The organism is Cyclobacterium qasimii M12-11B (genome assembly GCF_000427295.1).
In the GTDB taxonomy this organism is placed as follows: domain Bacteria; phylum Bacteroidota; class Bacteroidia; order Cytophagales; family Cyclobacteriaceae; genus Cyclobacterium; species Cyclobacterium qasimii.
The window spans coordinates 57,672-111,211 of sequence record NZ_ATNM01000013.1 but is presented as its reverse complement, the minus strand read 5'-3'; the positions used below and the strand labels follow the sequence as shown (position 1 = coordinate 111,211).

The 53,540-nt window shown below is 39.0% G+C and carries 47 protein-coding genes, 2 pseudogenes and 1 riboswitch (1 of these 50 only partly in view); of the genes and pseudogenes, 21 read left to right on the top strand and 28 right to left on the bottom strand.

Annotated elements, in window-relative coordinates; genetic code table 11:
• Positions 1–615: 615 nt before the first annotated feature.
• The 5 genes and pseudogenes from ADICYQ_RS01235 to ADICYQ_RS01220 form a co-directional block, all read right to left on the bottom strand.
• Complete coding sequence (locus ADICYQ_RS01235; protein WP_020891073.1) at positions 616–1,569, bottom strand: DUF4625 domain-containing protein; 954 nt, start codon at positions 1,567–1,569, stop codon at positions 616–618.
• Positions 1,570–1,662: 93 nt separating this feature from the next.
• The gene (locus ADICYQ_RS29990; protein ID WP_020891072.1) at positions 1,663–1,983 is read right to left on the bottom strand and encodes a TonB-dependent receptor; all 321 of its coding nucleotides are present in this window, start codon (positions 1,981–1,983) and stop codon (positions 1,663–1,665) included.
• Between the two features lie 179 nt (positions 1,984–2,162).
• Positions 2,163–4,037 carry a TonB-dependent receptor gene (locus ADICYQ_RS01230; protein WP_020891071.1) on the bottom strand — a complete coding sequence of 625 codons (1,875 nt, stop codon included), beginning with the start codon at positions 4,035–4,037 and terminating at the stop codon, positions 2,163–2,165.
• Positions 4,038–4,130: 93 nt separating this feature from the next.
• A complete protein-coding gene (locus ADICYQ_RS01225; RefSeq protein WP_040413770.1) occupies positions 4,131–4,343 on the bottom strand; it encodes a DUF3820 family protein in 213 nt (70 codons plus the stop codon).
• 12 nt (positions 4,344–4,355) lie between these two features.
• Positions 4,356–4,786, bottom strand: a pseudogene (locus ADICYQ_RS01220) (hypothetical protein).
• 300 nt (positions 4,787–5,086) lie between these two features.
• Between ADICYQ_RS01220 and ADICYQ_RS01215 the strand changes: the two are divergent.
• Together ADICYQ_RS01215 and ADICYQ_RS01210 are read left to right on the top strand one after the other, a co-directional pair.
• Positions 5,087–6,367, top strand: a complete 1,281-nt coding sequence (locus tag ADICYQ_RS01215; protein ID WP_020891068.1) for an MFS transporter — start codon at positions 5,087–5,089, stop codon at positions 6,365–6,367.
• Positions 6,368–6,491: 124 nt separating this feature from the next.
• A complete protein-coding gene (locus ADICYQ_RS01210) occupies positions 6,492–6,713 on the top strand; it encodes a hypothetical protein (RefSeq protein WP_020891067.1) in 222 nt (73 codons plus the stop codon).
• Here the strand turns inward: ADICYQ_RS01210 and argH are convergent.
• The 8 genes and pseudogenes from argH to ADICYQ_RS01170 all read right to left on the bottom strand — a co-directional run bounded on the left by argH (position 6,710) and on the right by ADICYQ_RS01170 (position 15,046).
• The gene (argH, locus tag ADICYQ_RS01205) at positions 6,710–8,044 is read right to left on the bottom strand and encodes an argininosuccinate lyase (RefSeq protein ID WP_020891066.1); all 1,335 of its coding nucleotides are present in this window, start codon (positions 8,042–8,044) and stop codon (positions 6,710–6,712) included. The genes ADICYQ_RS01210 and argH overlap by 4 nt on opposite strands.
• Positions 8,041–9,126 (bottom strand): M20 family metallo-hydrolase, encoded by a 1,086-nt coding sequence (locus tag ADICYQ_RS01200; protein WP_020891065.1) that lies wholly within the window; start codon positions 9,124–9,126, stop codon positions 8,041–8,043. Before ADICYQ_RS01200 ends, argH begins: the two co-directional genes overlap by 4 nt.
• A 65-nt stretch (positions 9,127–9,191) precedes the next feature.
• Complete coding sequence (gene argB / locus ADICYQ_RS01195) at positions 9,192–9,977, bottom strand: acetylglutamate kinase (protein WP_020891064.1); 786 nt, start codon at positions 9,975–9,977, stop codon at positions 9,192–9,194.
• 13 nt (positions 9,978–9,990) lie between these two features.
• Positions 9,991–10,932: a Rossmann-fold NAD(P)-binding domain-containing protein gene (locus tag ADICYQ_RS01190; protein ID WP_020891063.1), complete on the bottom strand. Its 942-nt coding sequence runs from the start codon at positions 10,930–10,932 to the stop codon at positions 9,991–9,993.
• Positions 10,933–10,937: 5 nt separating this feature from the next.
• Complete coding sequence (locus tag ADICYQ_RS01185; RefSeq protein WP_040413767.1) at positions 10,938–12,086, bottom strand: aspartate aminotransferase family protein; 1,149 nt, start codon at positions 12,084–12,086, stop codon at positions 10,938–10,940.
• Positions 12,087–12,138: 52 nt separating this feature from the next.
• On the bottom strand, positions 12,139–13,107 hold the full coding sequence (gene argC / locus ADICYQ_RS01180) for an N-acetyl-gamma-glutamyl-phosphate reductase (protein WP_020891061.1): 969 nt from the start codon (positions 13,105–13,107) through the stop codon (positions 12,139–12,141).
• Positions 13,094–14,299 carry an argininosuccinate synthase gene (argG, locus tag ADICYQ_RS01175; RefSeq protein WP_020891060.1) on the bottom strand — a complete coding sequence of 402 codons (1,206 nt, stop codon included), beginning with the start codon at positions 14,297–14,299 and terminating at the stop codon, positions 13,094–13,096. Before argG ends, argC begins: the two co-directional genes overlap by 14 nt.
• Positions 14,300–14,351: 52 nt before the next feature.
• Positions 14,352–15,046, bottom strand: a pseudogene (locus tag ADICYQ_RS01170) (GNAT family N-acetyltransferase).
• A gap of 553 nt (positions 15,047–15,599) precedes the next feature.
• Here ADICYQ_RS01170 and ADICYQ_RS01165 point away from each other — a divergent pair.
• Genes ADICYQ_RS01165 through alr form a run of 3 tightly spaced genes read left to right on the top strand, consistent with a single transcriptional unit; the run spans position 15,600 to position 19,983 of the window.
• Positions 15,600–16,820 (top strand): ATP-grasp domain-containing protein, encoded by a 1,221-nt coding sequence (locus ADICYQ_RS01165; RefSeq protein WP_040413764.1) that lies wholly within the window; start codon positions 15,600–15,602, stop codon positions 16,818–16,820.
• Between the two features lie 17 nt (positions 16,821–16,837).
• A complete protein-coding gene (locus tag ADICYQ_RS01160) occupies positions 16,838–18,832 on the top strand; it encodes a hypothetical protein (protein WP_020891056.1) in 1,995 nt (664 codons plus the stop codon).
• On the top strand, positions 18,826–19,983 hold the full coding sequence (gene alr, locus ADICYQ_RS01155; RefSeq protein ID WP_020891055.1) for an alanine racemase: 1,158 nt from the start codon (positions 18,826–18,828) through the stop codon (positions 19,981–19,983). The genes ADICYQ_RS01160 and alr overlap by 7 nt, the downstream gene beginning before the upstream one ends.
• Here alr and ADICYQ_RS29985 read toward each other — a convergent pair.
• The 7 genes from ADICYQ_RS29985 to ADICYQ_RS01130 all read right to left on the bottom strand — a co-directional run bounded on the left by ADICYQ_RS29985 (position 19,969) and on the right by ADICYQ_RS01130 (position 25,295).
• The gene (locus tag ADICYQ_RS29985; RefSeq protein WP_369073245.1) at positions 19,969–20,433 is read right to left on the bottom strand and encodes a PA14 domain-containing protein; all 465 of its coding nucleotides are present in this window, start codon (positions 20,431–20,433) and stop codon (positions 19,969–19,971) included. The genes alr and ADICYQ_RS29985 overlap by 15 nt on opposite strands.
• A gap of 131 nt (positions 20,434–20,564) precedes the next feature.
• A complete protein-coding gene (locus tag ADICYQ_RS28005) occupies positions 20,565–21,602 on the bottom strand; it encodes an alkaline phosphatase family protein (RefSeq protein WP_020891053.1) in 1,038 nt (345 codons plus the stop codon).
• Between the two features lie 2 nt (positions 21,603–21,604).
• Positions 21,605–21,886, bottom strand: a complete 282-nt coding sequence (locus ADICYQ_RS28000; protein WP_020891052.1) for a glycerophosphodiester phosphodiesterase family protein — start codon at positions 21,884–21,886, stop codon at positions 21,605–21,607.
• Between the two features lie 49 nt (positions 21,887–21,935).
• Positions 21,936–22,313, bottom strand: coding sequence for a glycerophosphodiester phosphodiesterase (locus tag ADICYQ_RS27995; RefSeq protein WP_235114238.1), 378 nt, complete (start codon positions 22,311–22,313; stop codon positions 21,936–21,938).
• Between the two features lie 201 nt (positions 22,314–22,514).
• Complete coding sequence (locus ADICYQ_RS01140; RefSeq protein WP_040413802.1) at positions 22,515–22,904, bottom strand: VOC family protein; 390 nt, start codon at positions 22,902–22,904, stop codon at positions 22,515–22,517.
• 20 nt (positions 22,905–22,924) lie between these two features.
• Positions 22,925–23,980, bottom strand: coding sequence for a homoserine O-acetyltransferase family protein (locus ADICYQ_RS01135; RefSeq protein ID WP_020891049.1), 1,056 nt, complete (start codon positions 23,978–23,980; stop codon positions 22,925–22,927).
• Between the two features lie 10 nt (positions 23,981–23,990).
• Positions 23,991–25,295 carry an O-acetylhomoserine aminocarboxypropyltransferase/cysteine synthase family protein gene (locus ADICYQ_RS01130; RefSeq protein ID WP_020891048.1) on the bottom strand — a complete coding sequence of 435 codons (1,305 nt, stop codon included), beginning with the start codon at positions 25,293–25,295 and terminating at the stop codon, positions 23,991–23,993.
• A gap of 191 nt (positions 25,296–25,486) precedes the next feature.
• Positions 25,487–25,596, bottom strand: a riboswitch (SAM riboswitch).
• A 501-nt stretch (positions 25,597–26,097) separates the two neighbouring features.
• Between ADICYQ_RS01130 and ADICYQ_RS01125 the strand changes: the two genes are divergently transcribed.
• The 6 genes from ADICYQ_RS01125 to ADICYQ_RS01105 all read left to right on the top strand — a co-directional run bounded on the left by ADICYQ_RS01125 (position 26,098) and on the right by ADICYQ_RS01105 (position 31,842).
• Complete coding sequence (locus ADICYQ_RS01125; RefSeq protein ID WP_020891046.1) at positions 26,098–27,750, top strand: S8 family peptidase; 1,653 nt, start codon at positions 26,098–26,100, stop codon at positions 27,748–27,750.
• 23 nt (positions 27,751–27,773) lie between these two features.
• The gene (locus tag ADICYQ_RS29475) at positions 27,774–28,058 is read left to right on the top strand and encodes an aminotransferase class V-fold PLP-dependent enzyme (protein ID WP_020891045.1); all 285 of its coding nucleotides are present in this window, start codon (positions 27,774–27,776) and stop codon (positions 28,056–28,058) included.
• Positions 28,055–28,924: a cysteine desulfurase family protein gene (locus ADICYQ_RS01120; RefSeq protein ID WP_316929250.1), complete on the top strand. Its 870-nt coding sequence runs from the start codon at positions 28,055–28,057 to the stop codon at positions 28,922–28,924. The genes ADICYQ_RS29475 and ADICYQ_RS01120 overlap by 4 nt, the downstream gene beginning before the upstream one ends.
• Positions 28,902–29,423 (top strand): cyclic pyranopterin monophosphate synthase MoaC, encoded by a 522-nt coding sequence (gene moaC / locus ADICYQ_RS01115; protein WP_020891043.1) that lies wholly within the window; start codon positions 28,902–28,904, stop codon positions 29,421–29,423. Before ADICYQ_RS01120 ends, moaC begins: the two co-directional genes overlap by 23 nt.
• The gene (locus tag ADICYQ_RS25620) at positions 29,407–30,579 is read left to right on the top strand and encodes an NTP transferase domain-containing protein (RefSeq protein WP_051160080.1); all 1,173 of its coding nucleotides are present in this window, start codon (positions 29,407–29,409) and stop codon (positions 30,577–30,579) included. Before moaC ends, ADICYQ_RS25620 begins: the two co-directional genes overlap by 17 nt.
• 63 nt (positions 30,580–30,642) lie before the next feature.
• Positions 30,643–31,842 carry a THUMP domain-containing class I SAM-dependent RNA methyltransferase gene (locus ADICYQ_RS01105; protein WP_020891041.1) on the top strand — a complete coding sequence of 400 codons (1,200 nt, stop codon included), beginning with the start codon at positions 30,643–30,645 and terminating at the stop codon, positions 31,840–31,842.
• Positions 31,843–32,022: 180 nt separating this feature from the next.
• On the opposite strand, the gene ADICYQ_RS01100 is transcribed toward ADICYQ_RS01105, so the two are convergent.
• The 5 genes from ADICYQ_RS01100 to ADICYQ_RS01080 form a co-directional block, all read right to left on the bottom strand.
• Positions 32,023–34,128 carry a M28 family peptidase gene (locus ADICYQ_RS01100; protein WP_020891040.1) on the bottom strand — a complete coding sequence of 702 codons (2,106 nt, stop codon included), beginning with the start codon at positions 34,126–34,128 and terminating at the stop codon, positions 32,023–32,025.
• 12 nt (positions 34,129–34,140) lie between these two features.
• The gene (locus ADICYQ_RS01095) at positions 34,141–35,301 is read right to left on the bottom strand and encodes a C40 family peptidase (protein ID WP_020891039.1); all 1,161 of its coding nucleotides are present in this window, start codon (positions 35,299–35,301) and stop codon (positions 34,141–34,143) included.
• Between the two features lie 64 nt (positions 35,302–35,365).
• A complete protein-coding gene (locus ADICYQ_RS01090; RefSeq protein ID WP_020891038.1) occupies positions 35,366–36,598 on the bottom strand; it encodes an amidohydrolase family protein in 1,233 nt (410 codons plus the stop codon).
• A 108-nt stretch (positions 36,599–36,706) separates the two neighbouring features.
• A complete protein-coding gene (locus ADICYQ_RS01085) occupies positions 36,707–38,077 on the bottom strand; it encodes an amidohydrolase family protein (protein ID WP_040413761.1) in 1,371 nt (456 codons plus the stop codon).
• A complete protein-coding gene (locus ADICYQ_RS01080; RefSeq protein WP_081652265.1) occupies positions 38,070–39,755 on the bottom strand; it encodes an amidohydrolase family protein in 1,686 nt (561 codons plus the stop codon). Before ADICYQ_RS01080 ends, ADICYQ_RS01085 begins: the two co-directional genes overlap by 8 nt.
• Before the next feature lie 271 nt (positions 39,756–40,026).
• Between ADICYQ_RS01080 and ADICYQ_RS01075 the strand changes: the two genes are divergently transcribed.
• The 4 genes from ADICYQ_RS01075 to ADICYQ_RS01065 all read left to right on the top strand — a co-directional run bounded on the left by ADICYQ_RS01075 (position 40,027) and on the right by ADICYQ_RS01065 (position 43,924).
• Complete coding sequence (locus ADICYQ_RS01075) at positions 40,027–40,572, top strand: class I SAM-dependent methyltransferase (protein WP_020891035.1); 546 nt, start codon at positions 40,027–40,029, stop codon at positions 40,570–40,572.
• 37 nt (positions 40,573–40,609) lie between these two features.
• On the top strand, positions 40,610–41,668 hold the full coding sequence (locus ADICYQ_RS01070) for a PA0069 family radical SAM protein (RefSeq protein ID WP_020891034.1): 1,059 nt from the start codon (positions 40,610–40,612) through the stop codon (positions 41,666–41,668).
• Between the two features lie 30 nt (positions 41,669–41,698).
• On the top strand, positions 41,699–41,917 hold the full coding sequence (locus ADICYQ_RS26975; protein ID WP_152520442.1) for a DUF3253 domain-containing protein: 219 nt from the start codon (positions 41,699–41,701) through the stop codon (positions 41,915–41,917).
• 336 nt (positions 41,918–42,253) lie between these two features.
• Positions 42,254–43,924: a DUF6909 family protein gene (locus ADICYQ_RS01065; RefSeq protein ID WP_020891032.1), complete on the top strand. Its 1,671-nt coding sequence runs from the start codon at positions 42,254–42,256 to the stop codon at positions 43,922–43,924.
• Here ADICYQ_RS01065 and ADICYQ_RS01060 read toward each other — a convergent pair.
• Together ADICYQ_RS01060 and ADICYQ_RS01055 are read right to left on the bottom strand one after the other, a co-directional pair.
• On the bottom strand, positions 43,921–44,628 hold the full coding sequence (locus ADICYQ_RS01060) for an SIMPL domain-containing protein (protein WP_020891031.1): 708 nt from the start codon (positions 44,626–44,628) through the stop codon (positions 43,921–43,923). The two genes, ADICYQ_RS01065 and ADICYQ_RS01060, sit on opposite strands and share 4 nt — an antisense overlap.
• Positions 44,629–44,766: 138 nt before the next feature.
• Complete coding sequence (locus ADICYQ_RS01055) at positions 44,767–45,936, bottom strand: exo-beta-N-acetylmuramidase NamZ family protein (RefSeq protein ID WP_020891030.1); 1,170 nt, start codon at positions 45,934–45,936, stop codon at positions 44,767–44,769.
• A gap of 762 nt (positions 45,937–46,698) precedes the next feature.
• Between ADICYQ_RS01055 and ADICYQ_RS01050 the strand changes: the two genes are divergently transcribed.
• A complete protein-coding gene (locus tag ADICYQ_RS01050) occupies positions 46,699–47,262 on the top strand; it encodes a hypothetical protein (RefSeq protein WP_020891029.1) in 564 nt (187 codons plus the stop codon).
• A gap of 295 nt (positions 47,263–47,557) precedes the next feature.
• On the opposite strand, the gene ADICYQ_RS01045 is transcribed toward ADICYQ_RS01050, so the two are convergent.
• Complete coding sequence (locus ADICYQ_RS01045; protein ID WP_020891028.1) at positions 47,558–48,691, bottom strand: DUF4221 family protein; 1,134 nt, start codon at positions 48,689–48,691, stop codon at positions 47,558–47,560.
• Positions 48,692–49,576: 885 nt separating this feature from the next.
• Here ADICYQ_RS01045 and ADICYQ_RS01040 point away from each other — a divergent pair.
• The 5 genes from ADICYQ_RS01040 to ADICYQ_RS01020 all read left to right on the top strand — a co-directional run.
• Positions 49,577–50,446: a polysaccharide deacetylase family protein gene (locus ADICYQ_RS01040; RefSeq protein WP_020891027.1), complete on the top strand. Its 870-nt coding sequence runs from the start codon at positions 49,577–49,579 to the stop codon at positions 50,444–50,446.
• Positions 50,447–50,720: 274 nt separating this feature from the next.
• Positions 50,721–51,476 (top strand): helix-turn-helix domain-containing protein, encoded by a 756-nt coding sequence (locus ADICYQ_RS25615; RefSeq protein ID WP_020891026.1) that lies wholly within the window; start codon positions 50,721–50,723, stop codon positions 51,474–51,476.
• Between the two features lie 36 nt (positions 51,477–51,512).
• The gene (locus tag ADICYQ_RS01030; protein WP_020891025.1) at positions 51,513–52,514 is read left to right on the top strand and encodes a medium chain dehydrogenase/reductase family protein; all 1,002 of its coding nucleotides are present in this window, start codon (positions 51,513–51,515) and stop codon (positions 52,512–52,514) included.
• Positions 52,515–52,681: 167 nt separating this feature from the next.
• Positions 52,682–53,176: an energy transducer TonB gene (locus ADICYQ_RS01025; RefSeq protein ID WP_020891024.1), complete on the top strand. Its 495-nt coding sequence runs from the start codon at positions 52,682–52,684 to the stop codon at positions 53,174–53,176.
• A gap of 267 nt (positions 53,177–53,443) precedes the next feature.
• Positions 53,444–53,540, top strand: the beginning of a protein-coding gene (locus tag ADICYQ_RS01020; RefSeq protein WP_020891023.1) for a YbjQ family protein. 227 nt of this gene lie beyond the right edge of the window; 97 of the gene's 324 nt are visible here — the first part of the coding sequence; the start codon lies at positions 53,444–53,446; its stop codon lies off the right edge, out of view.

The window sequence follows — 53,540 nt, the reverse complement described above, 5'->3', positions numbered from 1 at the left end:
GAAGGAAATACGCAAGGCATTTGAAGAAGGAATCTTGCCTGAAGCAGGAGTAAAATTGATGGCAGAGAACAAGCCCGTTAAGAAATTGTTTGATTTAAGCCAATTAGGCACTTCCTGGTTTTAGGTGTAGAGGGTGGCTTCAAAATCTTGCAAATGGACTCAATCGCTTAGGAATGTTGACGCTATAGCTTAATTTCTAAATTTTTTTCATTTTCTGAAATTTTTCGCATCGTTTTTGTATTAAAGAAAACAATATTGTTTAATCATTGTTGTATGTTTGTTAAACATAAGAAAATGAAGCTCTCTCTAAAATATATCGGTATAATTCTTTTTTTCTGCTTTATAAGCTTTAATGATTCCATCTTAAGAAGGATCTCAAAAGATAAAATAAAGATAGAAAAGGTAGAACAATTCTTGAAAAAATCAAGTCAAAATTTTTTAAGTCAGGTGGTTGTGCGTTTTTAATTATGCTTATCGTTTCCCTTTGACTTTATTTTTGGTTTGGAAACCAATGTGGATTCCATTTACATCAGTTATCAATAAATCGTTGAACGATAAAAGGCGTAACTTTTACATTACGCCTTTCTATTTTTATCTGTTTAAGAATCTTTTCAATCAATCTATATCAACATGGAAAATTTTTTCCGTGGTATTTCCGTTAACATCTTCAGCTCTGATAGTAAGGTCAAGATGTTCGCCCGTAGCAGGGAGGATGATCGCATTTTCACCTGTCAGAAGTGTTGCCAAGTCAATCAATTGATCATTAGGTAAATCAGGGCCTTGGCCGTCTGCCAACCATTGAGAGCTTCCCCACATTTTGTCGTAAACATGTTCGTCGTTACTTACCCTTTCACTATGATCATGATCGTGGTCATCATCGTCATCCTCTTCTCCCAATTTTATCCAAACAAAGGCCAGTGGCGCACTTAAATCATCGGTAGGCTTGCTGATTTCACCAGTTACAGTCAAAGTTTCTCCATGGCTTCCTAGCAGTTCATCGTCATCAAGGTTATTGACAGTTATAGAAGGGGCATAAGCAGTTCTAATATGGATCGTGGTGATGTAACTTGAAGCATCTGCAAAACTGGTTTGATTTCCGTAAATATCTGTAGCAGCAATAGAAAAGTCATATATTCCTGCCAAAACAGGTCCACTCAATCTTGAATTGCTTCCAGACCAATAGATATCAGTAGCAGTTGAATTGACATTTACCAATGTTGAGTTTGCTTGAAATTGAAAATCAGGATCACTGGCATCAACCGCATAAATATCATCAATGGCTAATTTTTCGAAATCATTGAGAACTCTTGCGTGGCTGTGCCCATCAAAATTTGCATGAACATTTACTTTTATTTGCCCAATACCAGATGGATCCTCTACAGAAAAACTAACAGGGATATGGTCCATGGTTTCTGTAAAAACCTCCCCATGATCAGGGCTGATTTCATCTTCAGATTCGGCGTGGTCAATTACTGGGGCCACTAAGTCTTGAGGGTCCTCACTAGTGGTTTCACATGAGAAGAAGCTAAAAGCAATAATGCTTGTTAACAGGATGTTGGTTGTTTTCATCTTTATAGTCTTTATATACAATACGGTTGCATTTGCATAAGTGTTGCAATTATAGACATAACTTTTCTAACTTCCAAGAAGTGGGATCGTTTGCTATTGATTTTTTATTTGAATGGGGATTTTTAAGCTAATGTTTATATTTCGGCCTTGTTCTGGTAGGTTTAAAAGCCTATAGCGGCTCATGTGATTGAAATAGTAGCTGTTTAATAAGTTTTTACCACTGATTCTGAATTTGAAAAGCTGCCTTGCCATCGAAAACTCCAGACCCACGCCTGCTTCCAGTAGTCCGTAACCTTCTGTCACCCTTTCATTTCTATCCACCCGGTTTTGGGCGGCCACTTGCCTGTATTCTATAAACATATTACTAGCAGGCAGCCATTGATTATTGTAAGGTAAATCCCATTCAAGGCCCATTAATACGCTTGCAGGTGGTGTTAAAGGAAGTGGTAAACTAGTGTCTAAATTTTGGCTGTATACGTATTCCGCAGCTATTGATGTTTGTAATTTAGGAAGGATGGCCCAATGGATTTTTAATTCCCCTCCTGAGAAAATGGCATTGTTTTGTCGGTATTCCCATAACGTTCCAGCGCCGGCTAATGTTGAGAATATGGCAGTAGGGGAAAGATAGATATAGTCAAGGTAATAGGCAAAATAAGGACTGAATCCAATAAGAAGGTTTTTTTAGAATAGGTGAAATTCAAATCACCCTGAAAGCTACGCTCGCTATTAAAATTTGAATCGCCCAGTTCATGCCTAAAATTTCCGTGGTGGATCCCGTTAGAGGCCAACTCTATGGGGCTTGGGGCTCTGTAGCTACTTCCAAGGTTAAGTTTGAAGTTACTTTTTTCATTAATAATCCATGAAAAGCCTGTCGCCCCACTCAGGTTCGCGTAATTACGATCAATATCAGGGTTTCTCAGTACTTCATTTCCAGTAGCCTCTCCATTGTTATAGGTAGGTTGGGAGTGTGCATCAATTTGGTGTTTGGCAACATCTACCCTCAATCCAGCATTCAAAATAAAATTGTCCTTCAACCGGTATTCATGAAAGTAGAAGAAGCCTGCAGACTTTGATTGAAATTGTGGTAGCAAAAATTCAAATCCTCCAAATTGATTGTCCATCAAACTGGATTGAAAACCTATAATGGCTTGTTCTTTATTATTGATGTGGTGATTAAATCTTAGGTTTGCCGTGTAGGTATTTAAATAAAGTCCCAAAGCCAGGTCGCCTTGTTCACTTGAACTGATTCCATGGGCATGAGGTAAGGAATGTTCTTCTCTTTCATTTCTCTGGTATCCCAAATCAATTTCCAACCAGTTTTGATTCAATTGAATTGTGGTGTTGGAGATGACTTTGAGGTGGGAATTGTCCTGATTGGGCAATTCTATATTCCCATAATCACCATTGTGCTGTAGGTTATAGCTATTAGGTATGCCGACTGCTCCAGTAAAGATTCCTGCCTGCTGTCCAAACCGGCTAACGGTAATGGTAGATTTACCCCATTTTTTTCTTATTCCCGTCATTAAAGAAAAATGCCTTTCCTTTCCTGCCGTATTTTTTAAGCGGTTTTCATAAACTGGTAATACATATCCGGCATAGGTGAATTCATCTGCAGGCACACGATAATCCTGATAGTCCTGAAAGGTAAGCCGACCTTTATAAATAAACCCATTTTCATTTCCTTCAACCATAGCCGAATGACTACGCATATTGTTGTTGGTCTGATAGCTATTGATCAAATGTCCTCTTATTACACCATCGTTTGGAATAGGAGCAGGGGAGATGTTGATAACGCCGGACATGCCATCAGATCCATATATTAAAGAAGCGGGGCCTTTTACAATTTCTACCCGATCTACATCAAATGGATCAATTTCTAATCCATGATCAGCACCCCACTGTTGGCCTTCCTGCTTGATACCCCTGTCATTGACCTGGATTCTATTGGAACTCATTCCACGGATAACGGGCTTGCTAATGCCGACTCCTGTATTTATAGTGCTGATTCCTGGTAGTTTTTCGAGGGCATTGGAAAAAGTGCCTGAATTATTCTTTTCTATAAAATCTCTATCAATTACGTCTATTGTTTGGGATTGTTCAACGGGTCCATTTTTGAATGGATTGGCCTCGATGGTCAAGGATTGTAGCGTAATGGCCGAAGGTTCCATTTGCCAATTAAGTTTCACATCTTTATTCTGGATGGAAACTGTTTCTGTAAGCGATTTATAACCCAGGTGAGAAACATGCAAATGGTAATTTCCTGGATTTAAATTTTTTAATATGAATTCGCCATTTGGGTCTGCAGCCGTTCCTGTACCTAACTCATGAATAAGCACAGTCGCCATCATTGGTTTGCCAGACTCATCTGAAATGGTACCACTGATTGAAAAACTAGGAGTTGATTGAGCAAAAAGAAAGGAATTGCCTATCGTTACCAGTATGAAAATTGGTAGATAAATTAATCGCACTGCAGCAAATTGAGTGATTGGAATACTTTATTAAAAACAAAGATATCTTTATCACTCAATAATTGCAACACTATGGCAATAAATAGGGTTATTTTATTTTTTTCTCAAAGGATCTAATAGGTATTCCAGACCGTTTACACGAATTTCATACATCGTTTCCAACCACATTCCCAATTTACCTTGTGGGAAGCCTTTTCTTTTATACCAAATCAAATAATGTTCAGGGACATCGCAAATTAGCCTGTCCTTGTACTTGCCAAAGGGCATTTTTTTTGAAACAATTTCCAAAAGTACATTTCTATCCATGTCTCTTGATGATTAATTCAACCAAGCGTCCCATGGAATTCTACTTAAGATCAAAATGAAAGCCACACCATAAAACATATAAATGCTTCTGAACCTGCTTCTGCTTTCTGTTAATTTTTTGGCTCTGCTATACCCAATCGTTATAAGTGCAATCGCTATTATATTAATTAGCGGATGCTCTAGGGCATACAATCTGCTCATAGAATCACCCATTGTTTCACCACTTAGGTTAGATAAGCCTAAAGGACTTAAAAATAAACCCCAATACCCACCAACAATTGAATGTGAGCCAATATCATCCCAATTAAGCCAAATTTCCGGTCTTTTTCGGTAAACTCTTTACCACTTAAAGCACCGAAAAGGGCTGAAATAAAGCTAAAAATTATTCCTGCCAAAACGATATATGCCAGAACTGAATGAAGGTGTTGAAATCCGGTAGTCATGTTAATTTAGATTTTCTGTTTATAAACAGCTAAATAAGTAAAAAAAAACCACTATACCATTAGTAAGGCGAGCCTTTGTGCCGATTATCTTAATTTTATTGCCAAAGTGCTCGGGATTATGGATCAGTGAAATTGATCCAATTATTAGGGATTAATTGTCTATATAAATTTATATTTTGTAATTATCTTTTTTTCATTTAGTAAATTGGTTTTTATAACCTAAATAATTACTTAATTTCGCAAAATGTCCCCGGATTCCCTAAAAGCCTTTTTTATTTTTCTTTTAAATATTTGCCGTCGATGAGTTATTGGAATTTTGTATTTGAGAATAAAAAGTTATTAACTTTTGGACTATTGATGACCTGTCTTTCTGGGTATGGTCAGACTTATCTTTTGGCACTTTATGTACCTTATTTGATTGAAGAATTCTCGCTTCAAAATGCACAGATTAGTGTTTATTACATGATAGCTACAATCGCAAGTGCTTTTTTATTACCGCAGGTAGGGAAGTATATCGATAAGGTAAGCTTGGTAAAATATACATTACTCACCACAGTTGTCTTTATTCTATCCATGCTTCTCATGAGCTTTAACCATCACTGGTATTTGTTACCCGTCGCATTTTTTGGTTTAAGAATCGCAGGACAGGGTTTGTTTAGTCATATTGCCATTACTTCTATGTCCAAGTATTTTGTGAAAGGGAGGGGTAAAGCAATTAGTATGGCCTCTCTGGGACATCCCTTCGGTCAGGCAGCTTTGCCTATTATGGTTGTGGCCCTTATCAATGTTTTTGGCTGGAGGCAATCGCTCTTAATAAATGCCTTAATTGTATTGATAATGGTTCCTTTGTACCTGTACTTTTTTATTGATGAGAAGAAACTGGTGGTCTACGAAGAAACAGTTGATACTTCACTTTCTGGTACCAAGAAAGAAATATCTCAATGGGAGATAATGAAAACGAAGAGTTTTTGGATTTTGGCACCAAACCTTTTTGTATTGGCTTTTACCGTTACAGGATTGTTTTTTTATCAATTTGCAATAGCTGATTTTAAAGGATGGAGCCTTGAATGGATGGCTGTAGGCCTTACTTTTTATGCCATTGCAGGATCCATTGCCATTTTATTTTCCGGACCTTTGATAGACAAGTATTCTGCGAGGACATTTTTTCCTTATTACCTTATTCCCTTTTTAATTGCCATTATTTTTATTTGGCAGGTCAGAGATCCATTGGTTATTTTTCCTTATATGATTTTAATGGGTGCTTCGGCAGGTGTAGGCAATTCCATTATGTCAGCATTGCAGGTAGAATTATTTGGCACCGCTTATATTGGTAAAGTACGGAGTATTTTCGCTTCTATAATGGTGCTTAGTTCAGCTATCGGACCCGCCATTTATGGGGTTATAGTGGATGCGGGCTATGATTTTGAGTATATTTTTATTGGTTCAGCTATTTTGATGGTCATTGCCATTTTGCTTTCCTTTCGAATTGTTCCAAATTTTACCTTAGCTAAAATGAAATATAAGTTTAAAAAGCGAGATAGAAGATTTGACTTTTTTAATATTTTCACTTTAAAGCGCTAGTCTATATAGAGGGTAGATGAAGCGATCATCCTGGATCTCTAGTTGATAAAAAAAATGGAAAATATAACCTGAATTTTTGCAGGCTATTGATAAGACTTTATCTTTGCGTCAAATGAATTATGCTATGCAGACATTGGTAACCTTGTTTATTTTCACAATTTGTTACGGATTATTATTCCTTTCAATTTTTCCAGTTAAGCCACTTCAAAAAATCAATGATTTTACGCATAGCGCAAAAAAAGCCATGTACAAACAATATGATTTGACATGGCCTTATTTTTTCTCCTTTCTTGGAGGATATTTAATGGCTTCGGTGATGGTATACCTTATTCAGGATTCCATCTAAGCCTTATTTTTCCAAAGAACTTCTTCCGCTTTTTCCGCATTGGAAAAGTCTACCTTTGTCTGCTCCATTTTGTTTTTAATCTCTTTCAAACAAAGTTGCCCTATACTACCTTCATGCGTATGTTTGATTTTTTTTCCAGGAGTAAAAGCGCCTTTTTCTATGTCCATCCCTACCTTTTTGTAAGCATCTCTAAAGGGAACACCATCTAAAACAAGTCTATTTACCTCTTCTACACTGAATAAATACGCATAAAATCCATCATCTAGAAGGTCTTGTTTGATGTTAATGTTTTCAAGCATCAACTGGGCGATTTTTAAACTGTCATTTAATTGTTCGAATGCAGGGAAAGTGGTTTCCTTTAACAACTGCAAGTCACGGTGGTAGCCTGTACTTAAATTGGTAAGCAGCATCATTATTTGCTGTGGATAGCTTTGGATTTGATTTGTCTTGGCGCGAATCAATTCAAAAACATCAGGGTTCTTTTTATGGGGCATTATGCTGGACCCTGTAGTCAATTCATCTGGAAAGCTTATAAAACCAAAATGCTGGTTCATAAACATAATGGAGTCTGTCGCTAGCCTGTTCAATGTCCCGGCTGTACCTGCCATTGCAAAGGAAAGCGTTTTTTCGGTTTTTCCTCTACTGTTTTGCGCATTGATTACATTATAATGCATGTCCCCAAAACCCAACAATTCTGTTGTCATGGTTCTGTTTAATGGGAAAGAACTGCCATAACCAGCCGCTGATCCCAAAGGGTTTCTGTTGGCCAATTTGTAAGCAGCTTGCCATAGGTCCATGTCTTCTGCCAAGCCTTCAGCAAGTGAGCCAAACCACAAACCAAAAGAAGAGGGCATTGCCAATTGGGTATGGGTATAGCCAGGCATCAAGTCATCTTTGTGCTTTTCAGCCAAAGAGGTAAGCAATTGAAAAAGATTTTCAATTTCCGTTACCGTTTCTTTGATGGCCTTTCTGTAATACAATTTCAGGTCTACTAAAACCTGATCGTTTCTGGATCGACCACTGTGTAATTTTTTACCTACATCACCATACCTTTCGGTGAGTAAAAATTCCACCTGGCTATGTACATCTTCTACTCCCGGAGCAATGCTAAATTTCCCTTCAGCTATTTCTTCCCGGATTTCTTTTAACCCCTTTATTAAAATCTTCAACTCATCCTTTGTTAGCAGGCCTATAGACTCCAACATGATGGCATGTGCCATCGATCCTGTTACATCAAAAGGGGCTAGCAGAAGATCAAATTCAGGATCTCTTCCTATGGTAAAAGCTTCTACTTCTTTCTTACTGGTTTTGTCTTTTTGCCAAAGCTTCATTGGGTGGTTCTTTTTGTTATGGAAAAATAATTTTCCAAGAGTGTAACATATAATGAGATTCCTTCTTTCAGTTCATCAATATAAATAAATTCGTCAGCAGTATGGGACCTGGCTGAATCCCCAGGGCCTATCTTGACTGAAGGAAAAGGGATCAGGGCCTGATCTGACAATGTAGGGCTACCATACATTCCCAAGCCCATCTTTTTAGCGGTTTGAACCATTGGATGATTGTCCGCTATAAAAGATGATTTTAAGCGGAGAGACCTAGGGGTAAGTTCCGCTTTTAAATTGGTTTTTAACTCCTGAAATGCTTCTTCTAAAGTATAGGCATCCGTTACCCTCACATCTAATGTGTAAGTGCATTTGTCAGGAACTACATTGTGCTGGCTACCAGCATTTATGATGGTGGCTGATACCTTGTTTGGCCCTAGAAAAGGAGATTCTTTTTGAAATTTGAAATCCCTGATCGTCACAAGGTCTTCAAGGGCCTCATAAATTGCATTGGTGCCTTCTTCTCTCGCCGCATGACCTGCCACTCCTGTTACCACTGCATCTATTACCATTAAGCCTTTTTCCGCCACGGCCATAGCTAATAGCGTAGGCTCACCTACGATGGCAATTTCAAGTTCGGGTAGTTCTGAAAGGACAGATTCAATGCCACCTCGGCCGCTTATCTCTTCTTCGGCAGAAGCTACCATGACCAGGTTCACAGGCATTTCTTTTTCGTAATAATATACAAAAGTGGCCATTAGACTTACAAGGCATCCTCCGGCATCATTGGAGCCAAGTCCGTATAACTTCCCATCTTTTTCCACTGGGGAATAGGGGTCAAGGGTATAACCTTGGTTCGGTTTTACGGTATCATGATGTGAATTGAGCAGAAGGGTGGGCAAGCTTGAATTAAATAGCTTGTTGAAAGCCCAGATATTGTTACCTTTTCTATTGGTCTTTATTCCTTTGTCTTCAAAAAAAGCCTGAATTAAATCAGCCGTCTTATCTTCCATTTTACTTAAAGATGGCGTGCTGATAAGTGACTTCAGAAGATCAATTGCTTCAATTTTTAATTTTGCTAAAGCTTCCAATTATTTTTATTGGTTAAAGTGGATTCAATTCCCCACAATATGATAGTTATTCAATGGAAATCGTATTACAACGATTCAATGGTTGTCCCGGCATTTTCTCCCTTAGCTGCAAGAAGCAGGTTTTCGGGTAAGCCCATCCATACATTGGACACTCCTTTATTAAGCGCATTGAATGCATTTTCCAATTTAGGAATCATTCCAGAATGGATCACCTGATCCTGAAGCAATGCTTTGAAAATGTCTTCATTGATCAAAGGAACCAGCGTTTCCGGGTCATCAGCATCCATTAAAACACCTTTTTTGTCAAAACAGAAGTAAAGCTTCACATTGTGGCTTTTTGCCAATGCAGTCGCTATTTCAGAGGCAATGGTGTCCGCATTGGTATTGAGCAATTGCCCCTTCCCATCATGGGTTATGGCTGAAAATACCGGTGCTATATTTTGTCCCAGAAGGGTTTCAAGTAATGTAGTATTAACGTTTTCTATATCTCCTACAAAACCAAAATCCACGTCTTTTATTGGGCGCTTTCTTGAAGTAATGGCATTGCCATCTGCTCCGGTAAGACCAATGGAATTCTGTCCGTAAGCTTGTAGTTCAGCCACCAGGTTTTTATTGATCAGGCCGGCGTAAACCATGGTGACTACATCCAATGTTTCTTTGTCTGTAATCCTTCTTCCATTGTGCATATTGGGGACAATCCCCAATGAACTGCCTATGCGGCTTGCCATTACTCCTCCTCCATGAACAAGTACTTTTACTCCGGGGAAATGAGCAAATAACTTTAGAAACTCCGTACAGTTTTCCTTGTGATCTATTACGTTTCCGCCGATTTTAATTACACTGATATCCATTAGGGATTGTTTTTTAAAGCATAGTGTCAATTACTGCCTGAGCAGCAAAGATCCTGTTTTTTGCTTGATTCTGGACAAGGCTACGTTTGCCATCTAATATTTCATCACTCAACTCAAGGTTACGCCTTACTGGTAAGCAATGCATTACTTTTGCATGGGTGTTGTCTCCGAACTTGTCCTCATTCAATAACCAGTCTCCTGTAACGCTAAGGATTTTGCCATAAGGAGTAAAAGCACTCCAGTTTTTTACATAGACGAAATCAGCATCTGCAAGCGCTTTGGTCTGGTCGTATTCTATGGTAGCACCATTTGTGAATTTTTTATCCAACTCGTATCCATGGGGATGTGTGATGGTCAAATCATAATCACAACCTATTGCCCATTCTGAAAATGAATTGGCTACGGCATGAGGGATGGCTTTGATATGAGGGGCCCAGGTAAGCACTACTTTTGGCTTCCTTTTTTCTTTGAAATTTTCTCGGATGGTCACCATATCAGCCAGACTTTGCAATGGATGTCGAATGGCACTTTCCAGACTAATTACGGGCACTCCAGAATATTTGATAAACTGATTGATAACAAAATCGCTGATATCTTCTTCCTTGTTAGTAAGGGTAGGAAATGCTCTAATGGCCAAAATATCAAAATATCCGCCCAAGACAGCAGCAGCATCCCTGATATGTTCTACCTTGTTTTGGTTCATTACAACACCATCTTGCATCTCCAGTGCCCAGCTTTCTTTGTCCATATTGAGGACAAAGCTTTCTACGCCAAGATTGGAAGCAGCCAATTGGGTGCTCATTCTTGTCCTCAAACTTGGGTTTAAGAAAATCAAGCCGATACGTTTCCCATTGCCTTTGTTTTGATTGACCCTGGGGTCTACCTTGAAAGCCAGTGCTTTTTCTATTAGACTATTGGCAAGGTCAATGTTTTCAAATTTGGTAAAGTTTATCATGACTTTTATTTGGTCTTCCTGCTATTAATTACTTCTCTAAAACTCTTAAGGAATAGCTGCAATTCTTCCTGTTTCACGCAAAGTGGGGGCAGTATTCGAATGGTGTTTTTTGAGGCAGCACTTCCAGTGAATATATGGTGCTTACTGATTAGTTCTGAACGATACCCAGCAGCTTCTTCTGTAAGATCAAATCCTATCATCAAGCCTTTTCCCCTTATTGCAGGAATTTCTGGAAATCCATCCTTCAACTCTCGCATTAAAAATTCACCCAAGGTATCGGCATTGGCCATAAGTTTTTCTTCTTCCAAAACTTCCAGGACGGCAAGTCCCGCAGCACATGCCAGGTGGTTTCCTCCAAAAGTAGTTCCCAATAAACCGTATTTGGCTTCAATGTCTGGATGGATCAATACGCCTCCAATAGGGAAGCCATTTCCCATTCCTTTTGCAATGGTGATAAGGTCAGGAGATAACGCTTCTTCCCACTGATGGGCAAAAAACTTTCCTGTACGGCCATAACCTGATTGAACTTCATCCAGGATTAGTTTGGCGCCGTATTTTTTTGTTAGTGTCGAAAGACCGGTCAGAAATCCTGATTCAGCTACCTGAATACCATTGACGCCTTGAATTCCTTCTATGATGACAGCTGCAATTTCTCCACCTTTCAATCTTTGCTCTACTGCTTCCAGGTCCCCTAAAGCCTCAAAGAAAACTTTATGCCCACTATTAAAAGGGGCGACAATCTTCTTATTGTCGGTAATGGCCACTGCTCCAGATGTCCTTCCATGAAATGCACCGTGAAAGGCTATTACGCCCGGTTTTCCAGTCTCAAAAGAGGCCAGTTTTAATGCGTTTTCATTGGCTTCAGCTCCAGAGTTACACAAAAACAAATTGTAGGATTCATACCCGGAAAGCGCTCCCAGTTTTGTCGCCATTTCATTTTGAAGTGGGATTTGTACTGAATTAGAATAAAAGCCTATTTTATTCAATTGCTCGCTTATCCTTTGGACATAGTGAGGGTGGGAATGGCCAATGGAGATTACGGCATGGCCTCCGTACAAGTCAAGATATTTTTGATCCTTATTGTCCCAAAGATAAACGCCACTGGCCTTTTCAGGTGTGACATTCATGAGGGGGTAGACGTCAAACAATTGCATATAGTATGTGTTTGGGGACAGGTCGGTGCTGCTGTCCGATAGTCAATATTTTTTAAAAGGCTGCGCTTTTTAATTGTAAGCCCGTTTTTTCATCAAGTCCAAATGCCAGGTTCATGTTTTGAACCGCCTGACCAGAAGCACCTTTTACCAGGTTATCAATGGCCGAATAAACGACCAATTGACCCGCTTCTATTTTAAGATGGACCAGGCATTTATTGGTATTGACTACTTGCTTCAATTCAATGTCATTTTTGCTGACATGGGTATATGCCGCATCTTTATAAAATGCAGAATAGGCTTCGTAGGCTTCTTCCAGGCTTCCTTCAAATGGGAAATAAGCAGTTACCCAGATTCCACGGGAGAAATTACCCCTATAAGGGACAAATAATACCTGCTGCTCAAAAGAGGGGGTAAGTTGTTTGAATGTTTGATTGATTTCATTCAGGTGCTGATGCGTAAACAACTTGTAAACAGATACATTTTGATTCCGGTGACTAAAATGAGTGGTTTCGGAAAGCTTTTTACCTGCTCCGGTACTGCCTGTAAGTCCTGTGACATGCAAGGAATTTTTCACCCATCCTTTTTTGATGGCAGGAAGCAGAGCCAATTGGATGGCGGTAGCAAAACAGCCTGGATTGGCTATTTTTTTTGCGCCTTTAATTTTTTCCCGATTCACTTCTGGCAAACCGTAGACAAAACCATTGGTTTCATTCCTGAAATCTGTGCTTAGGTCTATTACGGTAGTATTGGCATCAAATGCATGTTTCTCTAAAAATGGTTTTGCCTGTCCATGGGGCAGGCATAAAAATACCAAGTCAAGATTGCTTGTGTCAATTTGATCTGTAAATGTAAGCGATGCATCTCCGATTAAATCGGGATGCACCTCTTCTAAATTTTTGCCTTTTTGACTATTGCTATGAATCCATTTTAAGTCCACATTAGGATGGTGTACCAACAAACGAAGCAATTCTCCTCCAGTATATCCTGCAGCACCAACTACGGCTGTTTTAATGATTTTCATTGTCTAAGCTTTTATTTACTTTATGGAAAATGGCTGTTTGATTGCCCAGGATTTTAGTAAATCCTTTGACATCTTCTGCCGTATAGCCTTTATTCATCTCGCCATAACTACCAAATTTTGAGGACATCAGGTCGTGTTCTGAATTGACGCCAATCATACTGAACCTATAAGGAGCAAGTTGTACTTTTACGACGCCACTAACATAAGTTTGTGTATCTGTCATAAATGCCTCCATGTTACGCATTACCGGATCCAGGTAATGACCTTCATGCAAATGATTGCCATAAAATTCCGACATCTGATTTTTCCAATAGCTTTGCCATTTGGTCAGCGTGTGTTTTTCTAGTAGTTGATGGGCTTTTATAATGACCAAAGGACCTGCGGCTTCAAAACCTACGCGTCCTTTTATTCCAATGATGGTATCTCCCACGTGAATGTCTCTCCCAATGCCATAAGGACTTGCCAATTCTTGAACCTTTAATATAGCGGCTACAGGGTGATCAAATTTTTCTCCATTTACACCTACCAATTCACCTTTTTCGAAAGTAAGTTCAATAGTTGCTGGATCCGTAACACTTACCTGTGTAGGATAAGCACTTTCTGGAAGCGCCTGATCAGAAGTTAACGTTTCCTTACCACCAATAGAAGTACCCCAAATACCTTTATTGATAGAGTAGGCAGCTTTCTCGAAGTTCATGGATACACCATGTTTCTTTAAGTAAGTGATTTCTTCCTCCCTGCTTAATTTCAAATCCCTGATAGGAGTGATGATTTCTATATCGGGTAATATCGTTTGAAAAATCATGTCAAACCTTACCTGATCATTCCCCGCACCAGTGCTACCATGGGCTATTGAAGTAGCTCCTATGCTTTTAGAATATTCAGCTAAAGCTTTGGCTTGCAAAATCCTTTCAGCACTAACAGAAAGTGGATAAGTCTGATTTTTTAATACGTTGCCATAAATCAAAAACTTAATCACTTCGTCGTAATAAGTAGAAATGACATCAAGAACTTTAAAGGAGGCTACTCCTAATGTTTTTGCCCTTTCACCAATACGCTCCAATTCCTCCTGCTCAAATCCTCCTGTATTGACCAATACTGCGTGCACTTCATAACCTTTTTCTTTGCTAAGGTGAATGGCGCAGAAGGTGGTGTCTAGACCTCCGCTATATGCTAAAACAACTTTTTTCATACAATTAATACCTTTTATTTAAGAGTGCTACCCTAAAGCAACATATATGTTATTATGATTGGTTTACTTTATCTTTAACTTTTACTAGTGCTTCTTTTCCTTTGGCAAAATTAAGAAACATGGACCGTTTGATATTGACCAATCGTTCGAAAAGACTAAGATTCTTTTTGAATTCGGAGGATAATTTCTTTTGCTCTGCCTTTTTTACGTTTTTGGTTCGTAGAGCATGGCAGTACACAAGCAATTTGACCTGTTTTTGCTCATGAGTATTGGATAATTGACACAACTTTGGCATCCTTTCCAGAAGTCTTCATCTGTAGTAAGGTCAGAATAACTAACCGGATAATAGCCAAGTTCGGAGTTGATTTTCATTACCGCAGCTCCAGTAGTCAAACCAAATATTTTAGAATCCGGGTATTTTTTTCGGCTAAGCTTGAAAACTTCCTTCTTGATTTCCCTGGCAAGTCCGAATTTTCTGAAATTAGGGGAGACGATCAATCCTGAATTGGCCACAAACTTACCATGTCCCCATGCTTCAATGTAACAGAATCCTGCCCATTCGCCAGTATTAGTAAGCGCAATTACGGCTTTGCCTTCCCGCATTTTTGTTTTTATATATTCTGGGGATCGCTTTGCTATACCTGTACCTCTTGCCTGCGCAGATTGTTCCATTTCGTTAGTAATGGTTTCTGCATATTGGCAATGCTCTTCTCCTGCAGGTTTAATAATAAATTTTTGATTAAACATTGTAGCATTTTTTTGGCTTACCGTCATCTCCCATCAAATCGCTATTGACGGACAGCCCTAAGAAAATTTTTTGAAATGAATGATTGAAATGCTTTTGGAAATAGAAATATCCACATAGGATATATTAAAAGAGTTTAGGGACTAAGCCCTAAATAAGGTCCTGTAGGTTTTGATAGGACCAAATATCGGATACCCGGAATGGTTATTCAGGGTCAAATTAAATTTAAATGATATGTTTACTTCTTTCTTCATGCTAAACCTTGCAAATATTTATTTATTTCATCAAAAATACAAATTTAACAGGGATATTATGTGATGCAAATGTCATTCAAAGCCAATTATCAAAAATAATGCCCATTGTAGTGTTGCCTTTCCTTTATTATCCCTCATTTTTTACCCTAGCTTTATGTTTTAGAATTGGGTTTTACCATTAAAGTTTGATTATATGAAGATGTTAATTAAATATAATAGGATATTTTTTTTATTTTATTTGAAAATTGACTTTAGCCTATTTTTTGTTGTCTACTGTACCTGAACCAAAATTATTAGAAAAATGGCAAAATGTTTTGCGCTGATGGGTTGGAGTTTACCCGTCATAGAAAGTATGCAAAAACTCAATAAACCTTTTGTAGTCGTTTCATTCCCGGATTTTGAAAGTTATGCCAAAGAAAATAACATTCCTTTTGTATCCTACCAGTTTGATGAGTGGAGTGATGCTTCCAATTCTTTGGATTTGAAAGATAAGTTAGATGCTTATGGTGTGGATGTGGCTGTTCCTTTGTTTGAAGAAACAGTAGAATGGGCAGGAGCTTTAAACTCATTGTATAGAGATGATCCTAAAGTATTGAATCGGGCATTCCTATTTAGGAATAAAGCGATGATGAAAAGGAAAGCACTGATAGGTGGATTGAGAGTTGGGCTTTTTGAAGAAGTTTACAGCAAAGAGGGAGTCCTTAATTTCATGAACCGACTCAATCAGGCGAATTTGCAAGTGGATGGAGAGGAAGATAGCTGGGTACATATCAAACCGTTTGCCTCAGCAGGAACGGTAGGGCATCGCCTTTTAAGGTCTAAACAAGATGTGGAAGAAAAATGCGAAGTTGAAGATTTCCCCTGTCTTGCAGAAAGTCACCTGGCTGGCAAAGAGTTTTCATGTGAGGCATTTATTCATGGCGGTAAAATCCGTTTTATGAACATCACAGAATACGTTAAGTTGGGTTATTCTAATTTTATTCCCGAAGGAAATTACCTTCATACCAAAAGGGATAGGATTATGAAGGAAATGCAAAAACTAGTTGATCTTTTCGGTATTCAGTATGGTATGATCCACCCTGAATGGTTTCTTACGGAAGACGATGAGCTGAGTTTTGGTGAAGTAGCATGTAGAATCCCTGGAGGGCATATATTGGAACTATGCGGTCAAGCCTACGGTTTTGATGCGCTGGCAGCCTTTGTTTGTTGTCATGACCCGGAGTTGACAGAAGAAGAACTAAATGAATTGTTACCTCCATTGGATGCAAGACCGAGCACTTTTTATGGGAACGTAATGATTTATCCGCATAAAAATTTAATATCAAAATTAATCATCCCAGAAGAACTGAAGGAAGAGCCTTATTTTCTGGACCATAATCTGATACCCCCACTGACCAATCAAAAGGTCAATTCAAGAGAAGGTTTCGGAAATCACTTTGGTACCGTTAATTTTAAAGGAGACGATCCTGATCGAATGACTGAATTGTTGCTACATTATGAAAATGTAGATTTTTATCATTAAGAATCTGAATAACTAATATGCAAGAGGGAGTGATCTCAATAAGTAACTTAGAATCCTTTGACGAGTTATTTGAGAGCTATAAATCAGCCACCGTGCTGACAAGAGGAGAAAAAGCACAAAAAATATTAGGACAACTGGATGCCTGGTGTAATACAATAGAAGGGATTCAGCAAATTTACGAACGCATTCCTGCCATGGACCAGGCTGGGATACTCAAAGATACTCCATGGGAAAATCCTTCAAGATTGGTTCCCCAATTGGTGAATGGGACCTATAAGAGTGGACACCCCAATTCAACTTATGAACTGCTTAGTGAGCTAAGGATGTTGGCATTGGCCCGAGGTAAAATTGAAGCGTCTGAAAGCATGAAGGAAGAAGCAGAGAGTTACCTGCAAGAAGCCCTTGTTCTAAACCTGGAGTTTGTTTTTAATGAGCCGCAGGAAGAAACCAGACTTTTGATGAGTGAGCATGAATTAAAAAAGGTGCATTCCTTGTTTGGCTTTGTATCGGAACAGATTCAGTTGTCAAAGGTGAAAGCTGCGCTGGTAGAAGAGCTAGAACTTATTTGTGAGCAAAGGCCAGTCGTAACTGAAAAACAGCGTAGAATTATCGCTTTGGTTAAAGAGAAGATTGAGCTTGATCCCAATGATCCTGCAGATACTGCTTTGCTAGCCTTTCAGCGTTCTATTTATAGGCCTACTTCAGGTACTGTAGATAAAACCTTCGCTGAATATGGTGAATATTTAAATGGTTTGAAGGAAACTCAACTTGAGACTGAAGCCGAGCAAATAAGTGAAAGTATGCTGTCCTATGGCTTGGTTAGCACCTACCATGCGACGCTGTTGCTGTTTTTGGTGAAGGAGAAAAAATATGATTTGGTTGCCAAATGTTTAGCACTTGATGAGGCTGGTGTGGTTAGATTTAACGAACACCAGGAATTCGTTTGTTCAATAATTGCTGATGTAATTCACCCATACAATGCACAATGTATTTATGGACTGTCAAAGACTTTAGAAAATGGGGTGCTGTCCAGAACGGCGGTAAGAGCCGGTTTACACAACCTGCTTACCATTTCACTACATCCTAAAGTCGAGGAAAGAATCATTAAATCGGTAGGAAGTTCAACTTCTGCCGTCAGCCCAAAACAGTATTTAATAGGTGCATTGTTAAGGATCCTGGGACAACCTTTAGGAGTAGGGCAGGGGAACAACCCTACTTGCCAGAGTGCAAGAGGGATAAGCATGTGGAGTCAACATGCTCCGGCTAAATTGATTCATATGGTTCATTCTGCGGCTGTTCATGACGACTTAAGTTTCCGATTTGAAGGAAGTGAAATCAAATATTCAGAATCTGCTTTGGGTTTGGTTCAGAAATTGGATCACCAGCTTGATGCAGTGTCTGTAACGTTGGTGCCGATGCTGGATAAAATCTACAATGAAATGATGCGGAGAGCGTCAGGTAGAGGGGAAGACCCACATAAATGGGTGAATCCGGGCTTGTATGGGCAATGGATCCAAATAGGCTTTGCCTCTGCCTATGATTATCTTTCAAATGCAATTGTTGATTTTGATGGCTTCCTTAGAGTGTTTTATGGGATGTGTCACCCGGAATACAATGGCGGCCATCGGTTAGTTTACCCTAATCCTGTTGGGATCTTTATTACTACTGCCAAAGGGGAGATGTTAGGCTTTCACGCCATATCTTTACTTCGCGTGGAAAAAGACCCGAAAGGAGAAGAAAGGGCGTATTTCCTAAATCCAAATAATGAAGGAAGACAGAATTGGGGACAAGGAATTACTCCTTCTGTTTACGGAAATGGAGAAATTCATGGAGAATCATCTCTTCCTATTCATCAATTTGCGGCAAGAATCTATGCCTTTCATTACAACAACTTGGACGCAGCATCTAAAATGGATAAAATCCCTCAAAGTGAAGTAGATACCGTAAAGGAACTGGCCAAGGAAAGTTGGGGTAAATCTTATATCTGGTTAGAATTTAAAAAACAATGGTAAAGCATTCTTCTAGAATAGAATTAAATCAGGCTGCCTATAAGGGCAATATCAATTTTATTAGGAAAAAGATTGGTGAAATACCCATTCTCTCATCCGTGGTCAAGGCGAATGCCTATGGCCACGGCATTGAGGTGTTTGTACCCATGGCAGAGAAATGTGGTATCAATCATTTTTGTGTCGCCTCATCTTTTGAGGCAGAACAGGTATTGAGTGTCTGTAAACCTGACAGCCGTATTCTAATCATGGGGATTATTTACGAAGAAGACCTGGGTTGGGCGATTTCCAATGGGATCGCATTTTTCGTTTATAATTTTAATAGGCTTTCTAAGGTCTTGGAAGCAGCTAAGAAGGTTGATAAAAAAGCCAAGGTTCACCTGGAGGTGGAGACAGGGGCCAATAGAACAGGCATGCATGCCAAAGAATTTCCTAAGGCCCTCACTTATCTAAAGCAACATCAGGACAATCTTGTATTTGAAGGTTTATGTACTCATTTTGGAGGTGCAGAAAGCATCTCCAACCAGTTTAAAATTGACCAACAACACAAAAAGTACAAAGCATTTCTTAAAATTTGCAAAGAGAGGAAGTTCTTACCTGAAATCAGGCATATAGCTTGTTCCGCTGCTGCTTTAGCCATGGCAGATACCGTTTATGACATGGTCAGGATTGGCGTGGCTCAATATGGTTTTTGGCCTAGTCCAGATATTTATTATGCTCATTTACACCAGACCAACAAAAAGTCGGATACTACCATGAAACGGATTTTCACCTGGAAAACAGATATAATGGATATCCGTACGGTAGATCAGGGTGAGTTTATAGGTTATGGAACGGCTTTTCAGGCAACGCAGGAGATGCAGATTGCTGTTATTCCCTTAGGCTATTCAAATGGTTACCCTAGAGCATTGTCAAATAGAGGGCAGGTATTGATCCATGGCAAAAAAGCGCCTATAGTAGGATTAATTAACATGAATTTGTTCATGGTCGACATTACACATATCAAAGAAGCCTTGGTTGGCGATGAGGTAGTTTTGATTGGCAGACAAAAAAACAATGTAATCAATGTCTCCAGTTTTACCAATGCCACCCAATTGTTGAACAATGAGATGCTTAGTCGTTTGCCATCAGCTATTCCCAGATCAGTATTGAAATAATTGGGTTTGGGGGCTTTCTTTACCTGAAAAACTTGTCGGTGAGTATTTGCTTGGGAACCCCTGGACCATCAATTTGAATTTGAATCTCTTGTCCCTGAGTGTCTTCAAAATACCAAACTTCAATGGGATGATTGCCTTTTGAAAGGTTAACTTGATTTTTTTTAATTGGCTGGAATGAGAACCATCATTGTCTACGACAACTTCTCCATTCAGTAATACTTTGCTTCCATCATCAGACTGAGAGAAAAAAGTGTATTTACCACTTTCTTTTATTTGAAGCGTAGCCTCAAATTTTACGGCAAAATGATCTGAACGGTGTGGTATTTCTTTAAGGCTAAACTCCTTACTGCTGCCTGATTTTACAATATTTAGACTTTTAAAATCAGGTATTTGTGAAAAATTTCCTTCATAATAATCCCATGAAATTTTACCGTTTTCACCATTTCCAATGCGGTATTGGTTGATTTCCGGTCGGCTGTAAATCCCGTTTTTATAAGTTACACTTGTTAGTAAGGTGCTTTCTTTAAGTTGAATGGGTGCGCTGTATGCTTTGCCTGCCTCTTTTGAAGGAGTAGATCCATCTAAGGAATAAAAATTTCTGCATCACTATCGTCTACTGTGATTTCTACCGTTAAAGGAGGTGTTGCAAAAAAGCCCTGTGTTGGAGAGATCAAGGGCATAGGTACATAGGGAGCAGAGATGCTATTAGGGTTAAAAGCTTCTAGTATAGGCCTTCCGATACCTGCCTTAGGCGGGGTTATTCCCAGTGCATATGCAAGGGTGACTGGAACATCGTAGATATAACAAGGTTTGCTGATGACCAATCCTTTATTAACCCCAGCTCCATACATGATTATTGGGATTTCAATTTCATTCAGGGTAGTGCCGCCGTGGCTAGTATTAATTCCACCGTGATCTCCAGTGATTATTATTAAGGTTTCATCCATCAGGCCAGCAGCTTCCAGTCGTTGAACGAAATCACCAATTAAACTATCGAAATGAGAGATTGCATTAAAGTATTCCTCAGAATCATGTCCTTTAGCGTGACCTTGATGGTCAATCTCGTCTATATTGAGGAATAGGAAATCAGGCTGATCTTCAAAAAAGGCATCTACTGCTTTTTCAAAGATAACATCGACTTTCTCTCCTCGGTAAATTTTGTCAACCTCACTTAAATCGAATAACCTGGCCAGTCCTCCCCATTCATAGAAAAAATGGACTTTTGAGGAAGGTATTTGGTCTTTTATCCAATTAATAAGGCTTGGATAAACACCCTCTTCTGTAGCAATTACAGGAGGCCAAATCTGTTTGTCTCTTTCCCAATCATTGTCATAGACTCCGTGTTGCAGAGGCCCAACGCCTGTTAACATGGCTGTCCAATTTGGGGAGCTATTTGTAGGCAATAAACAACGCGCAAATGGAGCAATTGCCCCATTTGCGGTCATTTTATTCATATAGGGAGTAGATGCTTTTTGGAATCCTCTGGCTCCAAAGGCATCAAGCCCGATCAGGATGGTATGCTTTACTTTCCGATCGGATGTAGTGGATTCATTGCAGGAAATGCTGATAAACAGCACCAGCAATAAAACAACACTACAGGAAACCCCTTTAAATTTCATTTTTATTTAATTAGTGAAAATAACTTTTCAGGTTCGTCTGTAGTAATAAAATCTACATTTTGATCCAATAGCCATTTCATGTCCTCTTCTTCATTGACAGTCCATACATTAACTGTCATGTTCAGGTCTTGCGCTTCCTTAATCCAATGTGGGTTTTTTTTCACATTTCTGATACTGTAATCAAAACCAAAGAATCCAGCGTCTTTTAGTTCTTGCGGGCTTTTATCTCCTCTAAGGTAAGCGACGTTTGCATTTGGGTCCAATGAGATAACTTTAAGTGCCATGTCATAATCGAAAGTGATATAGTCTACCCATTTTTCTGCTCCTAATTTTTTACAATAGCAACAGACTTTTCGGCAAGCTCAATTCCTTTTCTTTAGATACTCCTGAAGGCTTAATTTCGAAGATTAGCTTTGTTTTGCTTTGCTTCATGCCATGTTTGATGTATTCTTCTACTGTTGGCATTTTTTCACCATTGGGCAGTGGCTTTTCCAATAATTGAGCATAAGTAACTTCTTCAACCACCATTCCATCATGGTCAGCGTCATGATTGGCTACAAGCACTCCATCTGCAGTCATCCAGACATCAAATTCTGATCCTTCGCAGCCAAGGTCAATTGCGGCTTGCAAGGAAGCTAAGGAATTTTGAGGGTGTGGACTTGCTTTCCAGGCTCCTCTATGGGCGATTACTTTGTTTTTGTGAAATTCCATTTTTTGGGCAGTGCAGGATAAAAGACTTGCACATAATCCTAAGGTAATAATAAATTGATAAGACATTTAACTTGATGGTTGGTTTTCTTGCAATATTCTAAAAGAAATCACAATCCACAACTCATAGTTGAAAAATTATTGTTATTATAATATAGCAAGGGGACTAAATAATTTTCCATAGCCTTAAAAAATGAAATGAAATTACTCCCAAATCCCCTGGGGTATTATTTCAAGTACGTTGCCAAATGGATCCTCAAAATAAAAACTACTTAAGCCTTTTCCCCAGTCTTGGGTGTGGGTGACTTTAATTTCTTTCTTACTTAATTTATCCCTAATCTCCAGGTAATCTTCCGATTTTACCTCAAAGGCCAGATGCTGCTTTCCATAGGCATAATGGGGAGGTAAATTGATTTCGTTTTTTGTTACTTCTGGAAGAAAACAAAGCAAGACACTTCCCCCACATCTGAAAAACACATGTCTTCCATCCACTTTTGAAATCAAGGGCATCTCTAATTCCTGGTGATAGAATTTTTCTGCTATATCCAGGTCATCGATGTACAAACAAGTTTCCTTTATCTTAGTGTATGGAATCATGCATGTAGAATTTTTATTTAACCGTTATTTTCTAAATAAAAGGATTTTAAAAAATATTGCAATTGCTCGTATTCAATAAGGAAAGCATCATGTCCATAGATTGATTTTATTTCCCTATAGGTCCCTTTGGGGACGTGTTTGCTAATGTACCTGGATTCTTCACTTGTAAACAAGATGTCTGTATCCACTCCAATAGAGAGAACTTTGCATTTTATTTTTGAAAGTGCAACGGGGGTTCCTCCTCGGGACCTGCCAATATCGTGACTATCCATCGCTTTAGATAGGGTCCAATAGGACAGGGCATTGAATCTTTTGGCTAATTTTAGTCCTTGATACCTAAGGTAGCTGCTAATTTTAAAGCCATCTCTTTTCTCCTCTGTTTCTCCTTGGCTTTGCAGAAATGTCAAAGGATGCCTGTAACTAAGCATTCCTATGGCCCTAGCTGTTTCCAGCCCTTTTTTACCTGCTTCAGGATCTGAATCTCCCCAGGTACTGTCTGACTCAATCGCCATTCTCTGGGTTTCATTGAACCCAATGATCCAGGGGGAGGCTTTTGCATTGGACGCTACAATAATGGCATTTTCTAGTTTTTCTCCCAGGGTAACAGCCCATTCCAGGGCAACTTGTCCACCTAAAGAGCCTCCAATCACCGTATTGATTTTTTCTAAGCCCAAGTGAATTCTCAACTTATCCAAAGCTGCCGCAATATCCCTAGTAGTTATATTAGGGAAGTCATAATAGTATGGCTTTCCCAGCTTTGGATCATTGCTCAACGGTTGTGTTGAGCCATAGCAGGAACCAATGAAGTTGGCACAAACAATGAAATATTTGGAGGGGTCAAAGAATTTGTCCTCACCAATTAATCCAGACCACCATTCTTGTGGATTGGCATCTCCTGTTAATGCATGCAATACCCAAATCACATTGTCTTTATTAGTATTTAACTGGCCCTGGGTAGTGAAATTCAATTGGAATTCCGGAAAAGATTCTCCGGATTCCAAAAGTAATGCTTCCTGGCAATAGAAGATTTCTTGAGTCATTTCAATAGTCAAATGCGGCGATTGAAGGTTCATTTTAATGGTTTTATACTTTGTCGAAAGCAGCAGTAAGGTCGCCTTTCACATCTTCGATGTGTTCTATTCCCAAAGAAATTCTCAACATGGTAGGCGTTACACCTGAAGCTAACTGGGCTTCGTCAGAAAGCTGCTGATGCGTAGTAGCAGCAGGTTGAATGATCAAGGTTTTAGCATCTCCAACGTTGGCCAAATGGGAAATTAATTCCAAATTATTGATGAATTCTGACGCTGTTTCTTTTGTGCCTTCTATTTCAAAACTTAAAACACCACCAAATCCATTTTGAAGGTATTTTTTAGCAGTAGCGTAATAAGGACTGTTTGGCAGACCTGGATAATTTACAGACTTTACTTTTGGATGTTTTTCCAACCATTTTGCAAGCTCCAAAGCATTGTCTACTGTACGTTGCACACGAAGAGATAACGTTTCTAAACCTTGCAATAATAAGAACGAGTTGAAAGGGCTGATGGCCGGTCCAAAATCTCTAAGGCCTTCTACTCTTGCCCTGATAGCAAAAGCAATGTTTGGCAAACCTAAAGGATTATTGTCTCCAAAAGTATCCCAGAAATTCATGCCATGATAACCTTCTGATGGCTCAGAAAATTCAGGGAATTTACCATTGCCCCAGTTGTAATTACCACCATCTATAATGATGCCTCCTATAGAAGTCCCATGACCACCTATCCACTTGGTAGCAGAAGAAGTAACAACGTTTGCTCCATGTTTGATAGGTTGGCAAAGGTATCCTCCTGCGCCAAAGGTATTGTCAACCACTAAAGGAATGTCATGTTTTTTAGCAAGTGCAGCGATGGCCTCAAAATCAGGAACATTAAATTCTGGATTCCCGATAGTTTCTACATATATGGCTTTGGTTTTTTCATCGATTTTTTCAGCCAAATCCGCGACTTTGTCAGATTTTGCAAATCTAGCCTCGATTCCTATTCTTTTGAATGAAACTTTAAACTGATTGTAAGAACCTCCATATAGGTAAGGAGAAGTCACAAAATTGTCACCAACTTTTAGGAAGTTATTTAGTGCTAAGAATTGTGCTGCTTGACCTGAGGCCGTAGCCACAGCGGCCACACCACCTTCTAATGCCGCCATCCTCTTCTCAAAAACATCTGAGGTTGGGTTCATTATCCTTGTATAGATATTCCCGAATTCCTTTAATGCAAATAAATTGGCGCCATGTTCGGCTGAATTAAATGCATAGGAACTGGTTTGATAAATAGGAACTGCTCTGGAATTAGTAGTTGGATCTACTTCTTGTCCGGCATGAACCTGTAATGTTTCGAAACGATAATTTTTTGACATGTTATTTGTTTTTTAGGTTTGTTATCAATTCTAATAAACTTGTTTAAGTATACAATGTGTAAAACTACCGGGCGCTAAATACACCTAAGGCATGATTTTCCCATCCTTTTAGAAAAGAAAGTAAATGATTGAAGAAATACCTGGAAACTTTGCCCTTTTTTATGCTGTAAAATAAAATCATATAGTTTTTGAATTTATATTCCCAGATGTAAACTTTTTCATCTGGCAGGAATTGGCACCTTGGATTTTCCAGGTTGCCAGAGGGTCAACGAGCCTGTCTCTTGCCTCTTCTATATAAATCCTAGCTACTTCTAAAAAGTAAAAGGATTGTACAAAATAAACCTACATTGTTAAATATTCCAATAGATGACCGTAATTTTTTCTTTAAAAAGTAAATGAGTCAAGGAGTCAGTAAGTTACATAATTAAAAATTGAATGGAATAGGTAAAGTCAAACTGGTAACCATGCCCGCCCATAATGTTATTCCGTTGTCCACAGATAGGCTGCTTTCATGAGAATGGAACAGTTCTTGACAAGGTGTTGGAAAATATGTTGCCTCAAAATGGTTCCAGTCAACCGTGTCTTTGAAAGGGAAGCAGCATTTAAGGTTTTTAAGATGCCTTTTATTAATTATGTTTACGGCATTTATGACCTGTCTTAAAATTATACCACAAAAAGGATAATCTTACCGTAGAAGTTTTTGAGATTTGTTTCAAACTTAATCTTTGGTACCTTTCTATTCAAGAAAACACGAATAACAGCAATAAAAAATTTAATAAATCATATTTATACTTCAAATTTTATGCAAAGAAATTTCAAAACTTATTTTTATGCTTTTTTACTGGGGGTTGTCCTCAGTGGGTATGGTTCTGTTTCCGCATTTTCAGCGACTATATATCTTAAAGATAGTCTAGAAACGCCTGAAAATTGGTTTTTGCTTGATCCTATAGATGATGGCATAATGGGTACGGGTGCAGAAAAAGCCTATGAGAAATTACTTCAAGGGAAAGCTCCAAAAGCCATGATTGTGGTTGCTGTAATTGATTCAGGGATTGATATTACCCATGAGGATCTTCAGGGAAAAATATGGATCAATGAAGATGAGATTGCTGGAAATGGAATAGATGATGATAAAAATGGGTATATAGACGATGTCCATGGCTGGAATTTTATTGGGGGAAAAGACGGTTCTCAGGTAGACAATGATTCTCACGAATTGACCAGAGAATACATCCGAATGAAAGCCAAATACGGAGACATTGACAAAGAAGATGTCAAGCGTAAAAATAAAGAGGAGTTTGCCTATTGGGAAAGAATCAATGAAAACTTTGAGGAGACTAAAAAAGAGGCTGAATCCAACTACAACATGTACAATAACATGATGGAAGGTTTTTCGAATATGGCAGACATAGTGAAGAAGGAATTTGATGTGTCGGATTTTAGTGAAGCGGAATTAGCAGGATTCAATTCTGATGAGGAAGAAATTACTGCAGCTGTTGATATGTTGAAGCAAATGTTTGGGATGATTAGACTTGAAGATGCTAGTATCAATACCATCCTAGCAGAACTTGGAAAAGCGGTTGAGCATTTTGAAGTGCAAGCTAAATTTGCCTATAACGTTGATTTTGATCCTAGATACATTGTAGGAGATGACCCGGAAGATTACAAAGATAGCGATTATGGTAACAATGATCCAACAGGTCCAGACCCGTCTCACGGTACGCATGTGGCAGGAATCATTGCTGCCAATAGAGGGAATGATTTGGGAATAGAAGGGATAGCTGACCATGTTTTGATAATGGCAATACGGGCAGTGCCTAATGGAGACGAGAGAGACAAAGACATCGCGAACTCTATTAGGTATGCAGTGGATAATGGTGCCAATATCATCAATATGAGTTTTGGAAAATCTTACTCTCCAGGGAAAAAATACGTAGACAAAGCAGTCAAATATGCAGAGAGAAAAGGAGTACTCTTAATCCATGCTGCTGGCAATAGCGCTAAAGAAGTTACACCAAAAAATAATTATCCAAACAGGTGGTTTGCAAAGAGAGGTACTTCAGATGTATGGATAGAAGTAGGTGCCTCTGGCCCTAAAGAGGACGAAAACCTTGCTGCCTCTTTTTCTAATTTTAGTAAAGAAGGTGTAGACCTATTTGCGCCAGGTGTAGACATTTACTCTACTGTCCCTGGTTCAAAATACGAAAACAACAGTGGCACAAGTATGGCTGCTCCTACTGTTTCTGGCGTTGCGGCCTTATTGCTGGCCTATTATCCTGAGCTTGAGCCTGAGGAAGTAAGAACTATTTTGAAAAACTCTGTATATAAAGTTGGAGAAGATCAGGTTAATCTTCCAGGACAAGACGAAATAGTAAGTTTTGGAGACCTTAGCCAAACAGGAGGTATAGTGAATGCTTATCAAGCCATTCAGATGGCTGAAAGAATGGCCAAATAGTTGATTACCTGAATACGCATGAGATGGAATTACCGATTTATTTTGATCACAATGCAACAACTCCATGCCATCCTGAGGTAGTAGAGGCAATATTGCCCTACTTTACCTCAGCATATGGCAATGCGTCTAGCATTCACCATCCTTATGGGTGGATTGCTGAGAATGCAGTTGAAGCAGCAAGGGAGGAAGTAGCGGAATTGATCGGTGCGGAAGCTAAAGAAATACTATTTACCAGCAGTGCTACCGAAGCCATTAACCTGGCAATAAAGGGGCTTGCAATGGCCCATAAAGGAAAAAAACACACCTGATTACCATAGCTACCGAACACAAGGCAGTTCTTGACACCATAGAGGATTTAGTCCATCAAGGTTTTGACTGTACCTTTCTTCCTGTAAATGCCCAGGGAGAAATCTCCTTAGACCAATTAAAAGCCAGCTTTAAGACGAATACACTTATGTTGGTAGGAATGACAGCCAATAATGAGACAGGAAATTTGCATCCTATCAAGGAGATGGCTGAAATGGCCAAGGCTCACGATGCTTTCTTTGTTACAGATGCAGTTCAGGCTGTTGGGAAAATCCCTTTAAATGTTAAAGATTCAGGAGTGGATATGTTGGCACTTTCGGCGCATAAAATGTATGGACCCAAGGGAGTAGCTGCTTTATATATAAGAAAAGGATTTCCAAAAATCGATTTGGTCGCTCAAATTACTGGCGGAGGACAAGAGATGGGCCTAAGGAGTGGGACCTTAAACGTTCCTGGAATAGTTGGTTTGGGTAAGGCTTCTTCAATAAGCCTAAAGCATCAAGTGGCCGAATCCGAAAGGCTTTTTAACCTGAGGAATAAATTGGAAATAGGTTTGCTTAAAATAACAGGAAGCCAGAGAAACGGATCTTCCGAACGATTGCCACATGTTTGCAATGTCTCGTTTAAGGACATACTAGGAAAACCTTTGCTAATAAGAATTAATAAAAAGTTAGCGGTAAGTTCTGGAGCTGCATGTAGCAGTATTTCAGACAAGCCATCTCATGTATTAACAGCCATGGGGCTGGACAAGGCCACCGCAATGGCCACTTTACGCCTTTCTCTCGGAAGGTCTACCACCGATAAAGATGTGGACTTTGCGATTGATTATATAAGTAGAGTGGTAAATGATTTACGAACAGCTTCATAATTTAATGCATTGCAATGACAAAAAAGACTTTACCCATCTGGACAATAAAACAGGGAATCCTGCAATGGTTGATGTAGGAGAGAAGCAAATTACCCAACGCTTTGCCAAGGCATCCTGCAGGGTGATCTTAGGTAAGGAAATAATGCAGTCACTCAATGAGGTTTCTGAATTGGTGACTAAGAAAGGGCCTGTTTTCCAAACGGCAATTATCGCAGGAACCATGGGGGCCAAAAAGACCTCCGAGCTTATACCACTTTGCCATCCTATAGGGATGGATGATTGTAAGATAACCATTGAAGCAGCAGGAGAGGAGGAAATTCTTATCAGCTGTACTACTCGGGTTACAGGTAGAACTGGAGTAGAAATGGAAGCCATGACAGGAGTATCTGTAGCTGCATTGACCATTTATGACATGTGCAAAGGATTTTCACATGATATTGTGATTACGGAAATGAAATTAGAAGAAAAAACAGGAGGTAAACGTGATTTCAAAAGATAAGCATCAAAAACATGTTCCATTGGCCAAGCCTTCATTGGGCGATTATGGCAGGATAGAATTGGGCTTTCTGGGTACTTCCTGTAGTACAATACAAAAGTTAGCCCAACAGATTATTCAGCACTTATCAGCCTCTTATAAGATGGCTTATGTAGATGCCGACCATAAAGAAGGAGATGAATTGCTGGCAGGAGGCGGTAGCGAGGATAGCTTGATGCAATTCGCTGATGTAGCAGAATTGAGAGACAAGATCGTTTTTAAGCGATTGGATAGAAGGCAAGAGCAGGTATCCGTTTTTGAGCAAAGGGAATGGTTAAACAATCAGGAGCTCGTGCTGATCAATGCCAATCATTTCAAGGCGAAAGACCAGGTACTGGTAATTGACCCTAAAAAGCCAATGGATAAAAAATTGGCCAAACTTACACGTGTAAGGTTATTGCTTTTACAAGAAGGCCAAACAACTATTCCAGATTGTATTAAAACCCATATCCCGAACTGGGAAGAGTTGCCTGTATTGAAAATTGGTGAAACGGATAAAATATTCTCTTTTGTAAATGAATTTATGGAAGAAAGTCGTCCACCGCTCAATGGTTTGGTTTTAATAGGTGGGAAAAGTAGTAGAATGAACCGTGACAAATCGGACCTGACTTACCATGAAAAAAGTCAAAAGGACCATGTAAGCGAGTTGTTGACAACATATTGCAAAGCCGTATACCTTTCTTGTAATTCAGATCAGGATTTAAATTTTGATGCGAGTCAATTGACAATTACGGATAAGTTGATAGGAATGGGACCTATGGGAGGGCTTATTTCTGCCTTTATGGAAAATCCAGATGTGGCTTGGCTGAGTGTCGCTTGTGACTTGCCTTTTTTAAGTCATAAAACATTGGATTTTCTGATAAGCAACAGAAATCCTTCAAAATTGGCGACTTGCTTTTTGGATTCAGAAGGTAAATTTCCGGAGCCTTTGGTTACCATATGGGAACCCAGAGCTTATCCCGTTTTATTCAGGTATTTAAGCCAGGGCTATAGTTGTCCACGAAAAGTTTTGATTAATTCAGATGTAGCGCTTTTACAAGCTCCTGATAAGGAGGAGTTTCAAAATATAAATGACCCTGCTTCCTACGAAGAAGCGCTTAAGGTTTTAAAAAACCAATAGAATTACAACCGAAGCCTTAGGGTATTTTCGTTTCAAGCCAATTTTTTCAGGTATATTTGTACCATGATAGATTTCAATAAGGAAGGAAAAATAGTCATTACCTGTTATGACAGAAATGCGCCCTTTTTAGAAGCTGAGCTTGTTGCATTGGATTTCAAAATCGATGGTGTTTTCCGAACACATGTAGCCTTGAAAGGCACATTAAATGACTGTATTTTTTTAAATATGCACCTGAGAACTGCCAGTCATGTGCTTTATGAGATTGATTCCTTCCCATTGGATCATATTCAAGGGCTTTACGATATAATTAAAGCATTGCCTTGGGAAGATTATATAACCGAAGATGGTTATTTTTCTGTCATCAGTAATGTAAAGCATGAGACGGTAGACAATCCCTTATTTGTTAACGTAAAAATTAAAGATGCCATCGTAGATAGGTTTAGAGATAAATTTGGTATAAGGCCAGATTCAGGCTCTGAGCTTAATGAAGCCGTTTTCCAGTTCTTCTGGAAAGGAGAACAAGCAAGCATCTATATCAATACTTCAGGTGATACCCTGATCAAACATGGCTACAGGAAAATTCCTGGAAGTGCTCCGATGATGGAATCTTTGGCTTCAGCCTCTTTAATTGCCTCCGGTTGGGATGGAAAAAGTCCATTTATAAATCCTATGTGTGGAGCAGGAACAGTGGCCATTGAAGCAGTCTTAAAGGCTACAGACAGGTATCCAGGGTTATATAGAGACGATTATGCCATCATGTATATCAATGGATATGATGCAGGGGTATATTATGACTTAAAGAAGAAGTTGGAGGAAAAAATTAAACCTCAACCTGATTTCCCAATTATTGCCTCAGATATAAGTGAGCGGGCCATTAATGCTAGTAGAGCAAATGCTAAAACAGCAGGTGTGGAGGATTTTATCCAATTTGAAGTTTGTGATTTTAGAGAGGCTACTATACCTGAAACAGATAAGGGAGCTATCTTTTTCAATCCTGAATATGGGGAAAGGTTAGGAGTGGAGGAGGAACTTGAACTTATTTATAGAGAGATTGGTGACTTTATGAAAAAGAGCTGCGCCGGTTATACGGGCTTGGTATTTACTGGTAATCTTGATCTAGGTAAGAAAATAGGCTTAAAGCCCAAAAGAAGGATTCCATTTTACAATGGGACTATCGATTGCAGGCTTTTAGTATTTGAACTGTATAAAGGCACCAGGACGATCGTATACGATACACCTAAAGAAAATAAATTTAATAGGTAGGAGGGACATTGTGTCCCTATTTTGAAATTCCTTCTTACGCTTTACTAATAGTTGTTGCAGCAAAGCGATAAAAGACTAAAAAAATAACACCGGGTTTTGCCCGGTGTTATTTTTTAACAACCCTTTCAGTGGGTTGGCTTCAGTTTACATTTTTTCAAATGCCTTCGAATTCGGCTATAATTACCTACTTTCCAGTTTTTGGCTGATGGCAATTACCTTTTGATTAAGATTCAAAATGGCCTTTTCATAAACCGCATCCCAGTGGTTTAATTGGTCCTTCTTAGCATTTGCGATTTGAAATTCTATCGCTGGTAAAATCCAGGAGGCATAACCACTGTAAGGATCAGAAGAAGCATATAGGGAAAGGTACCATGGACCGAAAGGCATTCCTTCCTTGTGAAGAAAGCTCTTCTCAAGTTGGATCAAATCAGCATTCAATTTCTTGAGTTCTTTTTTGTTTAAACGGTTTTCATTTAAGGCTTTAGGAAGCGTTTTGCTTAAGGCACTGGTGGATTTCTCCAATGCAGCAATAGCGGAAATAGATTTTTGGAAGCCAGTAAATGCTGGGTAATAGGCTTTGATTTTATCAGTTGAAGTTTTAAAATGCATGGTCAAATCTGTTGCATACCTAGGCAAGTCATAGGGGATTAGGGTAGCATTTGCCAACTTCAATGACATGATCCCTGCCCATTGAGCGACAGCTCCACCCATTTTTAAACTAGGGTCGATAAATTTCTCATAGAAGAAAAAATCATCATAATTGGTATGGTAAAGCGTTTTACCGCCAGTGCCTCCGCTTAAAGAAGGTACTCCTGCATGCATATAAAAGCCGATATGGTCAGATCCACCACCAAGATTGCCTATCGGTAGGCTTTCACCATCTTTAGACCACATTTCGAAAACAGTCTTGGAGGAATCTGGGTAAATTACTTTTTTAGCAGCGTCAGTCATTAACTTTTTTAAACTAGGGGCTGCTGCACCTCCAAAACTCCTACCAGAAACACCTGCGTCAAAATTCAAGTAAGCTACCGCATTTGTCCCCAGTTCTTTTTTCATTTGCTCTACCCATTCTGTTGAGCCAATAACACCATATTCTTCTGCATCCCAATGTGCGATCATGATTGATCGCTTAGGGCTGTATCCATCTTTAACAAGTTCACCCAATGCTTCTGATAAGGTCAATAACATGGCTGTCCCACTTCCTGGGTCAGTCACCCCATATGCCCAGGCATCATAGTGACAACCTAATATTATCCATTCGTCTGGGTACAGGCTACCTTTAACGGTTCCTACTACATTGTTGACGCGAACAAACTCTTTGGGTTGAGTTACGCTCAGTCTTACCGTTAACTCTGATCCGCCCTCAAGCCTATAAGTAAAGGGTAGTCCTCCTTGCCATCCACCAGGAACGGGTTTCCCTTTCATCAAAGACATTATTTCACTAGCAGCACCATAGCCAATAGGAGTAATTGGGATTGTATGTAAGCTTGTTTCGCTTGGGTCTAAACGATCCACTTTGGTTTTTCCATCAAGGGGCAAAGCAGGTTCAAAAGGCGTTAAAGGATCGCCGGTAAATGATTCTGTAAGTACCGAGCCCCTTTGAATGGCACTTTCACTGTAATTATTGCCTTCAGGATAAACAAGTCCTTTGCTATAGCCATAATCTCCTGGATCTGTAAAAATCAATAATCCTGCAGCGCCATATTGCTCAGCATATTTAGCTTTAAAGCCTCGGAAATTCTTTCCGTATCTTGCCAATACAATTTTCCCTTTGATGGATATTCCAAGTTCAGCTAACTTTTCATAATCTTCCTTCGTGCCGTAGTTGGCATACACAACCTCTGCAGTTACCTCTCCAGATCCTGAGTAGGCATTCCATCCTTTTGGAAGATCAGGATGTGAAGAATAAGCGTTTCCTGGAATTATATCTTCCATTTGATTCAATGGTTTTCGCTTAGGCGTAACGATTGCTATTTCTGAATCTCCAGGGTCTTTTGGTATGTATACATCATAAGGATACAAAGTGGTCTCTAGCTCGGCTTTCCCCATCACTTCCATCAGGTAGTCCCTAACGGCCTCATTGGCTTTAGATCCTGCGGTATGGGGGTTGGCGGTAATTATTTTTAAGTGGTTTTTGTAATTATCAAAGTCCACCTTCTTTAAAAATAAATCTTCTAATTCCGTTTGCTTTTTTGTGTCATTTTCCGAAAAGCCATCCATTTGGGATTGGGCTAAAAGGTTGAAAGTTAAACCAACAGTGAAATAAAGTAAAAGTAATCTTTTCATGAATTATATTTATTATTGTAATATCTTGTCTACAGTGAGTATGTGTTCACTTGGTTGATTTCGTATGCGTTTAGTTCTTAGGTAGCGAGCCAGTTCAGGTGCATCAAAATGCTCATCTTCCGGATCAAAACTACTTATCCGAACCCTTCCTCTTGAGTGGATGAATTTTCCATCACCAATCCACATGCCTACGTGCACCACACGCTCCTTGCTTGTTTCAGTGGCTGGCACTCCGAAAAACAATAAATCACCAACCTGTAAATTGTCCCAGTTTTTGTCATTGTCAATGAGTTCACCTTCGTTTATCTGTTGAGAAGCATCCCTTGGGATTACCATACCGTTAAGGAAATAGATAGTCTTGGTAAATCCGCTACAATCGATTCCTTTTGGAGAAGTGCCACCCCACAAATAAGGGGCACCCATCATTTTTTTAGCCGTTTGGATAAGGTTGGAGTCATTGGTCTCCCGACTGTTTTTCCATACTTCGTAAGTTATGGCATGGTCTCCTTGTATTACTCCTGTTCGCTGATCTGGAAGCTGGACCTGATAATTCCCATTTTCATAGCCTACCAATTCTAACACATTTCCAGCCGTGATATCACTTACGATTTGGTCGAACTTGGCATTTTCATAGATGGTGCTAATCATTTCAGTGACGACAATTTTTTCCTTCGTTAGCCATTCATCCATGGTATTTTGATCTACCAGGACGATAGCTGCAGCATCTACCCAGGACAAGTATTTGTCTGGAGTTTGTACCAGGTACCAATTTCCTTCTGCTTTCAATACATTCAAAGGCGTACCCATTAAAGCCTGGGTTGCAAGTTCGGCTGAGTGTTTGGGGGCACTTCTAATATTGGCAACGGAATTGGTTACTAAAGCCAGCGTTTTGGTGCCCAATGCTGGATTTGGAAGAAGTTGTATGGAATCTGTAAATGAAATATTGCTTGAAATTAATCGCTGCAATAATTCATCATATGCGGCAGGTAAATTTGTTTCACCGCTTAGTTGATCCTCTTTCCATTGTATGTCAAAAAGGGCCACCCTTTTGTCTGGAGCATGGATTTCCTTGATCTCAGAGATGATGGCTTCAATTTTCTCGGAGTTGTTTTCTGTTTGGCAAGAGAATAAGGCTCCCAGAAGCAATAAATATAGATAACAGGAGTTTTTCATGGATTTGTCTTTAGATTTTCACTAAAAGAGAAAGGGTAACAAGGCTATTTTGGGAGCTTATAAATTAAGGTTGCATTTCTCTGTCCAGGAATTCCTGGTAAAGCCTTATATGTCTATTCGTCATAGGGATTCTGTAGCCATTGATAAATACCTGCTGGATTTGAGTTTTAGGCTCAAATGGATCCCCATCAGCAATAAAGAGTGTAGCTTTCTTACCTTCTTCTAAAGAACCAATTTTGTCGCTTACCCCGAAAATCTCTGCAGGATTTATAGTAATGGCTTTTAAAGCCTCTGTAGTACCCATTCCGTAGGCCGCCGCAAAACCTGCGTTAAATGGTAGGTTTCTTACGTTTTCTGCTTCCATTGTTCGCAAAGCTACTTTTACCCCAGCTTTTTGAAGCAATGCTGGGTTGTTATAGGGAGCATCATAATTGTCCGAATCTCTGGTCGGTAAAGCCAAAATGGGGCCGGTAATTACTGGAACATCAGCTGCTGCAATTTTATCCGCGACTTTCCACCCTTCAGCCACTCCGGTAAGCACTACTTTGACATCCTTTTCTTTGATCCATTCCAAAGCTGAAACAATGTCTTTGGCAGCATTTACTTCTATTAGCAATGGCAATTCTTTGTTTAAAACCCTGGAAAGTTGCTCCATTTCTGGGTAGTAATCCATATCTCCTCCCTTGGATTTAATCGCAAGGTAGGTAGCGGCTTTTTCCCAAAGCGCATTGATTTCCTCCAAGGTCTTTGTCGCTGCTTTTTCTAAATCCTCTAAAGACCTATTGTCATTGCTTCCCGATCTTGTAGCAGAAGGGAAATTCATGATCAATCCCTTAAAACCTCCAAACATCTGTGCTGGTGTATAGCCATTCAAATTAATAAGTGCAGCTGTTCCTGGGAAGTAACCACCTCTGGGTTGGGTTAACACTGTGGTGACGCCACTAACTCTAGTGACAGGTATGGCTACACCATTTGGGTTCACAACGGTCAAGGCTTGCATTTGTGGGGTGAATTTACCCAGCTCCATATAATCCTGGGTCTCTGTCAATGAGTTTATTTCTACTATTCCCAAGCTCGTTCCACTGTCTATAAATCCTGGATAAAGCGATTTCCCGGAGCAGTCGATTACGCTGTGGTTTTGATGTGGTATATCTTTCCCTATTGCCTTGATCAAACCCTCTTCAATCAGCAAATCATGGTCTTCTAGAATCCCATTGGTGACAGTATAGATTTTGGCATTGGTGAGTAAGAAGTTGGCTTTGTATGGTTTTATCACTTCTCCTTCAATCTGGGCCATAAGGCCTTGACTAAGTAAGAAACAGCAACACCATAATAATATTTTTAACTTTTTCATTTGAATTCTATTGTTACAAAGGAAATTGAGCTGCCTTTTCATTTTCAATTGTTAATGGTGGTAGTTATCTGTAAACAACATTTCAACGTCCTGCATGCAATCGTGTGCACCGGTGCTTAGGCGAAAAGGGTCTGGAGATCTTTTAATATTAATTTTTATCCTTTGGTCATCTTGATCAGATTTTCTATCAAAATACATAATGCCATCTACCCAGGTCATTTGTGGAATAGCATAAATAGAAAGTGGATGCTTGTCAAATAAAACCAGATCAGCTTGTTTCCCTACTTCAATTGAACCAACGTAATCCCCTATACCCAATTGTTTGGCGGGATTAATGGTTATCAATGCCAAAGCTTCATCATCCGTAAGGCCTCCATACCGCTGCGTTTTGGCTGCTTCATGGTAAAGGTGCCGAACGAGTTCATCGGAGTCTGAATTGATCGATGTCACTACACCGTTCTTCGTCAAAATTGCCGCATTGTAAGCAGTTGAGTAATAAACCTCAAATTTATAGGCCCACCAATCAGAAAAAACGGAAGCTCCCATGGTGTATTTTGCCAATTCAGGGGCTACTTTAAATCCTTCATTGACATGTGAAAATACGATCTTATCTACTCCATATTCCTTGCAAACTTCTATCAGCATGTAGATTTCGTCTGCTCGATAAGAATGGCAGTGAACAATGATTTCTCCATCCAAAATATCTACTAGTGTTTGCAATCTTGAATTGAACTTAGGTGGGGCGGTATTGATTTCCTTTTTCTGCTTTTCTAAGTTCCATTTTTCCCAGACGGCCTTGTATTGTAAAGCTTCTTCAAATCCATTTCTGATGACTGCTTCAACACCCATTCTGGATCGAGGCTGTAGGTTTTTCCCTATACCATGTACTCGTGTTGGGTTCTCGCCCAGCGCAAATTTAATCGTTCTTGGCGCTTCTTCCATTATCAACCTATTGGGATCCTTGGTTCCATAGCGGAGTTTTAAGGTCACATTTTGTCCACCGATTACATTGGCAGATCCATGCATGGCATGAGTAATGGTTGTGCCTCCTGCTAATGCTCTGTAAATAGAAATGTCAAAAGGGTCAATCACATCACTCATCTGAACTTCTGAAGTGACTGGACTGCTTGCCTCATTGATGATTTCAAGCGCAAGGTGAGAATGGGCGTCAATGATGCCAGGCATTAAGTATTGGCCTGAAGCATCCACTATTTTTACATTTTTAGATGCCTTTAGATTGGTGCCTATTTCAGTAATTATGCCTTTCTTAACCAGCACATCTGTGTTCTCCAGCGTCCCGTTGGTTATAGTGATTACCTGAGCATTTTTAATTAATAAATCACCTGAATGATTTTCCTGGGCGTAAACTTGTGCGCTCAACCAAATTAATAAGCCAGCCAGTAACAGTCTTTTCTTATTCATGGTCTTTATTTGGTTTTTCGTCTTTTGTTGCCTGAACAGTGAATTGGGTATACCCTTTAATATTCATGCTGCCTTCAAACTTATTATTCTTTTTAATAACTCCATCAACAGTTACATCCAAAACGTCATCGTTGGTTTCAACTATAAAGGAAAATGAAAGGGATTCATCTGTAAGTTCTAAATTTTCCATTTTAGCCTTTTTGACTCCGGTTCCTTTTGGACTGTCATAGGACACAGTACCTTCCCATTTGTCGTCTTTCTTAACAAATTCCCAAGTTCCTTTTGATTGGCCCACGGGTGTTTCAGTTGCATAATTCCAAACCTGACTACCAAGTTTTCCAGAGCTGATATTGTCAGGATAATCGAAAAGGTAGCCGTCACTAACAACCATGGACACTTTTCCATCTTTAGAAAATAGACTGTCCGTCATCAGAATTAGGTTGGCCATTTTTCCAGGAGCAATACTGCCACTTATGTTTTCTATTCCCAGAATTTTTGCCGGGTTCATGGTCAAGGCGGCTAATGCTGCATCCTTTGAAAGCCCATTGTCTATCATCAGTCTTAGATTGCTATAAAAATCCTTTTTCTCTAAATCCATACTGGTAAAAGCAAAAGGGATTCCGGCTTTTTCGTATTTTGAAGCTAAACTTAAAGGTTCAAGAAATGCCTTACGGGCCCTTTCAATTCTTGCATCATAATCTGTTCCTTGCTCATCATTATCGAGGGAATCAGAAAATTTATCCTCTGGTAGTGCCAAATTAAGTACAACTCCGACCTTCTTTGAATGCAGGATAGGTATCAATTCAGCTCCTTCATTTATACCAAGCAAAACAAGCTTGAAGTTGTTTTCTTCCAACATTTTTAGTGCTCTTCGTGTATCGAGTTCACTTTTGGGAGCTATCAGGAGAGGCGTTTGATTTTGGGTTACAGGAATTAATGCATTCAATACAGGATCAAATTCTACTCGCCCGATGCCTTTGTTTTTGGCATAGATCGCCATATGTTCCCGGTAAAGGACCGTGTTCTGGAATAGGTCTCGCCACTTGGCCATCACGGCTAACTTGGTATGGGGATAAACCCCACGGACCGTATTGAATTGAAAAAATTGCGATGGGTTTTCGGTGAGTAGGTTATTATTGCCTTCATGTCCCATGACAACTAGTGTCGTTAAACCTGGTAGCATTCCTTTCCCTTCAGGGATTTTTTGTACAATGGTAAAACCAAGTCCGCGCCAATCCTCTTCAATTTTTTCATTGAATTGATAATGCTTGGCTGCAGAAAAGTGGGGATGGATTCCAGCCAATTCAGGAATTGGGTTTGAAGTGTCAAAATCTTCTGGCCTTTCTGGTAAAACAGGAATCTCAACTCCTGACTTGTTGCCCAAGTCAATAAATCCAGGGTAAACAAATAAGGATTCCCCCTTGATTTCTTTGGCATCTTTAGGAATTGTTAGGTTTTTGCCGATTTCACTAATCGTACCATTCTTAAAAATAATATCATAATTGCTGTGTATTATACCTGGTTCTGGAATGACCGTAGCATTCGAAATATAATAACTTGACGTTATCCTTCTGTCCCCGTTATTGTCGCTTTGTGCATGGGCTTGGCCTAAAGTTAAAAGCAAACAAATAAGATAGACTGAACAATAGGTTAAAATGAGTTGTTTTTTCGACTTCATTTTTGATGTTTTGTGCTAAACTAAAAGCTAAAAATAGGGTTTAATACTCAATTTTAGAATAGATATGTATTAAATGTTATTATTTGTCCTGAGAATTCATCTCACCTTGTTAACTTTGTTTCTCCAAAATGAATTTCTCTTTTTTTTGAAATAAAATGAATTTTATGAAGTTGATTTTAGTAACTTTGAAATTTGTGATGGTATTTAAACATTTATAAAATTCAATTGCAGAAGGTTTTAAAGCTTAACCCTCGTTTAATTCAACTAACTAATGAATAAAAGTTCACTCTTTAAAGAGTTGTTTGTCAATATCAAAACTACTGGCGCGGTAACATTTAGTTCAAAGTCTCTGGTAAATAAAATGCTTTCTTTTGCCGAGTTTAAAGGTGCAAAAGTCATCGTTGAGCTTGGGGGTGGAGATGGAAGCATTACCAAAGGAATTATCGAGCGAATGGATAAAGATGCAGTGCTTTATGTATTTGAGATTAGTGAGCATTTTTGCGACAATCTTAGAAAGAAATATGGTTCTGACAACGTTGTTATCATTTGTGACTCTGCAGAAAACATGGACAAGCACTTGGAAGGAAACCCAGTAGATTTATTTCTTTCCTCTCTTCCATTCAGTCTTATTGCGAAAGAGTCCAGAACTGCCATTTACGAGAAAAGTAGCCTGATGCTTAAACCAACTGGTTTTTTCATCCAGATTTGCTATTCCTACTTGTTGCGCTTTCAGTTTGCTACCCATTTCAGTACAATCAAAACCGCTTTTACCCTTAAAAATTTTCCTCCTGCTTTCATCATGGTATGTAATACCTGATAAGGTTTTTTGCTGCTAATGTTATATCTTGCTCCTTATGAAAGGGGCGGATTTTAAGGGAAGAGGTACGGGGTGTCAGCCGGGTAATTCGTATGAAAAAACCAAGCTAGTACAAGAGCATATTGAAGGAATTGATCTTCCTGAGTATGAAGAAAATCCGCGTACCCAATTCATTAATGTCAGCACAAAATCAGCACTTACTGTCAATGATAGTCCTGATTTGCCACTGAACTATTCTGTCAATCCCTATCAGGGATGTGAACATGGTTGTATCTACTGTTACGCTAGAAATTCCCATCAATATTGGGGGTATGATGCAGGTTTAGGTTTTGAAACCAAGATTCTGGTAAAAACAGATGTCGTAGCACAGCTGAAAAAACAATTCGAAAAAAAGAATTATCGGCCCCAAGCCATCATGCTTTCAGGAAATACAGATTGCTACCAACCTGCTGAAAGCAAGTATAAACTCACCCAAAAGATACTGGGAACATGTCTTGAATATGGGCACCCTGTTAGTATTATCACCAAAAATAGTCTCATAGAGCGAGATTTTGACCTTTTAAAAAAGCTAGCAGAAAAAAAGCTGGTTCATGTCTATTTTTCTATCAATCACCTGGACAATAAACTAAAGTTGTTACTAGAGCCTAGAACGGCGGTAGCACAAAAGAAAATTGAATTAATTCGCAAATTTTCTAAAGAGGGGATACCTACTGGCATTATGGTTGCTCCAATCATTCCAGGGATTAATACTGACGCAATTCCACAAATTATCAAATTAGCCGCTGAAGCGGGTGCAAAGCAGGTGGGATACACCGTTGTAAGGTTAAATGGTCAGGTAAAAGAACTGTTTTTAAAATGGCTAGAGGAACATTTTCCAGATAGAAAGGACAAAGTGATGCATCAAATAGAAGCACTACATGGAGGACAATCCAATGATACGGATTGGGGCAGAAGACTTAAGGGTGAGGGTGTTTTGGCGAAAACGATTTCAGGTATGGTGCAGCTATCTATTAAAAAATACCTCCCTAAAGGCTCAAAAATGACTGCTTTTGACTTCAGTCAATTTAAAGGTGATGGACAATTGAAACTTTTTTAATATGAATTATCTAGACAAAGGCATCCTTGTATTGGCTACAATGGAAATGGCAAAAAGAAAAAAGAAATTGCTTTTAGTCCCATTGATGTTGTGAAATGGATTTATCCCAATGACTGGGAAAGTTTTCTCGAGGATGAAAATGAGGCAGTAGCTTGGTTGTACGAAAACGGCTGTATCACTTTAGAGAATGAAGGGAAGGTCATAGATATTATGACTGTTGGAGGCCCTAATAAAATCAAATTGTATTAATTGACCTTTGGCGATAATGGAATCAGATTATTAGAGAAGGGCAATTGCTTCAAGTAAATTGATTGGCGAAGATTTAATAATATTAAGTGTGTTTTAATTAGGTATCAGATGTGCCTTGTAAAACTCTAACAGGATGATTTCCGTCAATGTATAAATTGTATTTATGTTAAATCGATTTTAATTTTCTCTAAGCAGAATAAAATTTTGTAAATTCACCTAATTTTTAAAGCCAGACAATGCAATAGGGTTCGTAGTGCCTGTCCTGAATTTCCTCAGGTTGGGATTACTTCAATTAATAGAAGCTCTATTGCCTATTTTGGGCTAAACCTCAACAATATGAAAAGGACTAAAGCACAGGAATCCAGGGCAGCCATTGAACGTTTGTACATCACCATGCGGCACCTGTTTATGCGGGGGAATTATAAACCTACCGGGGTTTCTGGCGAATCCCTGGTAGAAGCTTTGCTAACCCTTAGTCCTGAGATCTACGGTTTGGTCAATGATTCAGAGAAACTTGAATTGGAAGGGCTTCTTTATGTTATGGAACGGCTTCCTCAGGGGATTGAAGAATGCAGGTACATTCGGCTGATCAGTAGGGAAGGCTACGAAGACTCTGGCTTTCCTCCTTTAATCCCTTCCAAAAGAAAACGGAATTGTTACCGGGTAGATGAGGAGCAGATGTATGTGGAAATGACACGTGGCAAAAGTGATATATATGACATCCTTACCCACCTGACTTTTCTATACATAGAGTCTGAGAAAATCCGAAAAAACAGCACCGACCCTAAGGGTAGGATCAATCTCAATTGGAGAAAATTGAAAGAGGTCGTTGAGAAGGAAATGAAAGGTGAAGAATTCAATAGAGAAGCTGCCTGTTCCTACCTTAGTCACCTGACAGGAAGAACCTTTGAGGAGACCAAAAATGCGGTTCAGAAGTTTGAAAATTCTCACAATAGCAATAGTCTTTTTGCCATCATTTATCAAATGGGAAGGCTGTCTATGGAAGAGATGCTGGAAGAGCGAGACCGTGAGATTTCTTTCTCGGCAACATTAAGAGAAAGGGTTGGACACCACGTTTACGGGGAATCCTGGGCCAATACAATCAAAACGGTTTTGGACGAGCAAGATTTGTTGGAACGGCCAATTCATATTATAAGTGCCAATCTTCACAGTGTCATCAATACCATTTACGGATACCAGGCACTTGGCTTGGATGATTATGAAACCATTGAGGAAATGGCTTTAAAAATCAGTGTGAGTGGGAAAGGTAACAAAGGAAAAGAGGTATTGGCGTATGCTTTAAAGCATGGATTGATTCAGATTCCAGATTCCTCAGGAACCAATATAGGCGTTCAAATTATAGATACGGATAAGATGGTTTCTGATCACCTTATCCCAGGGGTGAAACTCCCAGAAGGTAAAAAGAAAAAACCAGTGTTGATAGTGATGGACTATGCATTTGGTGAGCAAGCTTATGAGTGTTTTGATGAGTTGTTGAAACCCTATGAAGTTGGGCAACAGAAAATCCCTTTGAATATTATCAGCACGTCTATTATGGGGAAAGCAGGTATTTTGGAAGGTAAGAAAGGAGACATTATGATACCTAATGCCCACGTTTTTGAAGGAACCGCAGACAATTACCCCTTTAAAAATGAATTGAATTCAAAAGATTTTGAAGGCTATGGCCTTGGTGTGTATGACGGGCCAATGATCACTGTTTTAGGTACTTCTCTACAAAACAAAGAAGTGCTGGGTTATTTCATGGAGTCATCATGGAAAGCTGCAGGGCTCGAAATGGAAGGTGCGCATTATCAAAAAGCCATTCAGTCTGCAAGTAAAATCAGAAATAGCATAAGGAAGAATGTAAAGGTAATGTATGCTTACTACGCATCGGACAACCCCTTGGAAACTGGTAGCACTTTAGCTTCCGGAGCATTGGGAATGGATGGTGTCAGGCCAGCCTATTTGATTACGTATAAGATACTAGAGAAAATAGGGGAGGCTTAGTCTTCCAATTGAAAGTCAATGGTGGTGACCACCCTAACCGTTTTAATTTGGGGTGTGTTTTCATCCCTGTCATTGATTGTAAACAAGCCTTGTCTCGCAGTTCTTATTTCTCCGACGTCAGAATCAGAGTCCCTGGCGAATTTCTCTGCCACTTCCCGGGCATTTTTTGTGGCTTCTTCAATCATTGAAGGTTTAAGGTCATTTAAACCTGTGAAAATATATTCTATGGGTCTCCATGTATTTTTGGATTCCAGTAAGATTCCTTTCGACATGAGTGCCAGTGATTCGGAAAGGGCTTTTTGAAGTTTGCCAAGATCATCGGTTCTCACCGTGAATTCTGACTTGGCCAAATAACGAAATTCACTGTACTGCGCATTCGAATTGTAGCGATCCGCTCTTACATCGCTAATATTGGTACTTCCTTTGGTCAATTCATCTTCAGTAAAGCCCTGGGAAATAAAGAAATTGTAAACCTCCTTGTTTTGCCTTTCAATGTCTCCGCTTAGTACATTCAGGTCATTAGCCGTTAGGGAAATGTTAATGGGCCATACGGCCAAATCAGCATCTACTTCCCGTTCAGACAATCCTTTTACTTGAACTGTTCGGTCATATTGCTTGCCAATTTTGTGCATGTTGCCAATGAAAAAGCCTGCAATTATTACAGCAGCACTAAAAACCAATGTTTTCAACCAATCAAATTTCATAATCCTAACGTTTTTACCAAGTATAAGTTAATCCTAAAAATGCTGGCCTTTTACCAGCTGAATAACCAATACTATCCCACCTTCAATTTCAGTGCCATCTTGAGAAATTCCGCAATTGATATTTCTTATAATTTCTCTCTAAGGATAAAGCGTGTATTTTTTTCGCATCAATTTATAGTTCGACAACCCTGGTTCCCAGCTTGCCCTTATTTCGCTTTCAGGTACCCCATCGATAATTTGCTGCCGGAACAGTCCAGAACCTACCTGAATTTCTATATTGTTCATTTGCTTGCTTAGACTTCCGTCAAAAAACTTCTCTTTCTCGGGGCTGTTTTTATAAAGCTCCATGATCCATTTTAAATTGATTTGTCCCGTTTTTCTTAGTAAATCAGTGTCGTAATCACGAAGGTCAAGACCATAGCAAATCTGATCCATAAATAGCGGGCTTTGGGACATTCCCTTTATGCTTTTTGGGGTAAAAGAGAATGTGTAAATGCCTTTATAGGCAGGACTGCCAAAAACAGTGAAGGGTGAGTAAGTACCTCGGCCATGGTTGATATAAGTGCCCTCAAACATGCAGGTGGAAGGGTACAAAAGAATCGATTGTTGGGTGTTTAGGTTTGGAGAAGGTGAGACGGGCAGGGTATAGGGCATGTCATGGGTGTAATTGGCAACAGGTATGATTTTCAATTGGCACTGAACCTTGTCTTTTAGCCAACCTTCACCATTGGCCATCAAAGCAAACTCAGCTACCGTTAGTCCATGAGACATCGGTATAGGAAACATACCTATACCTGATTTGTATTTCATATCCAAGACAGGCCCATCAATCAAATAGCCATTGGGATTTGGTCTATCCAGAATGAGCAACTCCAGATTGTTTTCATGGCATGCTTCCATGAGGCGCACCAAAGCATTGATATTGGTATAGAAGCGGCAACCAACATCTTGCAAATCATAAATCAGAAGGTCCACATTCGCCAAATCCTCTTTGGATGGTTTTCTTTTGGCGCCATACAGCGAAACAATGGGAATACCTGTTTCACTGTCAATTTCATCCTTCACATGTACTCCTGCACCCACATTGCCACGGAAACCATGCTCGGGACCAAAAACTTTAACAATATCCACCCCCAGCGATTGCAAGCTGTCAACCAGGTGTTTTTCACCGATAATGCTGGTGGGATTTGCCATGATTGCTACTTTTTTGCCTTTCAAATAGGGGAGGTATTTTTCGGTCTGATCAGCGGCAGTTATAATGGGATGGTTTTCACCAGAACCCTGAGCCTGCACTTTTAATACAGACATAGAAAGGAAGCTTATGCAAACGCAAAGATATTTTAAGAAAAAGGCCATAATTAGAATATTTGCTTGAATATAATAAGGAAAAAACAAACCTCAATAGCTATGAACAAAGGTCTATAGCTATTGAGGTTTTGGAAGTTAGGAAAGTGGTAGTATGGGACTAATTCTGGTGGCTGAGCTTGCCGAAATCAGTGGAGTTGAAGTATTCTAATTGGAATCTTTTTCTGCTAATGTAAAATGGTCTTTACTGAATCGGGATAGGGAGGCGTAGTTGCAAACAACGCCTAGTTGGGGTGAATATAATAAGTAAATAAAAAAAACCTCAATAAGGAAGCCCAACGGCCTACCCTTTATCATCTTTTTACCGTTTACTGGCGGCTGAGCGGAGTCGAAGCCAGCGGAGTCCAGATTAAAAATTATTTCATCTAGATAATCCCCCCTTTTACAATTGAATGAAATAATTTTTCAGAAATGTTGTCAGGTTTTGGGAGCTATCCCGACTATTTAGTGGACAGTTTATTTATTCTGGAATTACTGCTCAAAATGAGCTTTTCAGCATTACCTCGGTAAATTTCATTTAAAATAGAAAGAGGTTTTATGAAGCATCAAATCGTATATTCTCCTAAATTGGAAGAAGAAAGACTACCTTAAAAGGTAAATTCATTCAAATAGAATAGTTGGAAACTAAAGTGCCAAATGATTCATCCTATTACAATTTAATTCCTTTCTCATTAAGGTAGCAAAACATTTTAAACCATCAGTTCCATGAAACGAAATACCATCCTGCCATTTTTATTGCTATTTGTATTACAATTTGCCTGGTTTTCAGCTCTTGCACAGGACGAGCCTTCCTATAAAAATAGAATAGGTATCAATGTCTTGGGAATACCCTCTCAAAACCTGGTAGCAAGCTATGAATACAGCTTTATGAAGAATGGATTGTGGCTGGGCATAGAGCATAAACTGAATCAGCTTTCAGACGATAAGGACCAACAGGTGAACTCACTCGCATTAGAGTACCGGTATTATTTATTTGCTAAGGACAAAGTTGCAGACGGGCTTTTTGCTGGGCTGTATACCAAATACCGATGGGGAGAAGAAAGCACCACAACCGGCGCCAGCATACTACACGAATATCAGGCCATTTTCACAGGACTTAATGCAGGTTATCGGTACAACTATAAAAGGTTGGCGCTTTCCGCTTTCGTAGGATATGGTTTACCGCTTTGGACTACAGCGTCCACCATTCCTAACGGAGCCTCTCATGAGTTGAATGAAAATTACAAGAAGGACTTGAGGCTTGGGCTAACCGTCGGTCTGGCCTTTTAACTTGGTATAGGGATAGGATAATGATCCCAATTCAATAGCCTCCTGCTTTAGCTGGAGGTAATATTAGATTTCCCAGCAACTCTGGCTTTAGCCAAATCATTCATCTCAGCACCATTCCAAATAGGAAGAAGTGTAATTACATGTTTCACCAGGCAAGAGCCTTAAAAACCACATTAACCTTGCCAGCCGAAGCCAACTAATGGAAACCCCTTTCAGCAAATTAAGATGGCCGTTGATTAGTAGGTACATTCTAGTCGTAGTTGAAAACTACGACTAGAATGTACCTAGATAGGGCTTAATCCACAGTGATCCTTACGAAGCCTAATTCATCGTCTATATTTTCATAAAACCAGATTTTGTTGTCTTTGAAAAAATGATTACGAGGTTTCTTTCGGTATTGGTCCAGGAAGGTCTCTTTGACAAAGTTTAAATTCTCGTCCAAAACAGTAAGAAACACTTCTGCTCCTGTTTCTTCATGTTGTCCATTTTCATCTAAATCTTCCCCGTAGATGATCTTGTAGGAAAGTCGGATGTAGCGTCGAGAAACAGGGTCCCATTTAGGCGTTGAGAAATTAATAGACTCATAATACTTTCTTGTGTGCTCATCCCTCTGCACCATATCCACAGTCTTTGGCAACTTGTATTCATTTTGATTTGCTGTTAGTTGACTGGTCCAAGATTTCAAGTAGAGGGAATCCAAATTGATATCAAAAACATAGGCCTCATTAAAAGCATCATTGGTCATTATTATTTTATTCTGATTGAGTGTGGGGAATGGAATTGGACCAAATCCTCCAGCAGGATTTCCATCAATTTCTATTTTCATTTGGTATTCATCAAGTTTTTCTGTTTCCGGCAGTAAAATTTTCTCGAAAGATTCATTTTCCACATCAAACTTTAGGATGAAATATTGGTTGTCTTCCCACTTTACGTATAGGCCAAAAACTTTGTTTGGGTCAGTTGGGTGAAGCATTAATTTAATAGGGAATATCTCTGAACCACTGACTTCTATCGCTATTTTCTCCAAATTTAAGTCTTTAATTTTCTTGCCATTTTCATCAAATATAGCATTGAGTCCGTAGGACCAGATCATTAATTGATCCTCTGCTGTTGCAGCAAATCCAGCTATATAATTTCCAATTCCATTAGGGCCTTCTTTCTCGAATTGGATCGTTTTTTCTAGCTCCAGGCTTTTTATATTAATTTTATCAAGCTTAGTTTCTCCATAAGTATAGTGGTATAGAAATTCACCATCTTTAGTAGGACCAGGACTGTTAAGCCCATATTTAAGGTTGATGATGCTTCCTTTTGGATCAATCAACACCGTGTCTTGGCTTAAGTTAAATTCCCCGATGTCCTCTGAAATGGTTTTGTTTTCTGAGCAGCTAAAAAGGACAATTAAGCTGACTAAAATAGCGTAGTTTTTCATGGTTTTGGGTTTAATTGTGTTTCACCCAAAATCATCGTTTATAATTTATAAAATCCAGATTATCAGGTTTTTCAATTGATTACAATACAAAGTTTGTCTTTCATTAAACCTACTTAATTTATTCGTTTTAAAAAACGATTTAAGTTCTTTTAACATTGTTGATCTGATGCATTGCGAAATATTATAGAGTCTTATTCATCAAATATCCATTCCTGTTTTGGCACTATTCAAATTGGAAACAGGCAAAAGCTCCCAATTCAATAGCCTCCGGCTTTAGCTGGAGGTAATATAAGATTTCCCAGCAACTCTGGCTTTAGCCAAATCATTCATCTCAGCACCATTCCAAATAGGAAGAAGTGTAATTACATGTTTCACCAGGCAAGAGCCTTAAGATTAAAATCAACAAATCTCCCACCTTCCGATGGCTGAGCGGAGCCGAAGCCATCGGTCTCGAAACCACTTAATCAGAACTTACTTTCTGCTAATAAAAGAAGGCCATTGATGAGTCGGAATAGGAAGACGTATTTGCAAACCAGTCCTAGCGTTGGAATACCAGAATTATCCCTGCTGAAGTAGCTCTTTTTATGCCTTGCTTTTCACCTTTTTTTATGGTTTAGAAGTGAATTTTGGCTATTTTAGCATTTTGGTTTAGTTGTTTCTTCAAGCTATAGCGTGTTAATATTTTACTTATAGCATTGACAATTATTGCCTGCCCAATAACCTACCTAAGTTTCTGAAAAAGGGAATCACCAACTGTAAACAATACCAGTTTTAGCTCAATATTCTTGTAGAAGTTTGAAGTCAAGGATAGGGCAAAACTATGTTTGCTGTGGATATTTCAAAATTCAAAAACATAAACTTAAATTATAAAAGACCAGCTTAAAAATGGATGCAGCACAAAAATTAGGGTTTTCAAAAGGTACTAAATTATTGATCATTCACGCAGATGATGCGGGACTTTCACATGCTGAAAATAGGGCTACTGTTCAAGCGCTGGAAAAAGGTATTGTGAATTCCTATAGCATAATGGTTCCTTGTCCCTGGTATTATGAAATGGCGGTATTTGCAAAGAACAACCCTCAATTTGATAATGGGATTCACCTGACACTAACTTGTGAATGGGAAACCTATAGGTTTGGCCCTGTATTGCCCATTTCAGAAGTCCCAAGTTTAGTCGATGAGAATGGTTATTTCTTTAAGAAAAGAGACAAGCTAAGAGAAAATGCAACGGCAGAGCATGTTGAAAAAGAACTTACGGCACAAATAGAAAAAGCCCTGAAATTTGGATTGAAACCCACACATATAGATTCCCACATGTACAGCGTAGGGGCTAGCCCTGAATTTTTTGAGATTTATAAAAGCTTAGGGAAAAAATACAAGCTTCCTATCGTCATTAATGAACAATTGTTTGAGATGGTTGGCTTAGATCCTAAGGTGTCTATAGAAAAAGACGATTTTTTAATTGATTGTGTACACATGGGGGAGTTTAAATACTTCGAGAAAGGTGGACTTGCTAAGTATTATGATGGTGTATTAGAAAACTTATCAAGTGGGTTAAACCTGATTTTAATACATCCGGCCTTTGACGACAACGAAATGAAAGGAGTTACAATCAACCACCCCAATTTCGGTTCTGAATGGAGGCAAATAGATTTTGATTTTTTCACCAATGAAGAAACCAGGCTAAAGCTCAGAGAGAAGAACATTGAATTGATTACCTGGGATGATATCAGAAAAAAATTGTACAATAGCTAATCCATTCAACTCTTATAAAGAGTCCATTACTGACTCATTATACCGGTGGCTGAGAGTGTTGAAGCCAGCGGAGCCGAAGCTAACCCTAGGAGCGTTATTTACAAATTATGCGATGTGGAAATATAAAACTCTACGATGAAAGTTGGAAACTTTAACCAGACTGGTTCTGACTAGTCGAAGTCGCGTAAGTAGGTTGCTCTCGTTTCTTTAGGGATTTATAGAAAACCGCAATAGCTTTAACCGAAACGTTTTGTAGTATTAAAGGAGTTAGACAATGAATCAAGTAATTCTTTGGAAGGATATGATTCTCTTTTGGGGGAGTAATGAAAAGGCAATCTCCGAACATCGCCATCCTACTATTCAGTTAGTATTAGCCACGGATAATAGTTTTACTTCCCAAAATGGAAAGGGAGAATGGATAGAAAAAAAAGGATTGCTTATTGCTCCTAATTATTCCCATAAGTGCAATGCTAAAAACATCCCCATTCTAACTCTTGACATTGACCCGGAATCCATTTTAGGAGAATGGATAGCTAAGCATCTTTTAAATGGGAAAAAATCAATTGATTTTACACCAAAATCCATCGATTTTAAAGCTATAGCTGAGCTGCTGGCGCAACAGAAATGGGAAGATTTAAGGACAATTGTTGAAGGTGTTTTCTTATTTCGGAATGAATATGAAAGCGCTTTAAAAGACAATAGGATCGAAACAGTAATTGATTTTATTGTTCATAATATTAACGAACCTTTAACTTCTAAGAACCTTTCGCAAGTTGCCTGTCTAAGTGAAAGCAGATTATTGCACCTATTCAAAGAAAAAATGGGACTTCCTATTAGAAATTATATACTTTGGATTCGGATCAAAATGGTCATTATGGAAATTACAAAAGGTAATTCTCTGACAAAGGCCTCTTTTGAAGCTGGATTTTCTGATCAGGCACATATGACCCGCACTTTTATAAAAGTCATAGGATTACCCCCTTCTACTTTTTCTAAAAACAGCAAATTCGTTCAAGTTTTCATCCCTTAAACGCCACACCTTTGTATTCATAATTTAATCTACAAAATGATGAAATACAAAAGTGTTCTTTTAACAAAAAGAGGTGGGCCGGAAGTTTTACAAATTGTTGAAAAAGAAATCCGTTCTCCAAAAAACGAGGAAGTAAAAATACGGGTATTGGCTTGCGGCGTTGGTAGAACTGACATTGCCATGCGTTACGGTTATTATCCCTTTGCACCAAAGATACCATTTGTGCCTGGCTATGAAATTGTTGGTGTTATTGAAGCAATAGGTACAAAAGTAACTCAATTTAAAGTGGGAGATAAAGTTGCTGCGCTTACCGTTTATGGGGGATATTCAGAATACATTTATTTGGATCAAACGCATTTGGTTGAAGTCCCTGACAATGTAAAAGAAGATGAAGCGGTATCTCTTGTATTGAATTATGTTACTGCTTACCAAGTGCTGAAACGTATAGCGAAGGTGAAAAAAGGGGCCAAAATTTTAATCACTGCTGCCAGTGGTGGCCTTGGAAATGCCATGATAGATTTAGCGAAATTGGATGATCTTGAAGTATATGCATTGGCCTCAGGCCACAAACATGAAGCCCTTGAAAAATTGAATGTCAAACCAATTGATTATAAGTCTAAAAACTGGATTAAAATGCTCAAAACTCAAGTACCTGAAGGCTTCGATTATGTGTTTGATGGTGTAGGTAAATCCTATATTAACAAGGGGTTTAGCCTATTAAAAAAAGGGGGTATATTGGTCGCTTTCGGTTATCCAGGCTTTTTAGGAATGCTACAAGGTGCTATTAAAATAATGTTATTGAATTCCTTGCCAAATGGTAGAAATGCTGAGATTTATGGAATTTCCGGGGCCTATGCAAAAGATAAGTCGACTATCCTGAGCGATTTGAAAACGTTGCTATTGCTTTTAAAGGCTGGGAAAATTAAACCTATAATTAGCAATAGAATGAGCTTACTCAATGCCGCTGAGGCCAATCGATTATTAGAAAGCGGAGCTGTATCCGGAAAAATCGTATTATTAGCTCCTGAATTACTATAGACCAATAAATTTTCTTTTGCTAAATTTCGATTGGCCTTCAGGTTTTAAAAGAATTGGTTAAATTGGAATACAATTTAGTTGTTGATCATCAGGCGCTATGCCAATGAAAGTAAGAATCGTTTAAATATAATTCATAAAATGAAAGTTCTAGTTTTTTATCAGTCATTTTGAGCGTTTTTATAATTTCGTCTTGTGGATCAAACCCTGATAAAAGTACCAATGAGGAAACGAATCAGAATGACGGAAGTCCTTCTATTTCTGATGCAATTAACAATCCTGCCCTTGAGAATGACTCCCTCAGTTCAAACATTCCAGACAATAAGAAAGAAGACAATGATACAATAAATGCCGATCCTGATATTCACGCGCATATTTTAGTTGATGAAGAGCCAAAACCGGTAAATTTTGAAGCTATTATGATTGCTATAGGTTATCCCTCTAAAGCCAAAGATGCTAGAATCGAAGGGAAGGTGATTGTCCGAATTCTCGTTGGAAAAGATGGGGAATATATGCAGCACAGCATTATATCAAATGCACATCCGATATTAAGTGATGCAGTAGCATCTCAGGTGAAAAACCTTCAATTCACCCCTGCATTAAAAGAAGGGCAAGCGGTTAAGTTCTGGGTAACCTTACCCTTTAATTTTAAATTGGTGAAGTGATTTTAAAACTGTAAGTACATATACTTCAGTATTTAAGGTGGTTAAATTAATTTTTAATCATAAAACACATTGAGATTTGGCTTTGTAGGGTGATGCTGGGGCCTTAACTTATTCTTTACTATTAATAATTTAATTGAAGGAAAAGATTAGGAAAAGGAATTAGGTTTCATCGAGTAAAAAATAGAAGCACCTAACAAAAAACAACGATAGGCAGCCAAGCGCTGTCATGCTTTGAAGATCCAGGGAATTAACAAAAAAAATTGAGACATGAATAAAATAATTATTTCAACGACAGATAAAGTACCAGGCAAAGAAATAACCGAAATCTTAGGTATTGCGAGAGGCAGTACTGTAAGAGCCAGGA

Coding starts and splice junctions, on each gene's coding strand:
- ADICYQ_RS27995 (WP_235114238.1), bottom strand. CDS start 22,313: ATGGAATTTCACAAAAACAAAGTAATCGCCCATAGAGGAGCCTGGAAA.
- argG (WP_020891060.1), bottom strand. CDS start 14,299: ATGAAAAAAGTTGTTTTAGCATATAGCGGAGGTCTAGACACCACCTTC.
- ADICYQ_RS01055 (WP_020891030.1), bottom strand. CDS start 45,936: ATGTCTGTATTAAAAGTGCAGGCTCAGGGTTCTGGTGAAAACCATCCC.
- ADICYQ_RS01080 (WP_081652265.1), bottom strand. CDS start 39,755: ATGAAGTCGAAAAAACAACTCATTTTAACCTATTGTTCAGTCTATCTT.
- ADICYQ_RS01235 (WP_020891073.1), bottom strand. CDS start 1,569: ATGAAAACAACCAACATCCTGTTAACAAGCATTATTGCTTTTAGCTTC.
- ADICYQ_RS01210 (WP_020891067.1), top strand. CDS start 6,492: ATGCAGACATTGGTAACCTTGTTTATTTTCACAATTTGTTACGGATTA.
- alr (WP_020891055.1), top strand. CDS start 18,826: ATGGTAAAGCATTCTTCTAGAATAGAATTAAATCAGGCTGCCTATAAG.
- ADICYQ_RS01165 (WP_040413764.1), top strand. CDS start 15,600: ATGGCAAAATGTTTTGCGCTGATGGGTTGGAGTTTACCCGTCATAGAA.
- ADICYQ_RS28005 (WP_020891053.1), bottom strand. CDS start 21,602: ATGAAATTTAAAGGGGTTTCCTGTAGTGTTGTTTTATTGCTGGTGCTG.
- ADICYQ_RS01030 (WP_020891025.1), top strand. CDS start 51,513: ATGATGAAATACAAAAGTGTTCTTTTAACAAAAAGAGGTGGGCCGGAA.
- ADICYQ_RS25615 (WP_020891026.1), top strand. CDS start 50,721: ATGAATCAAGTAATTCTTTGGAAGGATATGATTCTCTTTTGGGGGAGT.
- ADICYQ_RS29990 (WP_020891072.1), bottom strand. CDS start 1,983: ATGGGCCTTGAATGGGATTTACCTTACAATAATCAATGGCTGCCTGCT.
- ADICYQ_RS01100 (WP_020891040.1), bottom strand. CDS start 34,128: ATGAAAAGATTACTTTTACTTTATTTCACTGTTGGTTTAACTTTCAAC.
- argH (WP_020891066.1), bottom strand. CDS start 8,044: ATGAAGCTTTGGCAAAAAGACAAAACCAGTAAGAAAGAAGTAGAAGCT.
- ADICYQ_RS01125 (WP_020891046.1), top strand. CDS start 26,098: ATGCAAAGAAATTTCAAAACTTATTTTTATGCTTTTTTACTGGGGGTT.
- ADICYQ_RS01045 (WP_020891028.1), bottom strand. CDS start 48,691: ATGAAAAACTACGCTATTTTAGTCAGCTTAATTGTCCTTTTTAGCTGC.
- ADICYQ_RS01050 (WP_020891029.1), top strand. CDS start 46,699: ATGAAACGAAATACCATCCTGCCATTTTTATTGCTATTTGTATTACAA.
- moaC (WP_020891043.1), top strand. CDS start 28,902: ATGATTTACGAACAGCTTCATAATTTAATGCATTGCAATGACAAAAAA.
- ADICYQ_RS01225 (WP_040413770.1), bottom strand. CDS start 4,343: ATGGATAGAAATGTACTTTTGGAAATTGTTTCAAAAAAAATGCCCTTT.
- ADICYQ_RS01085 (WP_040413761.1), bottom strand. CDS start 38,077: ATGAATAAGAAAAGACTGTTACTGGCTGGCTTATTAATTTGGTTGAGC.
- ADICYQ_RS01065 (WP_020891032.1), top strand. CDS start 42,254: ATGAAAAGGACTAAAGCACAGGAATCCAGGGCAGCCATTGAACGTTTG.
- ADICYQ_RS28000 (WP_020891052.1), bottom strand. CDS start 21,886: ATGGCACTTAAAGTTATCTCATTGGACCCAAATGCAAACGTCGCTTAC.
- ADICYQ_RS01190 (WP_020891063.1), bottom strand. CDS start 10,932: ATGATAAACTTTACCAAATTTGAAAACATTGACCTTGCCAATAGTCTA.
- ADICYQ_RS01090 (WP_020891038.1), bottom strand. CDS start 36,598: ATGGCCCAGATTGAAGGAGAAGTGATAAAACCATACAAAGCCAACTTC.
- ADICYQ_RS01130 (WP_020891048.1), bottom strand. CDS start 25,295: ATGTCAAAAAATTATCGTTTCGAAACATTACAGGTTCATGCCGGACAA.
- ADICYQ_RS01185 (WP_040413767.1), bottom strand. CDS start 12,086: ATGCAATTGTTTGACGTCTACCCCCTCATGAATGTCACACCTGAAAAG.
- ADICYQ_RS29475 (WP_020891045.1), top strand. CDS start 27,774: ATGGAATTACCGATTTATTTTGATCACAATGCAACAACTCCATGCCAT.
- ADICYQ_RS01160 (WP_020891056.1), top strand. CDS start 16,838: ATGCAAGAGGGAGTGATCTCAATAAGTAACTTAGAATCCTTTGACGAG.
- ADICYQ_RS01095 (WP_020891039.1), bottom strand. CDS start 35,301: ATGAAAAACTCCTGTTATCTATATTTATTGCTTCTGGGAGCCTTATTC.
- ADICYQ_RS01060 (WP_020891031.1), bottom strand. CDS start 44,628: ATGAAATTTGATTGGTTGAAAACATTGGTTTTTAGTGCTGCTGTAATA.
- ADICYQ_RS01070 (WP_020891034.1), top strand. CDS start 40,610: ATGAAAGGGGCGGATTTTAAGGGAAGAGGTACGGGGTGTCAGCCGGGT.
- ADICYQ_RS01105 (WP_020891041.1), top strand. CDS start 30,643: ATGATAGATTTCAATAAGGAAGGAAAAATAGTCATTACCTGTTATGAC.
- argC (WP_020891061.1), bottom strand. CDS start 13,107: ATGAAAATCATTAAAACAGCCGTAGTTGGTGCTGCAGGATATACTGGA.
- ADICYQ_RS01135 (WP_020891049.1), bottom strand. CDS start 23,980: ATGAACCTTCAATCGCCGCATTTGACTATTGAAATGACTCAAGAAATC.
- ADICYQ_RS01040 (WP_020891027.1), top strand. CDS start 49,577: ATGGATGCAGCACAAAAATTAGGGTTTTCAAAAGGTACTAAATTATTG.
- ADICYQ_RS01075 (WP_020891035.1), top strand. CDS start 40,027: ATGAATAAAAGTTCACTCTTTAAAGAGTTGTTTGTCAATATCAAAACT.
- argB (WP_020891064.1), bottom strand. CDS start 9,977: ATGGATATCAGTGTAATTAAAATCGGCGGAAACGTAATAGATCACAAG.
- ADICYQ_RS01215 (WP_020891068.1), top strand. CDS start 5,087: ATGAGTTATTGGAATTTTGTATTTGAGAATAAAAAGTTATTAACTTTT.